57 protein-coding genes, 5 tRNA genes, 1 other RNA gene and 1 riboswitch (2 of these 64 cut by a window edge) are annotated in these 57671 nt (G+C 39.4%); of the genes, 37 read left to right on the forward strand and 26 right to left on the reverse strand.

Annotated features, from left to right (window positions below; translation table 11 throughout):
• Positions 1 to 359, forward strand: partial view of a signal recognition particle protein gene (gene ffh / locus MKL51_RS12160; RefSeq protein WP_017481302.1) — the final stretch only. The gene continues 1054 nt to the left of window position 1, outside the view; the window shows 359 of its 1413 coding nt (coding positions 1055–1413); its start codon lies off the left edge, out of view; the stop codon is at positions 357 to 359.
• Between the two features lie 49 nt (positions 360 to 408).
• Here ffh and MKL51_RS12165 read toward each other — a convergent pair whose 3' ends face one another.
• Together MKL51_RS12165 and MKL51_RS12170 are read right to left on the reverse strand one after the other, a co-directional pair.
• Positions 409 to 1143, reverse strand: a complete 735-nt coding sequence (locus MKL51_RS12165; RefSeq protein WP_002120277.1) for a pantothenate kinase — start codon at positions 1141 to 1143, stop codon at positions 409 to 411.
• Positions 1144 to 1158: 15 nt separating this feature from the next.
• The gene (locus MKL51_RS12170; RefSeq protein WP_017481303.1) at positions 1159 to 1911 is read right to left on the reverse strand and encodes a biotin--[acetyl-CoA-carboxylase] ligase; all 753 of its coding nucleotides are present in this window, start codon (positions 1909 to 1911) and stop codon (positions 1159 to 1161) included.
• 30 nt (positions 1912 to 1941) lie between these two features.
• On the opposite strand from MKL51_RS12170, the gene MKL51_RS12175 reads away from it, so the two are divergent.
• The 7 genes from MKL51_RS12175 (at position 1942) to MKL51_RS12205 (ending at position 12538) form a co-directional block, all read left to right on the forward strand.
• Positions 1942 to 2745 (forward strand): sulfite exporter TauE/SafE family protein, encoded by an 804-nt coding sequence (locus MKL51_RS12175; RefSeq protein WP_005071011.1) that lies wholly within the window; start codon positions 1942 to 1944, stop codon positions 2743 to 2745.
• A 256-nt stretch (positions 2746 to 3001) separates the two neighbouring features.
• Positions 3002 to 3697, forward strand: a complete 696-nt coding sequence (locus tag MKL51_RS12180) for a GntR family transcriptional regulator (RefSeq protein ID WP_002120391.1) — start codon at positions 3002 to 3004, stop codon at positions 3695 to 3697.
• Positions 3698 to 3707: 10 nt separating this feature from the next.
• Positions 3708 to 7157, forward strand: coding sequence for a chromosome segregation protein SMC (gene smc, locus MKL51_RS12185; protein ID WP_017481304.1), 3450 nt, complete (start codon positions 3708 to 3710; stop codon positions 7155 to 7157).
• Position 7158: 1 nt separating this feature from the next.
• Positions 7159 to 8205, forward strand: a complete 1047-nt coding sequence (locus MKL51_RS12190; protein WP_017481305.1) for a cell division protein ZipA C-terminal FtsZ-binding domain-containing protein — start codon at positions 7159 to 7161, stop codon at positions 8203 to 8205.
• Between the two features lie 94 nt (positions 8206 to 8299).
• Positions 8300 to 10339: an NAD-dependent DNA ligase LigA gene (ligA, locus tag MKL51_RS12195; protein WP_005071003.1), complete on the forward strand. Its 2040-nt coding sequence runs from the start codon at positions 8300 to 8302 to the stop codon at positions 10337 to 10339.
• Between the two features lie 252 nt (positions 10340 to 10591).
• Positions 10592 to 11056 carry a heteropolymeric bacterioferritin subunit Ftn gene (gene ftn / locus MKL51_RS12200; protein ID WP_001214863.1) on the forward strand — a complete coding sequence of 155 codons (465 nt, stop codon included), beginning with the start codon at positions 10592 to 10594 and terminating at the stop codon, positions 11054 to 11056.
• Between the two features lie 288 nt (positions 11057 to 11344).
• The gene (locus MKL51_RS12205) at positions 11345 to 12538 is read left to right on the forward strand and encodes an MFS transporter (RefSeq protein ID WP_080612923.1); all 1194 of its coding nucleotides are present in this window, start codon (positions 11345 to 11347) and stop codon (positions 12536 to 12538) included.
• Between the two features lie 69 nt (positions 12539 to 12607).
• On the opposite strand, the gene MKL51_RS12210 is transcribed toward MKL51_RS12205, so the two are convergent.
• Complete coding sequence (locus MKL51_RS12210) at positions 12608 to 14041, reverse strand: alpha,alpha-trehalose-phosphate synthase (UDP-forming) (protein WP_017481307.1); 1434 nt, start codon at positions 14039 to 14041, stop codon at positions 12608 to 12610.
• Positions 14029 to 14880: a trehalose-phosphatase gene (otsB, locus tag MKL51_RS12215; RefSeq protein WP_017481308.1), complete on the reverse strand. Its 852-nt coding sequence runs from the start codon at positions 14878 to 14880 to the stop codon at positions 14029 to 14031. The genes MKL51_RS12210 and otsB overlap by 13 nt, the downstream gene beginning before the upstream one ends.
• A 356-nt stretch (positions 14881 to 15236) precedes the next feature.
• Between otsB and MKL51_RS12220 the strand changes: the two genes are divergently transcribed.
• From MKL51_RS12220 to bioD, 5 genes are all read left to right on the forward strand, one after another.
• Positions 15237 to 15968, forward strand: a complete 732-nt coding sequence (locus MKL51_RS12220) for an alpha/beta fold hydrolase (RefSeq protein ID WP_017402526.1) — start codon at positions 15237 to 15239, stop codon at positions 15966 to 15968.
• Positions 15969 to 16061: 93 nt separating this feature from the next.
• Entirely contained in the window at positions 16062 to 17342 is a 1281-nt protein-coding gene (gene bioA, locus MKL51_RS12225) for an adenosylmethionine--8-amino-7-oxononanoate transaminase (protein WP_017481309.1), read from the forward strand.
• Between the two features lies 1 nt (position 17343).
• Positions 17344 to 18501 carry an 8-amino-7-oxononanoate synthase gene (locus tag MKL51_RS12230; protein ID WP_017481310.1) on the forward strand — a complete coding sequence of 386 codons (1158 nt, stop codon included), beginning with the start codon at positions 17344 to 17346 and terminating at the stop codon, positions 18499 to 18501.
• A complete protein-coding gene (gene bioC, locus MKL51_RS12235) occupies positions 18498 to 19247 on the forward strand; it encodes a malonyl-ACP O-methyltransferase BioC (protein ID WP_017481311.1) in 750 nt (249 codons plus the stop codon). The genes MKL51_RS12230 and bioC overlap by 4 nt, the downstream gene beginning before the upstream one ends.
• On the forward strand, positions 19248 to 19892 hold the full coding sequence (gene bioD, locus MKL51_RS12240) for a dethiobiotin synthase (RefSeq protein ID WP_017481312.1): 645 nt from the start codon (positions 19248 to 19250) through the stop codon (positions 19890 to 19892).
• 61 nt (positions 19893 to 19953) lie between these two features.
• Here the strand turns inward: bioD and rluB are convergent, their stop codons facing one another.
• The 5 genes from rluB to MKL51_RS12265 all read right to left on the reverse strand — a co-directional run bounded on the left by rluB (position 19954) and on the right by MKL51_RS12265 (position 23897).
• On the reverse strand, positions 19954 to 20877 hold the full coding sequence (gene rluB / locus MKL51_RS12245; protein WP_017481313.1) for a 23S rRNA pseudouridine(2605) synthase RluB: 924 nt from the start codon (positions 20875 to 20877) through the stop codon (positions 19954 to 19956).
• Positions 20878 to 20918: 41 nt separating this feature from the next.
• Positions 20919 to 21515: an SMC-Scp complex subunit ScpB gene (gene scpB / locus MKL51_RS12250; RefSeq protein WP_002120355.1), complete on the reverse strand. Its 597-nt coding sequence runs from the start codon at positions 21513 to 21515 to the stop codon at positions 20919 to 20921.
• Positions 21512 to 22303: a segregation and condensation protein A gene (locus MKL51_RS12255; protein WP_017387236.1), complete on the reverse strand. Its 792-nt coding sequence runs from the start codon at positions 22301 to 22303 to the stop codon at positions 21512 to 21514. The genes scpB and MKL51_RS12255 overlap by 4 nt, the downstream gene beginning before the upstream one ends.
• 223 nt (positions 22304 to 22526) lie before the next feature.
• A complete protein-coding gene (locus MKL51_RS12260) occupies positions 22527 to 23144 on the reverse strand; it encodes an L-threonylcarbamoyladenylate synthase (RefSeq protein WP_002120255.1) in 618 nt (205 codons plus the stop codon).
• A gap of 90 nt (positions 23145 to 23234) precedes the next feature.
• The gene (locus tag MKL51_RS12265; RefSeq protein ID WP_017481314.1) at positions 23235 to 23897 is read right to left on the reverse strand and encodes an elongation factor P hydroxylase; all 663 of its coding nucleotides are present in this window, start codon (positions 23895 to 23897) and stop codon (positions 23235 to 23237) included.
• A 96-nt stretch (positions 23898 to 23993) separates the two neighbouring features.
• Here MKL51_RS12265 and MKL51_RS12270 point away from each other — a divergent pair, with 96 nt between their 5' ends.
• From MKL51_RS12270 to lysM, 6 genes are all read left to right on the forward strand, one after another.
• A complete protein-coding gene (locus tag MKL51_RS12270; RefSeq protein WP_002120393.1) occupies positions 23994 to 24554 on the forward strand; it encodes a YceD family protein in 561 nt (186 codons plus the stop codon).
• A 74-nt stretch (positions 24555 to 24628) separates the two neighbouring features.
• Entirely contained in the window at positions 24629 to 24814 is a 186-nt protein-coding gene (gene rpmF / locus MKL51_RS12275; RefSeq protein ID WP_000290730.1) for a 50S ribosomal protein L32, read from the forward strand.
• Positions 24815 to 24965: 151 nt separating this feature from the next.
• Entirely contained in the window at positions 24966 to 25952 is a 987-nt protein-coding gene (gene fabD / locus MKL51_RS12280; RefSeq protein ID WP_017481315.1) for an ACP S-malonyltransferase, read from the forward strand.
• Positions 25949 to 26683, forward strand: a complete 735-nt coding sequence (fabG, locus tag MKL51_RS12285; protein WP_002120395.1) for a 3-oxoacyl-ACP reductase FabG — start codon at positions 25949 to 25951, stop codon at positions 26681 to 26683. The genes fabD and fabG overlap by 4 nt, the downstream gene beginning before the upstream one ends.
• An 84-nt stretch (positions 26684 to 26767) precedes the next feature.
• Complete coding sequence (gene acpP / locus MKL51_RS12290; protein ID WP_001279871.1) at positions 26768 to 27004, forward strand: acyl carrier protein; 237 nt, start codon at positions 26768 to 26770, stop codon at positions 27002 to 27004.
• 186 nt (positions 27005 to 27190) lie between these two features.
• Positions 27191 to 27664: a peptidoglycan-binding protein LysM gene (lysM, locus tag MKL51_RS12295; protein WP_002120434.1), complete on the forward strand. Its 474-nt coding sequence runs from the start codon at positions 27191 to 27193 to the stop codon at positions 27662 to 27664.
• Positions 27665 to 27708: 44 nt separating this feature from the next.
• Here lysM and MKL51_RS12300 read toward each other — a convergent pair whose 3' ends face one another.
• A complete protein-coding gene (locus tag MKL51_RS12300; RefSeq protein WP_005075247.1) occupies positions 27709 to 28476 on the reverse strand; it encodes a hydroxymethylpyrimidine/phosphomethylpyrimidine kinase in 768 nt (255 codons plus the stop codon).
• Positions 28477 to 28573: 97 nt separating this feature from the next.
• Between MKL51_RS12300 and MKL51_RS12305 the strand changes: the two genes are divergently transcribed.
• Complete coding sequence (locus MKL51_RS12305) at positions 28574 to 29248, forward strand: HAD-IA family hydrolase (RefSeq protein WP_002120346.1); 675 nt, start codon at positions 28574 to 28576, stop codon at positions 29246 to 29248.
• Positions 29249 to 29310: 62 nt separating this feature from the next.
• Here MKL51_RS12305 and ribB read toward each other — a convergent pair whose 3' ends face one another.
• Positions 29311 to 29970, reverse strand: coding sequence for a 3,4-dihydroxy-2-butanone-4-phosphate synthase (gene ribB, locus MKL51_RS12310; protein WP_017481316.1), 660 nt, complete (start codon positions 29968 to 29970; stop codon positions 29311 to 29313).
• A gap of 91 nt (positions 29971 to 30061) precedes the next feature.
• A riboswitch (FMN riboswitch) is annotated at positions 30062 to 30212 on the reverse strand.
• Positions 30213 to 30388: 176 nt separating this feature from the next.
• On the opposite strand from ribB, the gene MKL51_RS12315 reads away from it, so the two are divergent.
• Both MKL51_RS12315 and MKL51_RS12320 read left to right on the forward strand, forming a co-directional pair.
• On the forward strand, positions 30389 to 32173 hold the full coding sequence (locus tag MKL51_RS12315; RefSeq protein WP_057076692.1) for a DUF2157 domain-containing protein: 1785 nt from the start codon (positions 30389 to 30391) through the stop codon (positions 32171 to 32173).
• A complete protein-coding gene (locus MKL51_RS12320; protein ID WP_017481318.1) occupies positions 32170 to 32730 on the forward strand; it encodes a GDYXXLXY domain-containing protein in 561 nt (186 codons plus the stop codon). Before MKL51_RS12315 ends, MKL51_RS12320 begins: the two co-directional genes overlap by 4 nt.
• A 45-nt stretch (positions 32731 to 32775) precedes the next feature.
• Here MKL51_RS12320 and panD read toward each other — a convergent pair whose 3' ends face one another.
• The 11 genes from panD to MKL51_RS12375 form a co-directional block, all read right to left on the reverse strand.
• Complete coding sequence (gene panD, locus MKL51_RS12325) at positions 32776 to 33156, reverse strand: aspartate 1-decarboxylase (RefSeq protein WP_002120296.1); 381 nt, start codon at positions 33154 to 33156, stop codon at positions 32776 to 32778.
• A gap of 131 nt (positions 33157 to 33287) precedes the next feature.
• Positions 33288 to 33869 (reverse strand): aminoacyl-tRNA hydrolase, encoded by a 582-nt coding sequence (pth, locus tag MKL51_RS12330; RefSeq protein ID WP_017481319.1) that lies wholly within the window; start codon positions 33867 to 33869, stop codon positions 33288 to 33290.
• A 20-nt stretch (positions 33870 to 33889) separates the two neighbouring features.
• Positions 33890 to 34186 carry a 50S ribosomal protein L25 gene (gene rplY / locus MKL51_RS12335; protein ID WP_002120443.1) on the reverse strand — a complete coding sequence of 99 codons (297 nt, stop codon included), beginning with the start codon at positions 34184 to 34186 and terminating at the stop codon, positions 33890 to 33892.
• 96 nt (positions 34187 to 34282) lie between these two features.
• Positions 34283 to 35233, reverse strand: coding sequence for a ribose-phosphate pyrophosphokinase (locus MKL51_RS12340; RefSeq protein ID WP_002120445.1), 951 nt, complete (start codon positions 35231 to 35233; stop codon positions 34283 to 34285).
• A gap of 36 nt (positions 35234 to 35269) precedes the next feature.
• Positions 35270 to 35344 (reverse strand) — tRNA-Gln (locus MKL51_RS12345).
• A gap of 91 nt (positions 35345 to 35435) precedes the next feature.
• Positions 35436 to 35510, reverse strand: a tRNA-Gln gene (locus MKL51_RS12350).
• 20 nt (positions 35511 to 35530) lie between these two features.
• A tRNA-Gln gene (locus tag MKL51_RS12355) sits at positions 35531 to 35605 on the reverse strand.
• Between the two features lie 26 nt (positions 35606 to 35631).
• Positions 35632 to 35706 (reverse strand) — tRNA-Gln (locus MKL51_RS12360).
• The gene (gene ispE, locus MKL51_RS12365; protein ID WP_025468421.1) at positions 35705 to 36538 is read right to left on the reverse strand and encodes a 4-(cytidine 5'-diphospho)-2-C-methyl-D-erythritol kinase; all 834 of its coding nucleotides are present in this window, start codon (positions 36536 to 36538) and stop codon (positions 35705 to 35707) included. The genes MKL51_RS12360 and ispE overlap by 2 nt, the downstream gene beginning before the upstream one ends.
• Positions 36539 to 36556: 18 nt before the next feature.
• Positions 36557 to 37135, reverse strand: coding sequence for a lipoprotein insertase outer membrane protein LolB (lolB, locus tag MKL51_RS12370; protein ID WP_017481320.1), 579 nt, complete (start codon positions 37133 to 37135; stop codon positions 36557 to 36559).
• 4 nt (positions 37136 to 37139) lie between these two features.
• Entirely contained in the window at positions 37140 to 38849 is a 1710-nt protein-coding gene (locus MKL51_RS12375; protein ID WP_025468422.1) for a tetratricopeptide repeat protein, read from the reverse strand.
• Between the two features lie 88 nt (positions 38850 to 38937).
• Between MKL51_RS12375 and hemA the strand changes: the two genes are divergently transcribed.
• Positions 38938 to 40221 carry a glutamyl-tRNA reductase gene (gene hemA / locus MKL51_RS12380; RefSeq protein WP_017481322.1) on the forward strand — a complete coding sequence of 428 codons (1284 nt, stop codon included), beginning with the start codon at positions 38938 to 38940 and terminating at the stop codon, positions 40219 to 40221.
• On the opposite strand, the gene MKL51_RS12385 is transcribed toward hemA, so the two are convergent.
• Both MKL51_RS12385 and MKL51_RS12390 read right to left on the reverse strand, forming a co-directional pair.
• On the reverse strand, positions 40218 to 42086 hold the full coding sequence (locus MKL51_RS12385; protein ID WP_017481323.1) for a DNA primase: 1869 nt from the start codon (positions 42084 to 42086) through the stop codon (positions 40218 to 40220). The genes hemA and MKL51_RS12385 overlap by 4 nt on opposite strands.
• Positions 42087 to 42243: 157 nt before the next feature.
• Positions 42244 to 43407 carry an outer membrane protein assembly factor BamD gene (locus tag MKL51_RS12390; RefSeq protein WP_017481324.1) on the reverse strand — a complete coding sequence of 388 codons (1164 nt, stop codon included), beginning with the start codon at positions 43405 to 43407 and terminating at the stop codon, positions 42244 to 42246.
• Between the two features lie 71 nt (positions 43408 to 43478).
• Here MKL51_RS12390 and rluD point away from each other — a divergent pair, with 71 nt between their 5' ends.
• The 3 genes from rluD (at position 43479) to MKL51_RS12405 (ending at position 46020) form a co-directional block, all read left to right on the forward strand.
• Positions 43479 to 44531 carry a 23S rRNA pseudouridine(1911/1915/1917) synthase RluD gene (gene rluD / locus MKL51_RS12395; protein ID WP_005075271.1) on the forward strand — a complete coding sequence of 351 codons (1053 nt, stop codon included), beginning with the start codon at positions 43479 to 43481 and terminating at the stop codon, positions 44529 to 44531.
• A 10-nt stretch (positions 44532 to 44541) separates the two neighbouring features.
• Positions 44542 to 45279 carry a peptidoglycan editing factor PgeF gene (pgeF, locus tag MKL51_RS12400; protein ID WP_017481325.1) on the forward strand — a complete coding sequence of 246 codons (738 nt, stop codon included), beginning with the start codon at positions 44542 to 44544 and terminating at the stop codon, positions 45277 to 45279.
• Between the two features lie 189 nt (positions 45280 to 45468).
• Positions 45469 to 46020: a flavodoxin family protein gene (locus MKL51_RS12405; protein WP_005075275.1), complete on the forward strand. Its 552-nt coding sequence runs from the start codon at positions 45469 to 45471 to the stop codon at positions 46018 to 46020.
• Positions 46021 to 46068: 48 nt separating this feature from the next.
• Here MKL51_RS12405 and smpB read toward each other — a convergent pair whose 3' ends face one another.
• Entirely contained in the window at positions 46069 to 46545 is a 477-nt protein-coding gene (gene smpB, locus MKL51_RS12410; protein ID WP_002120348.1) for an SsrA-binding protein SmpB, read from the reverse strand.
• A 134-nt stretch (positions 46546 to 46679) separates the two neighbouring features.
• On the opposite strand from smpB, the gene coaD reads away from it, so the two are divergent.
• From coaD to MKL51_RS12435, 5 genes are all read left to right on the forward strand, one after another.
• Positions 46680 to 47171: a pantetheine-phosphate adenylyltransferase gene (gene coaD / locus MKL51_RS12415; protein WP_005070938.1), complete on the forward strand. Its 492-nt coding sequence runs from the start codon at positions 46680 to 46682 to the stop codon at positions 47169 to 47171.
• Position 47172: 1 nt separating this feature from the next.
• On the forward strand, positions 47173 to 47436 hold the full coding sequence (locus MKL51_RS12420) for a YfhL family 4Fe-4S dicluster ferredoxin (protein WP_005070936.1): 264 nt from the start codon (positions 47173 to 47175) through the stop codon (positions 47434 to 47436).
• 27 nt (positions 47437 to 47463) lie between these two features.
• Positions 47464 to 47819, forward strand: an RNA gene (gene rnpB / locus MKL51_RS12425) — RNase P RNA component class A.
• 64 nt (positions 47820 to 47883) lie between these two features.
• Positions 47884 to 47960 (forward strand) — tRNA-Met (locus MKL51_RS12430).
• A gap of 148 nt (positions 47961 to 48108) precedes the next feature.
• The gene (locus MKL51_RS12435; RefSeq protein WP_017481326.1) at positions 48109 to 49293 is read left to right on the forward strand and encodes a hypothetical protein; all 1185 of its coding nucleotides are present in this window, start codon (positions 48109 to 48111) and stop codon (positions 49291 to 49293) included.
• 52 nt (positions 49294 to 49345) lie between these two features.
• On the opposite strand, the gene MKL51_RS12440 is transcribed toward MKL51_RS12435, so the two are convergent.
• Positions 49346 to 50326: a LysR family transcriptional regulator gene (locus tag MKL51_RS12440; protein ID WP_005803192.1), complete on the reverse strand. Its 981-nt coding sequence runs from the start codon at positions 50324 to 50326 to the stop codon at positions 49346 to 49348.
• A gap of 103 nt (positions 50327 to 50429) precedes the next feature.
• On the opposite strand from MKL51_RS12440, the gene MKL51_RS12445 reads away from it, so the two are divergent.
• The 6 genes from MKL51_RS12445 to cntB form a co-directional block, all read left to right on the forward strand.
• The gene (locus MKL51_RS12445; RefSeq protein WP_005803190.1) at positions 50430 to 51542 is read left to right on the forward strand and encodes a tartrate dehydrogenase; all 1113 of its coding nucleotides are present in this window, start codon (positions 50430 to 50432) and stop codon (positions 51540 to 51542) included.
• Positions 51543 to 51562: 20 nt separating this feature from the next.
• Complete coding sequence (locus MKL51_RS12450; RefSeq protein WP_023187688.1) at positions 51563 to 53215, forward strand: BCCT family carnitine transporter; 1653 nt, start codon at positions 51563 to 51565, stop codon at positions 53213 to 53215.
• Between the two features lie 11 nt (positions 53216 to 53226).
• Entirely contained in the window at positions 53227 to 54195 is a 969-nt protein-coding gene (locus tag MKL51_RS12455; RefSeq protein ID WP_005803187.1) for an alpha/beta hydrolase, read from the forward strand.
• Between the two features lie 48 nt (positions 54196 to 54243).
• Entirely contained in the window at positions 54244 to 55359 is a 1116-nt protein-coding gene (gene cntA, locus MKL51_RS12460; protein ID WP_002120432.1) for a carnitine monooxygenase subunit alpha, read from the forward strand.
• Between the two features lie 63 nt (positions 55360 to 55422).
• Complete coding sequence (locus MKL51_RS12465) at positions 55423 to 56874, forward strand: NAD-dependent succinate-semialdehyde dehydrogenase (protein ID WP_005803184.1); 1452 nt, start codon at positions 55423 to 55425, stop codon at positions 56872 to 56874.
• Between the two features lie 47 nt (positions 56875 to 56921).
• Positions 56922 to 57671, forward strand: the 5' portion of a protein-coding gene (gene cntB, locus MKL51_RS12470; protein WP_005803183.1) for a carnitine monooxygenase, reductase subunit CntB. 207 nt of this gene lie beyond the right edge of the window; only the first 750 of its 957 coding nucleotides appear in the window; the start codon lies at positions 56922 to 56924; its stop codon lies beyond the right edge, outside the window.

The following is a 57671-nucleotide window of genomic DNA, read 5'->3' on the forward strand; positions in this document are numbered from 1 at the left end:
ACAAGTTGCCCGGCATGAGCGGTGCAGGAATTCAGCAAGCGATTGAGCAAGCGAACCCTGAAAAACAAGTCAAGAAGATGGAAGCGATTATCCAGTCAATGACTGTTAAAGAGCGCCGTAATCCGGACTTAATGAACCCAAGTCGTAAAAAACGTATTGCGGCAGGTTGTGGTATGGATGTTGCTGAAGTGAACAAACTCATTAAGCAACAAGCGCAAATGGCTAAAATGATGAAGAAATTTGCGAATCCATCTGGTATGAGCAAAATGATGCGTTCATTAGGCAATATGCAAAAGCAATTTGGCGGCGGCGGTGGCGGAATGGGCCCACTCTTTGGTAATAATGACCAAAAGAAATAAATCCATAAAATAAAAGGCGCATATAGCGCCTTTTATTTTGTTGTGTATTTTAGTCTTTAGGATAATGGGCAATATATTGCTGTAATCCTTTGAGTAAAAGATCGGTTTCTACCACAGGCTCATATTTTTGTAAGAACTTGGCAAATAGTGTTGCATCACCACCAGTCAGCAGTAGCTTTTTAGGAGATTGCTGCATAATATTTTCAATGGTACTAATGAGGCCTAATAAAATACCGTGATGTACTGCATCTACAGTGTTATTGCCCGGATTTAGGTTATCAAAAGCTGAGTCTGGAATTTTAATACCCTTGGTATTTTGAATAAGAGCATCTCGCTGCAAATACAAATTAGGCAGGATGTAACCTCCTAAATGCTGTTTACCTTGAGTTAGGTCAATTGTGAGCGCTGTTCCGCAACCAATAATGCAATAGTTTTCATCTGCTTGAGCTACAGCGAGTACTTGTAGCCAACGGTCGATCCCGAGCTGACTCGGAACTTCATAGCCGCACTTTAACTCAGCATATTCAGCATGCACTTTGGCAAAAATAACAGGAATTTCAAGCCATTTTAAAATCTGCTGAATACGTTGGTTATTTTCGGTATCGAGTACCGAAGAAATCCCGATTCGATGCAGGCCTTGATGTTTAAAGTGTTGGATTAACCCAAGTAATAAATCGGCAGGAGACTGTAAATGTAGCTCAGCTGCATGTTCAATAATTTGCTGATTTTCAGTAATCCAGTATTTTAAACGGGTGTTTCCGATATCAAGCCATAAACTTTTCATGGGGAAAATACCTGATTACTGAGTTGTTTGTGGTCTTAGGCGACCTTGATAAAACTGCTGTGGTTCTGGAGTTTCAAGAATTACTGCACCTTCATTGGAGATTCCAACAAAACGACCATGTACCAGTCCCTGACTATGTTCAAACTGAACTAGCTGATTAAGCCATGCAGCGTGGTGGTTAAAACGCCCCGCCAAATTGTAGCAGCCATGATCAAACCAGCGAGCAGCATTTTGAATCGCAATATAAAGTTCTGAAATTAACTCAAGACGACCCATTTGCTCTAGGCCCAAATCTTCTAAAGAGGTAATTGGTTGATTACTATCAGTCACTGGTGGTGTTTTTAAATTAATACCTACACCTACAATAGCCTGATGCTGAGACAGTGGTTCGACTAAAATTCCACCCCATTTGCCCTGAGCACTATATAAATCGTTTGGCCATTTCACTTGCAGATTAAGAGCTTGTAACTGTGGGATTTGCAAAATATTCAGAGCAACTTCAAGTGCTAAGCGACCATCTAAGGGTGTTCGAGTTTGCACCAATGTGCTTAAATAAATGTTTCCTTCAGGTGAAATCCATTGCCGTTGATGTTGACCTCGCCCTTGAGTTTGTTGAGCACTGCAAACCAAGCCCGTTGTAATGCCTTTTTGGGCAATTTCACGAATATCATCATTGGTCGAAGTTGTGGTTGCTTTTAATAAAACCACTTCTGGAAGCTGGTTTTTTGCGCTTAAAAGTTGTTGTAGTTGGCGAGTCTCTAAATCCATGTTGAATATGAGCAGAGTGGTAAAACATTTATGGAGTTAATCATATATTTACTCATTGGCGCAATTGCTGGTTTTACTGCCGGATTGTTTGGAGTGGGTGGTGGACTAATTATTGTACCAATCCTCTATGTGGTTTTTACCCAATTGCACTACGACCCCGCAGTAATCATGCATATTGCAGTCGGAACATCGCTTGCAACCATTATTGTGACGTCTTTTAGTTCTGTTACAGCTCATCATAAAAAGGGTGCAGTACTTTGGCCTGTTTTTCGTAATTTAGCACCTGGACTGGTGTTGGGCTCATTTTTAGGGGCGGGTATTGCTGACCTGATGTCTGGTCAGCATTTGCAACTTCTTATTGGTATTTTTGCGGTTGTGATGGCCTATAGGATGTTTAAAGGAGCACATGTAGTTGTTGATCCAACGCGTCAGCTCCCTTCAACCCCTATGCAATTCATGGCGGGTGGAGGCATTGGTATTGCCTCTGCAATTTTTGGAATTGGGGGAGGAAGTTTAACCGTTCCATACTTAAACCGTCATGGCGTGGTCATGCAAAAAGCAGTCGCGACTTCTGCCGCTTGCGGTTTACCAATTGCAGTTGCTGGAGCGATTGGCTTTATGTGGTTTGGTGCAAAAGAACAAATCTCAGTGCCTAACACGATTGGTTATGTGCACATCTATGCGTTTATTGGCATTAGTGTCATGAGTTTTGTCACAGCGAAGTTTGGAGCAAAGGTTGCTCATGCGTTGTCGCCGCAGATGTTAAAAAAATGCTTTGCTTGCCTGTTAGTGGTGGTAGGTAGTTATTTTATTTATAAAGGCATTATGCATTAGAGGCTAAAATCTTAAATTTATAAGACAGTGGTGTAAAAGCTTGAATTTTTAGGAATTCGAGCTTTTTTTATTCATAGAATATAAGAGCGCTCCAAGCTTTTATTCATCTGATTTTGGTGTTGTTTTTAAATGAGTTGGCTTAAAATGCAATAAAATTGTCAGACAATGACATAGTTTTTAATCGATGGGATCAGTTAAAAACAAGGATGCGAAAGAAAAGCATGGATTAATGCATATAAAAAGTAGCGGGTGATTTATGAATCTCGAAGACACAGAAAGTCTTTCTGAGCAAATTGTCAAATATATTAGCGAACAGATCATTAGTGGCGAGCTAGTAGAAGGCGAACGTATTCAAGAACTACGTATTGCCAAAGAACTTGACGTTAGCCGAGGATCAGTTCGTGAAGCATTGTTATTATTAGAGCGTACTCATTTAATTGAGATTTTTCCACGCCGTGGGGCAATTGTTTCAGAAATGTCTGCACAACAAGTTAAAGCGTTGTTTGATACAAATATGATGTTATTGGGGCATATTGTACAACGCATGAGTGAAACATGGCGTGCGCATGAAGCAGATCAATTACAGTTGCTATTAGAGCAACTTCTTGAGCATGTCAAAGCAGGTGATATCGAAAAATTTTATGATGGGGTCTTCCAATATTTAGCTGAACAGCAAGATATGGTGGGTAATCCTTATCTAATGAAATTTTATAAAGAGTTATTACCTTCATTACGTCGTAGTTATTTTTTGACCTTAAATACCTCTAAGCGGGAACTACAAGAAGCATTTGCATTATTTAAACTCGTGACTGATGCAATTTTAATCCGAAAATCACAACAAGCCGCTTTATTTATGGAAGATTTTTGTCGACACTTACGTAACCTTGTGTTGGAATCGCTGACACGAATGAAACAGATTGAATTGGCTTGGGCAAGACGCTCACGCCGCTAGTTAGGGCATTATGCGTTTAAGCAGTTTAAAACTTTCCGGCTTTAAATCTTTTGCAGATAGTACAACCTTAAATTTTAAGGCTAACCGCACAGCAGTGGTTGGTCCAAATGGTTGTGGCAAATCCAATGTAATTGATGCGATCCGCTGGGTGATGGGTGAGTCAAACGCTCGTCAGCTCCGTGGTGGTAGCATGCAAGATGTTATTTTTACGGGGACTTCCAAACGTAAGCCCGTTGGTGTGGCCAGTGTTGAGCTACGCTTTGATAATACTTATGGAAAGTTGGGCGGATCGTATAATGCTTATAATGAGTTAGCTGTTCGCCGTCAGGTCACTCGTGAAGGTAAGTCAGAATATTTCTTGAATGGTACACGTTGTCGCCGCCGTGATATTACCGATATTTTCTTAGGAACAGGCTTAGGACCACGCTCATATGCGGTCATTGAGCAAGGCATGATTAACCGCTTGGTTGATGCCAAGCCTGAAGAAATGCGTGTGTTCATTGAGGAAGCCGCGGGTGTTTCTCGTTATCAGGCTCGTCGCCGTGAAACTTTGCAGCATCTTGAACATACAGAGCAAAACCTTTCACGCTTAGACGATATTGCACTAGAGTTAAAATCGCAGCTTAAAACGCTTAAGCGTCAGTCGGAAGCAGCGGTTCAATATAAAACTTTAGAAAGCCAGATTCGTACGCTCAAAATTGAAATTTTGTCTTTTCAGGCAGAGAAAAGTGTACGCCTACAAGAAGAATATACCGTTCAAATGAATGAATTGGGTGAAACCTTTAAATTGGTTCGCTCAGAATTAAGCACGATTGAACATGATTTAGAAGCAACCAGTGCTTTGTTTCAGCGACTTATTCAGCAATCTTCACCGCTACAACAAGAATGGCAACAAGCTGAAAAGAAACTATCTGAACTTAAAATGACTCTTGAACAAAAACAGAGTCTATACCAGCAAAATAGTACGACTCTCGTTCAGTTAGAGCAGCAAAGATTCCAAACTAAAGAACGTTTACAGCTTTCTGAATTGCAACTCGAAACACTGAATAATCAGCTAGAAGAACAAACAGAAGCTTTAACTGGAGTTGAGCATACAGCGACGGAGGCTGAACAAAACTTTGCTGATTTACAATCTCAGCAGAAACAAGCACAACAACAGTTTGAGCAAGTAAAAGCTCAGGTTGAAAAACAACAGCAGCAAAAAATGCAGATGTCAGCTCAAATTGAACAGTTGGGTAAAAATGTTCAGCGCATTGAGCAGCAAAAAGAAACGCTGCAACATCAAGCAAACCAAATTCAATCGCATGTTCATGAAGATGAGCAGGGCGAGCTTGAGCAACTGCAACAGAAATTACTGGGCGAAATCGCGTCGCTTGAAACTGAAATTGAGCAACAATTACTGCATTTAGAGCAATCTCAACAGCAACACCAGTCAAGTAAAAATCAGCAGCAAACTCTGAAAACAGAAATCCAAGTTTTATTATCAGAGCAGAAAAACTTAAGCCAGCTTATTGCTAAACAAAGTCCAAAGCAAAACCAAGATACGCTACGTTTAATGCAAGCTCTAGAGTTAACAGAGCAAGGTAAACCACATGCGCAGATTGTTGAGAAGTTTTTAGCAAAATGGTTACAAGCTCATATTCTTGAGACTGAACAAGTCTTTCAAGAAGGAGTTGCTCGCCAGCTAAAACCTTCAGAGCAAACAAGTAAATTTAAAGGTAACTTGGCTTGTTTAAATGAGTGGATTGCATCGCCACAGCTATCAATCTTTTCAAATGTAGCGATTGCACAAGATTTGACTCAAGCTTTAAATGAGCAAAAGCAGTTGCAACATGGCCAGTCTGTTTTGACTTTAGATGGCTATCATGTCGGGCAGGATTGGGTGATTGCCCTTATGTATGATGACGAAAGTCAAAGCGCACAAGGTATGCTGAGCCACCGTATTCGTCTAGATGAAATTGAACAAGCTCTTGAAAAGCAACAGCCTCAATTACAAGCACTAGATGAAATTGTAGTTCAGCAAAAAGATGAATTAGCGCAATTACAGCCTGGTGTGCAGCACAAACAGCAAGTTGTGAAACAAAAGCAAAAAGACTTACAACAGCTAGATGTGCAAATTGCTAAGCAACAAACCGCGGCACAAGCATTTTTACTGCAAAAACAGCAATTAAAAGATCAACTTGGTCAGTTGGATATGCAGCTTGAAGAAGATGCAATGCAAAAAGATGATCTTGAAATTGATTTGCATGCATTAGCAATTAAGCTCGAAACCATTTTACCTGACTATAAAACTTTGCAATTTCGAGTAGAAGAATTAACAGAGCAGTTAGACGAGCAGCAACAAGCCTTGCAACATCAGCAACAAGAACGTGAAATTTTACGCCGTAATAGCACGCAGACAACTCAACAGATTGAGTTGCTTGAAAAAGATATCTCATTCTTGCAAAGCCAATATCAGCAAATTGCAGCTCAAATGGAGCAAGCGAAAAAGTTTGTTGACCCTATTCAATTAGAGTTACCAAATCTTGAGTCAGAGTTTCAGCAACAATTTGCTCAAACTGAAAAGTTGCAAAAGAACTGGAATGAATGGCAGCTTGAACTCAATAGTGTGCAGGAAAAACAGCAGACTTTGACCGATCAGCGTCATCAATATCAACAAAAAGATGAGCAGCTCAGAGAACAACTTGAAGCAAAACGATTGGCATGGCAAGCAGCCAAGTCAGATCGTGAGCATTATCAAGAGCAGCTTAAAGAGCTAAATGCCGAACTCCAAAAAGGCTTACAAATAGATTTAGCCGAGCACCAGCAAAAACTGGAAAAAGTACAGAAACAGTTTGAAAAAATTGGAGCGGTTAACCTTGCCGCTTCACAAGAGTTTGAAGAAGTTTCTCAGCGTTTTGATGAGCTGAGTCACCAGATTCAAGATTTGGAAAATACGGTAACTCAATTAAAAGATGCGATGAAAAGCATTGACCAGGAAACCCGTAAGCTGTTTATGACAACTTTTGATCAGATCAATCAGGAGTTGCAAAACCTGTTTCCAAAGGTTTTTAATGGTGGTGAGGCGAGTTTAAGTCTTGAAGATGACTGGCAATCTGGTGTTAAACTGATGGCAAGGCCACCAGGTAAGAAAAATAGTTCTCTAGCATTACTTTCCGGTGGAGAAAAGGCTTTAACAGCGTTAGCATTAGTATTTGCGATTTTTAGATTAAATCCGGCACCGTTTTGTGTACTAGATGAAGTGGACGCACCACTTGATGATGCGAATGTTCAGAGATATTGTAATTTGGTAAAAGAACTTTCTGAACATGTACAATTCATTTACATTACACATAATAAGCTGGCGATGACCATGGCAACTGATTTGTTGGGTGTGACCATGCCTGAACCGGGTACATCAAAATTAGTCACTGTCGATTTAGAACAGGCAAAAGAATACGGGTTAGTTTCGGAGTCATAGAATGGAAATCAATACGATTATTGGCATCGTTGTTGCCATTATAATTATGCTAATTGGCTTAAAAATGATTTTAAAAAAGCCAAACCATGCTGAACCCTCATTAGACAGTGATTTGCATATTAATCCTGATAGTAATCAACCAGTTATACCTAGGCACGTGAGAGATCAGCTTGAGAAAACTGAAGCTGAATCTGTAGCGGTGACTAGTGCAGAGCGAGTAGAACCGACTTTAAGCGAAGCTGCGCCGTCACAAGTACCTGAAACAAAACAGTCAGAAATTGAGACCGTAGAACCCGCTAAAGCAATTCAAACTGAACAAACTCAAGCAGTTGTTGAAAACGCTTCTGTAGAAGAAATTAAATCTGAACAAACAGTACCAAGCTCTACCATTCATAAAGATGGTTCAGTTGAGTTGGTTGATACAGTTTCTGTTAAACCGGTAGCTGAAGATTTAGCAAAAGAAAATTTGGAAGCTGAAAGCGAAAAAAATGAGCCTGAGTTGAGTTTAAACCCGAATATTGAAACTGCCGAAATTGCTGAGTTTGAAGGCGAGAGTAATATTCTGGATGTGCATTTACATGAACAGCAACGTTATGATGATGAAAGTGCATTAGCGATGGCTGAACAGATTATTGCGCTAAATGTTTATCCAAACCCTCGTCGTGCATTGTCTGGCGATAAAGCGCTTAAAGTGCTGTTGAAATATGGTTTACGCTACGGTGAAATGTCGTGCTTCCATCGTTATGAAAATACCGATGAGCCGAGTGTACTCATGTTCTCTGTATTGCGTATGACAGACAATGGACCAGCTGGGTTTGATCTTGAAACGCTATCTACTGAACAAGTTCAAGGGTTAGCATTTTTCCTTGCGCTTCCAAACAGTAAAGCCGTGACTGGTTTTGACATGATGGCGAGTATTGCAGGTTTAATCGCTCGTGAAATTGATGGCAAAGTTTACGATGAGAATAATCTTGAATTTACGCCACAGTTAAAAGAGCACTGGCGTCATCATGTGATTGATTATCGTCCGGCACAGGCGACCGCCTAGTTTTAATTTTTTACGTTCGTTGCGATAATTGCAACATATCTAGTCGCAGCTCAGGGTGGAGAAATTTCCACCCTTTTTTATGGTGAATAACATAATGGCAACAACTTCCGTGATCGAACAGATGCGTCAGCTTATTCAACTGATTGCAAAGCATAACCATGCCTACTATGTCATGGATCAGCCGACAATCTCGGACAGTGAATATGATCATTTATTTCACCAGCTAAAAGCTTTAGAAGAGCAATATCCTGATCTTGTTCAATCAGATTCACCCACTACAAAAGTAGGTGGACAAGCACTCTCTAAATTTCAAAGTGTGACTCATGTAGTTCCGATGCTTTCTTTGGGGAACGTTTTTAATCAGGAAGACTTGTTTGCATTTGCACGTCGTGTTGAAGAGCGTTTGCCTAATCAAAAAGTACAATACGAAGTCGAACTAAAACTTGATGGTCTTGCGATTTCTCTTTGGTATGAAAATGGTGTGTTAATACGTGGCGTTACACGTGGTGATGGAGAAACTGGGGAGGACATTACGCAGAACGTTAAAACGATTCGTAATTTGCCTAAAGTGTTACATTCAGATCACTTTGAAATTCCACGTTTGCTGGAAGTTCGTGGTGAAGTACTTATGCCAAAGTCTGGTTTTGAAAAACTCAATGCTGAACAGGAAGCCAAAGGCGATAAAACATTTGCCAACCCGCGTAATGCTGCAGCTGGTAGTTTAAGACAACTCGATCCTAATATTGCTGCGGCTCGACCTTTAGCATTTTATGCTTACGGCATCGCTCAATGTGAACCTAATCATGGCTTAACTACCATGCATGACAGTCTGCAATGGCTCACAAAACTTGGATTTGAAATTGCTGAACGTCAATATCTTTGTAATTCAATTCAAGAAGTACAGCAACGTTATGAGCAAATTCAGCAAGAACGTTCAGATTTACAAGTTGAAATTGATGGGATGGTTGTAAAGGTTGATGACTTAAAGCAACAGCAACAACTTGGTTTTTTAAGTCGTGAACCACGTTGGGCAACTGCTTATAAATTCCCTGCCCAAGCTGCATTAACTACGGTTGATCAGATTGATTGGCAAGTAGGGCGTACAGGTACTTTGACTCCAGTAGCGCGTTTAAACCCTGTGTTTGTAGGGGGAGTTACGGTTTCCAATGTAACTTTACACAACATTGGTGAGATCCATCGCCTAGATGTACGTGTTGGTGACACGGTGAGTGTTTATCGTACAGGCGATGTTATTCCTAAAGTAGAAAAAGTTTGGCCAGAGTTCCGTCCTGTTGATGCTGAAGTTGTACATTTACCTGAAAACTGTCCTGTTTGTGCCTCACCAGTGGTAATGCCAGAAGGGGAAGCTTTAGCACGTTGTTCTGGTGGACTGTATTGTGCTGCACAGCGTATTGAAGCGATTCGTCACTTCGTATCACGTAAAGCTCTAGATATTGAAGGTCTAGGCGATCGTTGGGTAGAGTCTTTATTACACCTCGATTTGCTCAAAGATGTTGCCGATATTTATCATTTGCACGAACACCGAGAAACTTTACTCGGGATTGAAAAAATGGGTGAGAAATCGGTACAAAATCTAATTGATGCCATTGAAGCCAGTAAGAAGACAACGCTTGCGCGTTTTATTTATGCTCTGGGAATTCGTGGGGTAGGTGAAACAACAGCTAGGATGTTAGCCAATACTTTCCAAACTTTGGAAGCGCTTAAAGCTGCTGATGTTGAAGCTTTAAAGAAAACACCAGATGTTGGTGATATTACTGCCGAGTGGATTGCTGACTTTTTCTTGGCACCGCACAACATTGAAGTGCTTGATCGATTAATAGCAGCAGGAATTCATTGGGATGCACCGACTGCACCAACACGCCAACCATTAAATGGCGAGAGCTGGGTGTTAACAGGCACTTTAGAGCAAATGACCCGTGATCAGGCAACACAAATGCTACAAGCATTAGGTGCGCGTGTAAGCGGTAGTGTATCGAGTAAAACCAAATGTGTTGTTGCGGGTGAGAAGGCTGGTTCGAAATTAGAAAAAGCAGCAAAACTAGGTATTGCTGTTATGAATGAGACTGATTTCTTATCACTTATGGCAAGCTACGGGCAGACTTTAAGCGAATAGATCTACCGAAATAAGAACCATTGATTTTAGTTACAAATTTATAAATTGATGGTTTGAGCCATATTTTAACGCTTGTCTGAACTTATAAATTGGACAAGCGTTTCTTTTTGCAGAGGAAATTTAAATAACTTAAACTGCAAATGCGTATGTTTCTCATTTTAATTTGATAAAAATCATAAACTTAACCATTTTTTGTTTTGCAATCACTTTTAAGATTGCCCATAATAGTTCTCATACGATAGGAGATTTATTATGCGTGGCAATCCAGAAGTCATAGACTATTTAAATATGCTCATTGGCGGAGAATTGGCTGCCCGTGATCAATATCTAATCCATTCTCGTATGTATGAAGATTGGGGTTTAAATAAAATTTATGAACGTATTGATCATGAGATGCAAGAAGAAGCTTCTCATGCTGATGCGATCATTCGCCGTGTATTGTTTTTAGGTGCTAAACCAAACATGCACCGTGAAGATATCAATGTTGGTACAGACGTTGTATCTTGTTTAAAAGCTGATTTGGCGCTTGAATATCATGTTCGTGAAAAGTTAGCGACAGGTATCAAACTTTGTGAAGAGAAGGGCGATTACATTAGCCGTGATATGTTGCGTCAACAATTATCAGATACTGAAGAAGACCATACATACTGGTTAGAAAAGCAATTACGTTTAATTGAGTTGATTGGCTTGCAAAACTATATTCAATCTCAAATTTAATAAAAAACCCAGCTAAGGCTGGGTTTTTTATTGGCTCATTTTAATAAAATGAAGTCTTAACTTAGATGTTGTTTTTGTCAAATTGAACATATTCAAAGCCTTACTATATAAGGCTTTGGCAGTTACAAAAAAGTCAGAAAAATTGTATCGCACCCCCTGTTTTTTTTATGAAATTGTTTATAATTTCGCCAATAAAACCCTTGCCTAGAAATTTAATGAGGCAAGGGTTTTTCTATGGAAAATCGGTTGGTATGGATCGCCAATGATTTTATGGTGAGTTCGCGAAATATGTTATTTACCAAACCTGCTGTTCTAGATACAGCTACTCTCCTAAGTACACAGCGTCTTGCAACACGACTAAGCTTTTTTAGCTTAGGTTTTGCGACTGCAGCTTGGGCACCTCTTATTCCTTTTGCACAGCAACGTTTAAACCTAAATCATGCCGATTTTGGTTTACTTTTGCTGTGTATGGGTATCGGGTCAATGATTGCTATGCCCGCGACTGGTGCTTTAGTAAAGCGCTGGGGATGTCGTCCGTTAATTGCTTTGGCATTGATGTTGTTAATGGTTTTATTGCCTAGCCTTACGATGTGGAGCAGCATTGTGACGATGGCCGTAGCATTGTTTATTTTTGGATCGGCAGCAGGATGTCTTGGAGTAGCTATCAATTTACAAGCAGTAGTTGTTGAAAAACATAGTGTGAGAGCTCTTATGTCTAGCTTCCATGGAATGTGCAGTCTTGGTGGCTTAACAGGCGCTATGCTTGTGACAGCATTATTGGCAGTAGGTCTTTCAGCCTTAATGAGTACTTTATCAGTCGTTATGATTTTGCTTGTTATTGGTGGTGTTGCGATTCCATCTTGTTTAACGTCTTTTGAACAGGATGAAAAGCCACATGAAGATACCACTCAAGCGCCCAAAAAACTTTATCGTCCTGATGGCATTATTCTGCTTATTGGTGTGATGTGTTTTATCGCCTTTTTATCAGAAGGTGCAGCAATGGACTGGGGTGGTATTTATTTAACAAGTAAATATCAGCTTAATCCTGCTTTTGCTGGTTTAGCTTACACTTTTTTTGCGCTTAGCATGACGACTGGTCGTTTTGCAGGTCATATCTTGCTTAAGCAATGGGGTGAAAAAAATATTGTGACTTATAGTGCAATTGGAGCCGCCATTGGTATGGCTGTTATTGTAACTGCACCAGTGTGGCAAGTGGTTGTATTGGGTTATGCACTGTTAGGATTAGGTTGTTCTAATATTGTACCAGTGATGTTTTCTCGTGTTGGTCGACAAAACAATATGCCTAAAGCAGCAGCACTTTCTTTAGTATCAACAATTGCCTATACCGGTTCATTAAGTGGACCAGCTTTAATCGGTTTAATTGGGGAATGGACTGGTTTAAGTACGGTTTTAACAGGCGTCGCTGTATTACTATTTATTATTGCTTTACTTAACCGTTTTACATTAGTAAAGACAAACTAATTTATAAATAATAATCACCAAATAGCGAACATCGAGAAATTAAATTTCTCGATGTTCTTTTATTTAGATTTATAAAACCTGATAAATAGATTGATAATTATCTTGTAATAATCGTTGAGGCTTCATTAGTAAAGTTGGTGTCTTTTCTAAATCATCCAAGAAATTATTTCGCCAATGGGTAAGATCAGATGATGTTAATCCCTCTATCAATTGTTGATAACGATTAATACGCTCAGCTTTAGACATTTCTAAAGCCATTTTTAAAGCATCCATCATTGCCGCTCTATCTTGTGGGTGAACAATCAAGGCTTGAGACATCTGCTCAGCAGCACCAGCATATTTAGATAAAATGAGCACACCTGGATTTTCTGGGTCTTGAGCCGCAATATATTCTTTAGCTACTAGATTCATCCCATCACGTAGTGAACTGATCCAGCAAATATCTGAATGACGATAAATGTGCATGAGATTATGGTGTTGTACCGTGTCATAGCAGCAATCTACAGGTCTCCAGTCTTCATGCGCAAACTCTTCGTTAATTAACTCCAGCTTGGTTTTAAAACGTTGATATAAGCGTTGATAAGCTGGAATATCGGTACGAGAAGGGATCGCCACTTGAAGATGTCGAACTAAGCCATGATATTCAGGGCTGGTTTCCAAAAAGGTTGCAAAAGCATTAAATCTTTCGAGTAAACCTTTTGAATAATCAATACGATCAACTCCAATAATTGTCTTTTGACGTGGTATTTCTTCAAAATTAAACACCGAAGAGGTAGCCAAATCTTGCTGGGCTTGTTTTTGTATAAGTTCAGGCTGAACACCAATTGGGTATGATTTAATTAATATTTGACGTTTTTTATAGCTAATACTGTTGCTTTGAATTTTTTGAGCTTCGAGTAAATTCAGACAAGTCTGCATGCAGGCATTTTGGTCAATCTGAGTTTGTAAGCCAATAACATCATATTGGCTCAAGTCTTGAATTAACTCACGGGCTACCGGAATTTTGTGCCAGATATTCAGACTGGCAAAAGGAATATGTAAGAAGAAACCAATTTTGTTTTGCATGCCTAATTCACGGCAATAGCGAGCCACACTAAAAAAGTGGTAATCGTGCACCCAAATAAGATCTTCAGGCTGAGCAAGCTCTTTTAGCTTTTGAGCAAATAAGCGATTAACCTTTTGATAGGTATTATATTCTTCTGCATCATATTCAATTAGATCATCTCTATGATGCATTGCTGGCCATAAAACTTTGTTAGCGAAACCACAATAATATTGGGCATATTGTTGATGAGTGAGAGGGCAGGTAATGTAGTCAATTCCTTGAGAATAAGCCTGCGCAAATTCTGGCGCTTCGCTATCGGTAATTTGCTGCCCATTCCAGCCTAACCAGATGCCGTTACTATCATTTAGTGCATCTTGTACAGCTACAGCAAGACCACCTGCTGAAGCTTTACCCGATGGCATACTTATTCTGTTCGATAATACGATTAATTTAGACATAATTTTTCTCCATTCTGATTTTGGCTATTTTTGACATATAAGCTTTTTATTCTGTTTTGAAATAAAAGAAGAAAATCCGCGACATTATCAATATCTTTTAATCTATATTTTGCTTGTGTTTCACCCGGACCTACTTTAATACTAAGGCCAGATTGCTGATTAATGTAAGTGAAACCAGATTCATCTGTTAAATCATCACCTATAAAAATAGGTAATACAGCAGGTAAATCAAGATGATTTAATATAGTTTTAATTGCTCTACCTTTATCAGCTTGGTTTGGAATTAATTCAACAACAAATTTCCCTCTATTTATTTTTAATTGAGGATAATTTAAATTAATTCTTTGCATAATATTAATGGCATTATTTTCTAAATTAGGATTTTTACGATAATGTAAGGCAATAGAATATCCTTTATCTTCAATTAATAATTCAGGATGTTTATCACAATTTTTGGTAATATCTTGTTTTAATTTTTTGAAATTAATACTGCTTAAATCTGGTCGAATATAATTTCCTGAATCAAAATAAATATCTAAACCATGTAAACCAGCAATTGGAACTTCAATAGGATGTAGTAGTTTGCTTGCTGTATCTACATCACGACCTGTTACAGCAATAACAGGTATATTTAATTTAGTAATTTTTTTTATAACGTCTAAGGTAGTTTGTGGAATAAAACTATGCTCAGGATTAATTTGAAAGGGTGCTAATGTACCATCAATATCCAAAAATAAGCAGTAATTTTTATCTAAAGATAAGTTGTTTATAATATCATTGGGTGTAACAAAAGATGTATTTTTTTCTCTCCCATCAGATATTGTGCTTTGACTGTTCATATTAGCCTTCCTAATACTTTTTGATCAATAATTAATCTTCTAGCATTAAAATGAATTGGTGAGTCATTTTTTTTAATAAAAAAACATAAGTATTAACATTAATTACATTGCATAATGGATTTATAGGCGAAGTGTGGAGTATGTTGTTTTTTGATTGGCTTCAATGTTTAGATAATTAATTTTTTGTATGTTTACTATGAATAATGCGGGTCTTATTTATCAATATATTTCAGAATATTATCACATTATAAATGCTTAATTTTATGCTCTAAAATTTAATTTTTATATTGATTTTAAAAGATATTTTAAATCGATATTATTATATAATCCTTATAAAATTGGCTTTGAGCAGGCATATGAAGTTACAAAATAAAATTTTATTAATTACAGGTTGGGGAGTAGGAGTGGAGCCTTTGCAGTCCCTTAAATTGCAATTGGAAAAAGCTGGCTATCAAACACAACTTATTAATATTTTTAATATTTTAGATGGTAAGTATCGTGCCCAGCTTGATTTAGTTGCTGAGGTTGATGTAGTAATAGGTTGGTCTTTAGGTGGACAGTTAGCAACTCAACTGGTTAATACTTTTTATGAACAAACAGGGCAAACTAAAACTTTAATTACGCTCGCTTCAAATCCTTGTTTTGTTACCAACGATAATTGGCAGACTGCTATGCCTGCTGATGTGTTTAGTCAATTTAAGACTTCTTTTTTACAAAACCCGCAAGCCACTTTAAAGCGTTTTTATTATTTAATTACACTCGGTTCCTCTCAGGCTAAACAAGATTGGATAAGCATGCAAAACATAGCAAATCCGCCTTCAAGTGAATTGCTATCAGAAGGTTTGCAAATGCTTGAGCAACTAAATTTGGTAAATAACTTAAAAAACTATCTAGGTCCGCAGCTTCATGTGTTTGCCGAGCAAGATAATGTCATTCCTTGCAAAATTAGTGAAAATTTCAAGGATATCGCGACAGAAAACATGAGTTATAAAGTATTAGAAGGCGCTACTCATGCTTTTCCATACCTAGAAGTAGATCGAACAATTGAAGAAATCTGCCAATTTTTAACAATTCATCAGCAAAGTTAATAAGCTTTGGTTGATCTCGCAATTTTCTTTCATTCTTAACAGGTTTAACATGTGCTAAATGAAAGATTTAATTGCTGTAAAAGGGTATAGAGGATGACCGATAATTTTGATTTGGAACATATTTGGCATCCATATACCTCAATGACCCAACCTTTACCAACGTTTAAAGTTAAACGTGCCTATGGGGCAACGATTGAACTAGATGATGGTAAGACTTTAATTGATGGTATGTCGTCATGGTGGTGTGCAATTCACGGCTATAACCACCCTGAACTCAATCAGGCAGTGACAGATCAATTACAAAACATGTCACATATCATGTTTGGTGGTTTAACTCACGATCCTGCAATTGAACTTGGAAAAATTCTTTTAAAAATTACGCCGCCAAGTCTCGATAAAATTTTCTATGCAGATTCAGGTTCGGTAGCCGTTGAAGTTGCTTTGAAAATGGCTGTGCAATTCTGGACAGCACAAGGCCAACCACAAAAAACAAATTTTATTACTACACGTTCCGGTTATCACGGTGATACATGGAATGCGATGTCTGTTTGTGATCCTGTTACAGGTATGCATCAGATTTTTGGTACAAGTTTACCGAACCGTCTTTTTGTAGCAGCTCCGCAAACCAAATTTTATGAAGAGTGGAACCAAGAAGATATTGCCGAGCTAGAAGAAGCTATTCAGCAAAATCATGAAAACCTTGCTGCACTGATTATTGAGCCGATTGTTCAAGGTGCAGGGGGGATGCGTTTTTATCATCCTGAATATTTACGTCAGGCGAAAGCACTTTGTGAACAATATAATCTGTTATTAATTTTTGATGAAATTGCGACTGGTTTTGGTCGCACGGGTAAGCTTTTTGCTTGGGAACATGCACAAGTTGAGCCAGACATTATGTGCATAGGTAAAGGACTAACAGGCGGCTACATGACGTTATCTGCTACCTTAACGACAAAGCATGTTGCAGAAACCATTAGTCGCGGTGAGGCTGGGGTGTTTATGCACGGTCCAACCTTTATGGCCAATCCACTTGCTTGCGCGGTCGCTTTAAAAAGTACCCAATTATTAATTGAGCAAGATTGGCAGGCTAATATTGAGCGAATTGAACAACAGCTTAGCCAATATTTAACGCCTTTAAGTCAGCTTGATTATGTTGCCGATGTGCGAGTGCTGGGTGCAATTGGTGTAGTAGAACTCACCTTTAATGTTGATATGAAAACCTTACAGCAACAATTTGTAGACCGTGGAATCTGGATCCGTCCTTTTGGAAAATTGGTTTATGTGATGCCACCGTATGTCATCACGCATCAAGAGTTAAGCGATTTGCTCGAACAATTGGTTGAAGTTGTTCAAACGATGCAGGGAGCGAATTAAGATGTCATTGCTTGATCATTTTTCTGCCGAATTAGATGAGTTAAAGCAACAAGGTAACTTTAGACAATTTACCCAAAATGTGCAGCACGGACGTTTTATTACGATTCAAAATAAAACGATGCTCAACTTAGCTTCAAATGATTATCTTGGGTTGGCTGCTGATATCAATCTTCGTCAAGAGTTTTTAGATAGCTTTCCAATCGAGCGTAGCTATTTTAGTTCATCATCTTCACGTCTATTAACGGGCAATTTTGATGAATATGAACAATTAGAAAATAGCCTAAGCCAAGCATTTGGTGGTCGCGCGGCACTATTATTTAATAGTGGCTACCATATGAATATTGGTATTTTGCCAGCTGTTGCTGATAGTAAAACTTTAATATTGGCGGATAAGTTAGTTCATGCCAGTATGATTGACGGTATACGTTTATCTGGCGCTCAGTATGTGCGTTATCGACATAACGATTTACAACACTTGGAACAACTCCTCCAAAAATATCATGATGATGACAAGATTGAACGAATCATTGTGGTCACAGAAAGTATTTTTAGTATGGACGGTGATGAGACGGATTTAGCCGCTTTAGTTCAGCTAAAAAAACGGTTTGCTAAAACTATGTTATATGTTGATGAAGCGCATTCAATTGGGGTTCGTGGTCAGCAAGGCTTAGGATGTGCTGAACAATATAATGTGATTCAGGAAATTGATTTTCTGGTCGGTACATTAGGCAAAGCATTAGCGGCGGTCGGTGGTTACATTATTTGTGATCCAATTATTAAAGATTATCTCATTAATAAAATGCGCCCACTTATTTTTAGTACTGCACAGCCTCCGATTGTTATGGCATGGGCAAACTTTATTTTTCAAAAAGTATTAGTCTCTCAATCTCAACGTGAACACTTAAAAAATATTAGCCAATATCTTCAACAAGCTGTTGTGCAAAAGGGTTATGTAAGCCCATCGACCAGCCATATTATTCCAGTCATTGTTGGAGAAAGTCAGGCTGCGATCGATAAAGCGAAATACGTTCAGGAAAGTGGTTTTTATGCTATGCCTGTGCGTCCACCAACAGTACCTAAAAACAGTTCGCGTTTGCGTATTTCTTTAACGTCAATGGTGCAGCAACATGAACTTGAAGAATTGGTGAGTTTTCTGTGAGTTTGAATAAAAACTTAGTTGCCCAGCGTTTTGCCAAAGCAGGGCAAAGCTATTCAGAGCATGCAATTGTTCAAAAACAGATTTGCCAAAATTTAACAGGTTTAGTTCAGCAGTTCTGCCCGGCTACGATGTCGCGTGTCTTTGAAATTGGTTGTGGTTCTGGCAATTTAACTCGTCTTCTTGCTACATCTTTTCAGTTTGAAGAGTTAATTTTGAATGATCTATATGCAGATGTGCAGCAGCACTTTAGTCATCAAGAAAATTTAAAATGGTTGATTGGGGATATTGAAACTTTAGATTTCCCTCAGCAGCTGGATATGATTGTTTCAGGTTCAGCTTTACAGTGGATGCAAGATTTACCGCATTTGCTCGAACGTTGTAATGAGGCTTTAACTGAGCGAGGTTGGTTGTGCTTCTCAACATTCGGTTCTAAAAACTTATTAGAGATTAAAGAATTAACAGGACAAGGTTTAAGTTATTGGTCAGTTGAAAATTGGAATAGTGCCTTAATTCAGGCTGGTTTTGAGATTTTGCATTTGTCAGAATCAGAAACTCAACTCTATTTCGATTCACCTAAAGACGTGTTACAGCATTTAAAAGCAACAGGTGTAACAGCAACGGCGCAGCATCGTTGGACTAAGCAAACTTTACAACAGTTTTATCAAGATTATGATCGGTTTAAGTATGCCGAAGGATATTCCCTAACATATCATCCGATTTATTGTATTGTCCGGAGAATGAAGTAAATGAGTGGCCAGATCTATTTTGTGAGTGGGATTGATACCGAAATTGGTAAAACCTATGCGACAGGTTTCTTAGCAAAATTATGGACTGAGCAGGGTAAAAAAGTGATTACCCAAAAACTCATTCAGACAGGTAATACTGATATTTCTGAGGATATTGAAAAGCATCGTGAAATTATGGGGCAGGGTTGGTTTCAAGAAGATCATGACAAGCTAACCATGCCTGAAATCTTCAGTTATCCTGCTTCACCTCATCTTGCAACACGTCTTGATAACCGAGAAATTGATTTTCAAAAAATTGAAAATGCGACCAAAACATTGGCGGAGCGTTTTGAAATCGTATTGTTGGAAGGTGCTGGAGGCTTAATGGTGCCATTAACCACTAGTTTGCTTACCATTGATTATGTCGCTCAGCATCAGTTTTCCGTTATTTTAGTAACATCGGGCCGTTTAGGAAGTATTAACCATACTTTGCTTAGTCTTGAAGCACTTAAGTCTCGGGGGCTGAAGTTGCATGCCTTGGTTTATAATCTAAAAGATGAATCAAAAGATCCATTAATTTCTCAAGATACTTCAAATTATTTGAAAGATTACTTAGCTATTCATTTCCCCGAAGCTGAATGGATTGAACTGGCAAAAATGAATTAAGTTAAACGGCTATAAAAAACCGCTCAAATTTGAGCGGTTTTTTTTACATCTTTTTAATATCTTAGAATTTCTTCGAACCGCGGTTAAAACCAGTCGATTTACGTTGGTTCCCTGTGTTAACAGGAGTTTCTTTTTCATCATCACGACGTTGTTGACGTAAGTATCCGCCACGACGCGCAGCCATTGGTTTTTCAGTCATACGATCAGTACGGCGTTTTGCCATACCAAATAAACCTGTACCTTGACGTGGTTTTAACTCAACCGATTTGGCTAAGTTGTCGATGTCAGTTTTGTCGAGTTCCATCCAACGACCAGTACGTAATTCGCGCGGTAAAATAACTGTGCCGTAGCGTGTACGTAATAAACGGCTTACTTTAAGATCTTGCGATTCAAAAATACGACGTACTTCGCGGTTACGACCTTCTTTTACTACAACTTGGTACCAGCGGTTAATACCTTCACCACCAATTTCAGAGAATGATTCGAATTTGGCAGGGCCATCTTCGAGCTCTACTCCGTTGACCATGTTTTGGCGTAGTTTTGGCGTTACTTCACCCATTACTCGAACAGCGTATTCACGTTCGATTTCATTAGATGGGTGCATTAAGCGGTTAGCAAGTTCACCATCATTTGTGAATAGTAATAAACCAGTACTGTTAATATCCAGACGACCTACCATTACCCAGCGGTCATTGGCAATTTGTGGTAAATGATCAAATACGGTTGGGCGTTTTTCAGGATCATTACGTGAACAGATTTCACCCTCAGGCTTATAATAAATCAGTACGCGACGACGAATTTCGTCTTCAATCTGAAACTGAACTTTACGGCCATCAATGCGTAATTCATCGCCTGGTTCAATGCGCTCACCCACTTGGGCAACACGACCGTTTACACTCACGCGTCCTGCGGCAATAACCTCTTCCATATATCGGCGGGAACCTAATCCGATTCGCGCTAATACTTTTTGCAATTTTTCACTCATGACAGCACAACCTTAGACATAATGATCAACAGTCCACCTCTTTATGATTTCGGTGCATTTGCATCGAGAGCCATAAAGGCTTCCTTGGCGTTCTGTAGGGGAGGCAATTGGCCTAGAGAGGCTAGACCAAAAGCATTCAGAAACTGAGGCGTTGTAATTAGCAACGCAGGTCTTCCGGGTAAATCTCTAAAACCGGCTTCTTTAATCCAGTTCCAGTCAAATAGTGTTCTAAGAATTTGACTATTATTAGATACACCACGAATTTGTTCAATATCAGCTCGGGTAACCGGTTGATGATAAGCAATGACAGCCAGGGTTTCTAGTAATGAAGGCGACAGTTTTGTTGGTCGCTCTGGCCAAATTTGCGCAATAATACTACGATATTTAGATCTTACCTGAAAGCGAAACCCTTGTGCTGTTTCAATCAGCTCAATAGATCGACCATGTTGTAATAGCGCGAGCTGTTGCAAGAGCTGACGAAGCTGTTGTTTATTATATTGATTGTTAAATGCTTCTTTTAAGCGGGCAATTGAAACAGGCGCTTCACTGGCAAAGATAATTGCTTCAAGTTGTAATAAGACTTCATGATGTATGTCAGCTAATGACAAATCACTATTATTTTGTTCAAAACTACTCATATTGAAGATCCTTGAATTGCTAACGGGGCTTCAATACCAGTGGCAATAATTTTAATTTTCTGTTGGCGAGTCAATTCTAAAACTGCCATAAAAGTAACAACCATTCCCATACGACCTTGCTGGGGATTGAGTAATTCTTTAAAACTTAACACGTCACCAGACTCTAATTTCTCTTCAATATATGCAATACGTTCTTCGAGTAAAACAGGTTCTTGAGCGACAACATGGGTAATAGGTTCGGGGCGATTAAATACACAGAACAACGCATCATGTAGCGCTGAGATATCGTAACCTTCATAAACAGGAGAGATATGTCCCAAGCTTACATTGGCACTAAATGTATCGCGCTCAAGAATTGGCATTTGACCTAAACGCTCAGCTGCTTGCTTAATGCGTAGATAGGTTTCAAGACGATCAATAAGCTCCTGCTTAGGATCTTTTTCAATACTTATAATTGTAGGTTTTGGTAGAAGTAGGCGAGACTTCAAGTCAGCCAATAAAGCAGCCATCACCATATAATCTGCTGTCAACTCGATATTTAAAGATTTCATGCTATCCATATAGGCCAAATATTGAGTCGCTATAGGAGCAATATCGAGTTGAATTAAATCGAAACCGTTTTTCTGAATCAGATAAATTAAAAAATCTAATGGACCTTCAAACCGCTCGAGCAAAATCTCAAATGCAGCTGGAGGTATATAGAGATCTTCTGGAATTTTGTCATGCCACTCATCTAAAACACGGATGTGTGGAGCGTCTTCCATGGATTGATGAAGTGATTGATTCATTACGATTATAAGCCACGCGAATTTTCAAAAGCATGAGACTTGTTATTCAAGTCCTAGACAGCTGTAAGTAGAAGAACAGCAGATAGTGAAAATCATTCTAAATGAATTGTGTCTTTTAATAAATTACTTAACGACTAAAGTGTAAAAAAAATCCAAAATAAATAAAGAGTATTTTTTTGAGTGATAATACTTTTTTTTAAACTATTGGTAAAAAAGTAAGTGCTTATTCAAAAGCACTTACATCGCCAACACCACGGCGGATAATTTCAGGATGTTCGCCCGATAAATCAACGATACTTGTACTGGTCAAGGTACCAAAACCACCGTCAATAAATACATCAATTCGTTTATCTAACTGATTTTCAATATCATAAGGGTCATCTAGAGGGTCTTCTTGACCCGGTAAAATTAATGTACTGGTGAGTAGCGGCTCACCAAGTTCTTGTAATAAAGCCTGACAAATCGGGTTGCTTGGAATACGTAAACCAATCGTTTTCTTTTTAGGGTGCATCAATCTACGAGGAACTTCACTTGTTGCAGGTAAAATGAACGTAGTAATAGCTGGTGTGTTCGCTTTCAATAAACGATATGTCGCATTATCAACTTTTGCATAAGTTGCAATATCAGATAAGTCACAGCACATAATGGCATATTGATGTTTAGGTCCTAAGCCACGAATCTGTGCAATACGTTCCATGGCATTTTTATTACCGATTTGACACCCAATTGCATAGGCAGCATCGGTAGGGTAGACCACAACATCTCCTGCTCGGATACGTTCAACCGCTTGGGCAATGAGGCGTTGCTGTGGATTTTCAGGATGTACATGTAAATGCATCATATTTTAGAGACTCCATCACGCCAGTGTTAAAAATAATTATTAGGCTTTTTAAATGGCCTAGGCAAGCAATTAACGTAGCTTTTTTGTCAATTAATCAAGGAGTTCACGTTTAAATTCATTTAATTGTAAAGGTGTACCCGAACGTGTACATTGGCAAATAAAACCAATAAGTGCTACTGCATCACGTGGCAACTTAGCTTCACCCGAAAAGTAACGTTGCACTTGAGCATAAACGTTATCTTTAAATAGTTTGCCATCACCGCTATCACCTGTAAGGTTATCGAGTGAAACTCTAAATTTTCGGCCAAAAGATTGCGCAAATAACCATTCAATTGCTTGTGGCTTAATTTCTACTTGTTCAAATAAACTTTGCTGTTCTTGGGTGCGACCATCAGGTGCATACCAATAACCTAAATCTGGTAATAGACGTCTTTTTTCACCTGCAATAGACCAGTGACTAATTTCATGCAAAGCACTATTAAAGAAACCGTGAGCAAATTGGATCTTGGCTGGTTCTTTATTTGTCGCTGGGAAATATTCAGGTTCAAAATCACCACGAACTAATGTCACATTATGGTGGGAAAACCAGTGATTAAAGTGTAAAATAAGCCAATCAACTTGCTCAGACTCCGATTTTGAGCTTGACCATGGTGAGAGTTGCACTAGGTCAGGTACAAGAGTGTTCTGATGAGTTGAATGGGTGCAAACGAGTAATGAAGTGTTAACTTCAGGTTGCGGCTGCAACAGGTGCATTGCTTAATTTACCCCGAGTTCTGTCTAAAGAAGTGCAAAATTGTATCTTAATCTTTGACAGAGTACCGATGAATTTGTAGAATTGCCGCCTTAATTATGTCAGCAAATACCTTTCCGGCACAGATTGAGCCGTTTAAATGGGCTGAACAAGGCTTTACATGGTCAGGTCAACTGCCCTTGTCTCGCTTTGCTCGTATCGCTCGTGAAGCTGTTGGATCAATTGATAACCAATTGATCAACATAGACTGTAAGCTATCAATGGATGCATATCATCGCATTGTGTGGATGGACGGTCACATGGACACGAAAGTTCCAATGGAGTGCCAACGTTGTTTGGAACCTGTTGAAATGCCTCTTGTCTTAGACTTCCATATTGCATTAGTGGATGATGAGTCACTGATAGAGCGCTTGGATGAGGATGCTGATTTCATCGTTTTAGGTGAAAGTGAGTCTTCGACGAAAGGCGATTATGATACGCCTGCCTCGATTAACTTACTCGCATTACTAGAAGATGAACTGTTATTGTTGATGCCTTTATCTCCCAAGCATGATGCTTGTGAACATAAACATCAACCTACCATTCAGAATGTTGTCGAAGAAAAGCGGGATAATCCGTTTGATGTTTTGGCAGGTTTGAAGGGTAAACTTAACTCATAATTTGTGTTATAATTGTGAGATAAGACAACTGAATTTGTTCTGATCCATTTTTTCGATCTTTGTAAGGAGCCATCATGGCCGTTCAGCAAAACCGTAAAAGTCGCTCTCGCCGTGACATGCGCCGTTCACATGACGCTTTAACCGAGAATGCATTAACAGTAGACCAAGCAACTGGTGAAACTCATCGTCGTCACCACGTGACTAAAGACGGTTTCTACCGTGGTCGTCAATTATTCGCTAAAGCAGCTGATGCTGAATAATTGCATGATATGCATTAAGCGTGATGCTTAAGTATAGAAAAAATGGGAGCGAAAGCTCCCTTTTTTTGTTGTTTTTCGCAATTATAAATATATAAATAACATGTTAAATTTCCGCTCCAGAAATGAGTGAAAACCCAAAAAAGGATTTCTTATGTCTGCTAAACGTCTTGAACAAGTAGCTTTAGCCACAAAAACTGCATTTGTGTTTCCTGGACAAGGTTCACAAAAAGTCGGTATGCTTGCTGAACTAGCAGAACAGTTTAGTGGGGTCGGGCAAACTTTTGCAGAAGCTTCAGATGCTCTTGGATTTGATCTTTGGCATATTGCACAAAGTGGCGAAGGTCTCGACCAAACAGAAAATACCCAACCTGTGTTATTAACTGCCAGTATCGCTTTATGGCGTGTATGGCTTGATTTAGGTGGTCTGGCACCTAAATACCTTGCAGGACATTCACTAGGTGAATACAGTGCATTGGTAGCTGCAGGCTCTATGAGCTTGGCGGATGCAGTTAAATTAGTTAACTTGCGTGGCAAGCTCATGCAAAGTGCTGTACCTCAGGGTCAAGGGGCTATGGCTGCAATCCTTGGCTTGGCTGATGAGAAAGTGGTTGAACTTTGTCAAACCGTGAGTGCATCAGGTGAAGGTTCTGTAGAAGCTGCAAACTATAATTCACAAGGTCAAGTTGTGATTGCAGGAAGTACAGCTTCTGTACAAGAAGTTATGGCTTTGGCAAAAGAGCAGTCAGCTAAAGCAATTGCTTTACCAGTGTCAGTTCCTTCTCATTGTTCGTTGATGAAACCTGCCGCTGAGAAATTTGCAGAAGCTTTGGAACAAACTGCCATTGAGCTACCTACCATTCCTGTAATACAAAATGTCAACGCGGGAATAGCTACCGATGTTGCTCAATTGCGTCAGGCATTAACTGCACAATTGTACCAATCAGTACAATGGACACGTACCATGCAGTCTCTACAAGACCAAGGTATTCAATATGTTGTTGAGTGTGGTCCAGGTACAGTATTGAGTAACCTCGCAAAGCGTTTACCAAATATTGAAAAAGCTTTTTCTATTGATAGTAAGAGCAAAATGGAAGATGCCCTAAATGCTGTTTTAGTGGCAGAAGGAAAAATTGCATGACACAAGAACGCAAAGTTGCATTAGTAACGGGCGCGAGTCGGGGTATTGGCGCTGCCATTGCCCAGCAACTTATTCAAGACGGTTATTTTGTTGTAGGTACTGCGACTTCTGAATCTGGTGCACAAAAGTTAAGTGATAGCTTTGGTGAACAAGGTGCAGGTTTGGCGCTCGACGTGCGTAATCTCGATGAGATTGAAGCAGTCGTTTCTCATATTGAACAGAACTATGGTCCTGTACTTGTTCTAGTTAACAATGCAGGTATTACGAAAGATAATTTGTTGCTTCGTATGTCTGAAGATGATTGGGATGACATTCTCAACATTCACCTTAAAGCAGTTTATCGTTTATCTAAACGTGTGCTTAAGGGTATGACGAAGGCACGTTTTGGTCGAATTATTAATATCAGTTCTGTTGTAGCTCACTTTGCAAACCCAGGCCAAGCGAACTATTCTGCTGCTAAAGCAGGTATTGAAGCATTCAGCCGTAGCCTTGCAAAAGAGATGGGTAGCCGCCAAATTACTGTAAACAGTGTGGCGCCAGGCTTTATTGCAACAGAAATGACAGATGCACTTAGTGAAGACATTCGCAAAAAAATGAGTGATCAAGTGGCTTTAAATCGCTTAGGTGAGCCACAAGATATCGCAAATGCGGTGAGTTTCCTTGCAAGTGATAAAGCAGGTTACATTACCGGTACGGTATTACATGTAAATGGTGGTTTATACATGGCCTAACGCCGATGTATAAACTTTTAAAAATTTTTATATTCAATTAAACTAGTGGCAAATTAAACGCCACAAGCAATGAGGAGAATTCCTGTGAGCGATATCGAACAACGCGTTAAACAAGCGGTTGCAGAACAACTTGGTCTTAAAGCTGAAGAGATTAAAAACGAAGCATCTTTTATGGATGACTTAGGTGCTGACTCTTTAGATTTAGTTGAACTTGTTATGTCTTTCGAAAACGACTTCGACATCACTATCCCTGATGAAGATTCTAACGAAATCACTACAGTTCAATCTGCAATTGACTATGTAACTAAAAAACTTGGTTAATTCGCATATTGCTGAATAAAAAGAAGGCCACCGTAAGGTGGCTTTTTTTATTTTAGAAAAAATTTAAGAGATACATATTTTTACAAGATCAACCTCAATTGATAGCAGAGGTATAACTTTTTTGAAGTATAACAATAAAGGTCAGTTTAATGACTTTACTATAAACAATAATATGAGGACTAAAAGATGGGTCTTTTTGATTTTGTAAAAGGTATTGGCAAAAAAAATACCGCACCAGCAGAACCACAACCAGCTCCAGCAACACCAGCAGAACCTTCTGCACAAGAAGTTGCAAATAAATTATTAGGTTTAATTAAAAGTTTGGGCTTAGGGGTAGAAGGCTTATCTGTAACCTATAACGGTACTACTGATACTGCAATTATTAAAGGGCAGGTAAAAAGCCAAGCAGATAAAGAGAAAATTATTCTTATTGTTGGAAACATTGATCATGTGGCTCAAGTAGATGACCAGATGACAGTGGCAACTCCTGAACCAGAAAGTAAATTTTATACAGTGAAATCTGGTGATAACCTTTCAAAAATTGCGAAAGAAGTTTACGGTGATGCAAATCAATATCCAAAAATCTTTGAAGCAAATAAACCAATGTTAAAAGATCCTGATGAGATTTTCCCGGGGCAAGTTTTACGTATTCCTCAATAATTAAGATTAATAAAAAAGGCGCTTTAAGCGCCTTTTTTGTGCTTTTAAAAACGCTTTGGAATCTTTTGTCCGTTTGGTACAGGGGTGTCTGCATTTTTTAAAACACCGAATAACCATGTTTCAGCATGCTGTACTGCAATTTTTAAAGAATCACCTAAAGCTAAACGGCCAGCGATAAAGCTAGCTAAAGAACAACCTGAGCCGTGATATTCACCTTCAAGGCGAGGACAGCTACTACTCGCTGCTAGTTCACCATTTATGTATAAACTATTTTTAATATGATCTGGTGTATCTTCATGTCCACCTTTCACTAGAACAGCTTTAGCACCCATTTCAAAAAGCTTTTGAGTGGCTTGATCTAAATCAGTAATACCTGTTAGAGCACGTAATTCAACGGTATTTGGAGTAATAATTGTGGCTAGAGGAATAAGTTCAACGAACGCTTTAACGAGAGTTGCCTGATCACCTAAAGAGCCGCCACTGTTTGCGACTAAAACAGGATCAAGTACATATTGATAGTCAGGATGAGCACGTAAAAATTCAGCTAGTGCCGCAATATTATCTGTCGTGCCAAGCATGCCTGACTTAACACATTTAATGGGTAAGTCACCTACAACTGCATTTGCTTGTGCTAATAAGAGTTCTTTTGAGGTTGCTTCGAAGCCAAATACTTGTTGTGAGTTTTGAATTGTGAGGGCAGTACATGCAATTGCTGCATGGGCACCACTTTGTCCAATTGCTTCGATATCGGCTTGTAAACCTGCACCACCTGAAGGGTCTAAACCCGAGAAACAAAGTACGGTTGGACGCACGGTTATTTCCTTTTCAATTTAAATTTACGTTAGTATAAGAGAGTTTGATTAAACTCTCGACCAATTGAATTAAATACTTTACTGGGTTAGTGATTGAATGGCTATAAAACATATTTTGATTGATTTGGATGGAACCTTAACAGACCCAAAAGTTGGAATCCATACTTCAATTCGCTATGCAATGGAGAAATTAGGCTATCCATTGGCTGCTGATTTAGATATTGATTGGACAATTGGCCCACCATTAAAGCCATCACTCGCAAAATTATTAGCTACTCAAGATGATGCTTTAGCTGAACAAGCTTTACTTGCTTATCGCGAGCGTTTTTCGGTGGTTGGCCTGTTCGAAAATGAAGTGTATCCATCTGTTGCCAAAACGCTTAGCGCTTTAAAAAAAGAAGGATATCGTTTATTTGTCGCAACTGCTAAACCAACGATTTATGCAAAACGTATCTTGGACCATTTTGAATTAAGTCAATACTTTGTACATATCTATGGGAGTGAGTTAACGGGTGAGCGCACAAATAAAGCTGATCTTATCCATTATATTCTTGAGCATGAGCAATTAAACCCAGAAGAATGCTTGATGGTCGGTGACCGTCAATATGACGTTTTGGGTGCTCGTCATAACGGTATTGAGGCGGTAGCGGTGACTTATGGTTACGGAACAGCAGAGGAACTTGCTCAAGCACAGCCAAAAGCAATGATTAAGCAATTTTCTGAGCTTTTGGACTACGTTGAAGAACTGGCAGCACAAAAGAAAGTTTCTTAAATATTATTTATTAAATTTTAATTTGAAGGTTTGGCTTTGATCTAAAGCCAAACCTTTTTTGTTTAAATGCTGTGTTGTTGGCGGTATTGAACAAGTTCTTCAATCGTAATCACCGTTAAGTGATGAGTTTGAGCATATGCTAAAACTTGAATGCCCGATGCCATTGTGCCATCCGGATTGGTTAATTCACATAATACGCCAGCGGGTTTAAGCCCAGCTAGTCTTGCTAGATCAATTGTTCCCTCAGTATGACCTCGACGAGTAAGGACGCCACCATTACGTGCACGTAATGGGAAAACGTGACCTGGACGATTTAAGTCACTTGCAACAGCACCATCTTTAATAGCAGTTTGAATAGTTGTTACACGGTCTTTAGCAGAAACACCAGTGGTAACGCCTTGAGCTGCCTCAATGGTCACTGTAAAAGCGGTATGAAACTGGCTCGAGTTTTGAGAAACCATTGGTGGTAGTTCTAGATGGTCTGCTAGCTCTTCTGTAAGGCATAAACATACGATACCCGAGCCATCACGAATCATGCGTGCCATTGTTTCTACCGTTAAAGTTTCGGCTGCAACAATTAAATCTGCTTCATTTTCGCGATCAAAGTCGTCCATAACCAAGACAGGCTTGCCTTGACGGATATCTTCTAATGCTTGTTGAATGCGTTGCTCAGCAGGAGAGAGGGCTGAGAAAAAAAGTTCTGGTTGAATTAAGCTAGACATAATGAAACGCTCTCGTAAAAAATACGGTTGAACATTTCAGGACTGATGTAAAAACAGGCTGGCACTGAAATAAAACGGATTTATCCCAGTTCGTCGTCTTCTTTCATCCGGACTATACCGTCGGCTTTGGAGTTTCACCAAATCTGCTCAAATTACACAATTTAAGCTCGTGGGCTTGTTAATCTATTTATAAAAATTAACTTTACCACCGGTGGGGAATTGCACCCCGCCCTGAAGCGATGGGTTTTATTATAGCGCGCTTGATAGAATTGGCTAGATGCTTTTATAGAATGCTAAGTTTCTTTATGAATAAGCATTTTCATAAATCGAAATAGGCTTTTTAACAAGAGCTTACTTGTTGATATGAAAATGGAATGCTATGTTTTTTATAGAAAATTATAAATAAAATAGGTGTTTCATGCAGATAAGAGACTATTATCCTCTGACCAATAGCTCGTTTATTCAGCATCTCCATATTTTCAGTTATGTATTTATGGCGGTAAGTATTCTGTATTTAATTGCTGCTAACTGGTTGATGCTTCCAGACAGTATTCAACTCGCGATCCCGCCCGTTATATTACTTGTTACAGCTTGGTTCAGCATAAAAGATACATTAAGTGATGGGGTTAGGCAGACCTTACATAGCGTTAGTGGTTTGATGATAGGTTTAAGCTTGGCTGTAATTGGACAGGTTTATCAAACTGGTGCAGACAGTTATTTGCTTTTTTTAATTTGGACATTGCTTTTATTACCGTGGTTATATCGGCCCAATATTGGAATCTTTGCTTTAATTTGTATTACCAGCCAACTCACACTTTTTTTATTTTTTAAACAGACTTTCTGGTCTGAAAAGTTTCCTTATTTATATTTAATCGCTCTAAATCTATTAAGCCTTATTGAGTTTTGGGTATGTATAAAGAAATATCGTGCTTTAAGGTTTGTCTTTATCGCTTGGTTCGCCGTTATTTCGATTATTGGAATGATTCAATATTTATCGAATGAGAATATTCCTTATTTAATTTCTGCCTTCTTTTCAGGAATAATCGCTTTTTATTATTTCTTCAAAAAAGACGATCAGTTATGTGCCAGTTTAATGGCAGCTGTTTTGGGTGTGACTGCAACCATATGGCTTGTAGATGGGATTAATAACCTATTTAAAGACTCTAATGAGTTCATATTTTTATTGATTGCAGGCATTATTTTTATTTGGTTTGCGCTGATTAGCTATCTTTTAATAAAAATTTTTCGTCAAAGCCGCTTTTATGTCATTCCATTGGCAATTGGTGCTTGGCTTGCTGGCTTGTCACTTGCAGCTTTTACGCTGGTGTTTTGGGAAGCTATTTCTTTAGTTATTGGAGTTGTTTTTGTTGGATTGGCGTTTATTCTTTTAAAGAAATCACAAAGCTATTTCTTTCGGCAATTTGCCTATTGTTTGTTTATCAGTGGGCAGACCGCTTTCTTGTTTCATCTTGGTTCAGAAACAGATCAAATTCTATGGGTTTTAATTGCACAGATTTTTATTCTATGTATTAGTTATTTTCTTAAACCACATTGGTTCTTCATTTTAATTCAAATGCTTGCTACGTATGGCATAGCTTTTATCTATTTGCTACAACTGGACCATTCATTGTGGTCAATACATTCTACTCAGACTTATTTAAATTTAACTTTGCTCAGTTACTTGGTTTTTAGTTTGGTGCTCTTACCTAAGAGAGAATCAATAGCCCTATACGAGCGTAGTATTTTTTTATGCGTGATGGTCGTAATTCTTGTAGCTTCTTTTTTCAATACTTTTATGGGGTTGGTACCAGAAAATTCGATAGATCAGCAGTTATGGGTTTTATATTTACTACCTGTTGTCTGGTTACTTTGCTTTAGTGTTCTTCATTTATATCGACAACTTAAGGCACTCACTTTTTTCGCCTTTTTAATATTTGGTGTGTTACTTATTGTGTTGGGATATTTTGAAATTTTCATCCTGCTTATTATTTTAACGTGGGCATTAAAAAAGAAAGATTATATTGTGTATGGAGTGAGCTTAACAGTATTCGTTTTTGTGTTCTGGCAGCTCTATTACAACCTACAAATAACTTTTCTAGCTAAGAGTGCATCTATTTTTATTTCGGGTATTGTTTTGTTGGCTCTGTCTTGGTTACTTCAACGTGAAAATAAAAATGATCTTGTTAAAGGAGAGAAAGAATGAAAAAGTATTTTTCTCTTATTCTTGCCGTTATCACGCTATTATTTTTTGCAGGTTTAGTGGCGAAAAACGAATGGCATTTGCACCATAGTAAAAGTATTTTTATTGAGCTTAAGCCAGTTGACCCTCGTTCAATTTTACAAGGTGACTATATGGCACTGGCTTATGAATTACATTTACAATCTCTTAAAGCTCTTGCAGGAAGTGAAGGTGAGGCTCTGGAACAGGTGATTTTTAATCGCTCTTCCGTTCCCGCAAAAGTTATTTTGGATTCACAAAATCGCGTAGTTCGTACCATTTTAGATATTAATAATTCATTTGCTGGGCAGAGGTTAATTTTAAAAAATCCTGAAAATCGTTTGCAGGCTTTATATCCTGCCTCTCGCAGTTTCTTGTTTGCAGAAGGCTTGGCTCAATGTTATGAAAAAGCCAAATATGCTGAATTTAAGGTAAATCCTGAAGGAGAGGTGATATTGTTCGAATTACGAGGAGAGCAGCTTCAACCATTAAATTGTGAAAAACAAAAGAACTGGTGGGAAGGAACTATTAAGGATTTATAAAATAATAAAAGCCCGTCAATGCGGGCTTTTTATTCTTAAAATAAATTAGGCAACTTGAACAGGAATGCAATTCGCTGTGTGGTTGACTGTATTATTTGGATTAGCATATACCAAACGTGGTTTATGAATATTTGCTTCAGCTTCAGTAAAATCACCAAATGTAGCAATAATTACTAAATCGCCAACGTCTGCTTGATGTGCAGCACCGCCGTTTACTGAAATAATTCCAGAGTTATCTTCACCACGAATCGCATAAGTTGTGAAGCGTTTGCCATTGGTTACATTCCAAACATGAATTTCTTCATATTCACGAATACCAGCTAAGTCCATCAATACGCCATCAATTGCACAAGAACCTTCATAGTGAAGTTCAGCATGGGTTACAACTGCACGGTGAATTTTGCATTTTAATAAACGAGATAGCATGGCTAGCGTCTCCTGAGTAGACCTAAGAGGTAGATCTTATGGTGAAATCTTTAGCTTTTGCGGTTGGCAAAGTGGCTGATGCGCATTTTGCTCCTAAAAAAGCAAGATAGCAAGCATGATTGTTCAACAATTTAAGTGGGTTTATATGCATTAATTTGATTCATGGCCTGTGGAACTTGTCCTTGAACAAGTAGCTTCACTTTAGAAAGGGCATGATCAATTGCAGCATCCATCAGACTTTGTTCACTACTTGGCGCTTTTCCAAGTACGTGACCTGAAACTTTCTCTTTCGAGCCAGGATGTCCGATACCAATACGTAAACGGTGAAAATTTGGACCAATATGAGGGACAATGTCACGTAAACCGTTATGACCACCGTGTCCACCGCCTGTTTTAAGACGAATTACACCTGGGCTCATATCAAGTTCATCATGAGCAATCAAAATTGCTTCGGGAGCAATTTGATAAAATTTTGCAAATGGAACTACACTTTGTCCAGAACGGTTCATAAATGTAGTGGGTAGAAGTAGACGGACATCGTGTCCTTCTATATTACCACGTCCACTGATTCCGTGAAATTTCGGATCATTTTTTAATGTAATGCCATATTTGTCAGCAAGCTGTTCAATGAACCAAAAACCTGCATTATGGCGGGTTTGGGCATATTCTGAACCAGGATTGCCCAAACCAACAATTAGCGAAATATTTGACACTAATCTACGCCTTTAAACACTTATGCGCGTTTGAAGTCAGCGTGCATAGGAGTGTTTTTAGATGGGTGACGTTGTAACGCTTGGATTTTAACGTTTTCAACTTTGTCGCCCACTTTGATTTCTACAACTTCTTCAAAGAAAGCATTGCTTTCTAAAGCTTTTACAAGCTCACGAAGTTCTAAAGTAACAGTTACAGGCTCAGCGTTGCCACCATAAATGATAGCTGGAATTAAAGCTTCGCGACGAAGGCGGCGGCTCGCACCTTTCCCTTGTTTGTCTTCAGCACGCGCTTGAGCGTTTAATACGAAGTTTGCCATGAGTAAATCCTCATTAAAGTTTAAAAGACTAAACTTGCGACCAGTTTAGTGATAGAAAACCCCAGCCAAGGCTAGGGTTTATAAAAAGCTGCAATATTATAAACTATCGAACATTGCACTGATAGACTCTTCGTTATTAATACGACGAATCGTTTCAGCAACCATGCTAGCAACAGAAACCTGACGGATCTTGCCTAAGGTCAATGCTTCTTCAGAAAGAGGAATGGTATCAGTCACAACCAGTTCATCAATAACTGAATTACGTAAGTTTTCAATAGCCTTACCTGATAGTACAGGGTGAGTTGCGTACGCAACTACACGACGTGCACCAAATTGCTTAAGCGCATCAGCTGCTTTACACAATGTACCAGCAGTATCGACCATATCGTCTACGATAACGCAATCACGATCTTTTACGTCACCAATTAAGTGCATAACTTGCGACTCATTGGCTTTTTGACGACGTTTATCAATAATTGCTAAATCGATGTCACCCATCTGTTTGGCAACAGCACGAGCACGTACTACACCACCAACGTCAGGAGAAACCACCATAAGGTTGTCATGTTGTTGTTGACGTAAGTCAGCAAGCAAAGCAGGAGTACCGTAGATGTTGTCGACAGGAATATCGAAGAAACCTTGAATTTGGTCAGCATGTAAGTCGATCATCACGACACGGTCAATACCAACAGTGGTAAGCATGTCTGCGACAACTTTAGCTGTAATCGGCACACGTGCAGAACGTGGACGACGGTCTTGGCGAGCATAACCAAAATAAGGGATAACAGCGGTAATACGACCAGCACTTGCACGACGCAAAGCATCTGCCATAACCAAGATTTCCATAAGGTTATCATTGGTAGGGGCACAAGTAGGCTGAACGATAAATACGTCTTTACCACGAACATTTTCAGTAATTTCTACTGAAATTTCTCCATCAGAAAAGTGACCGACTGATGCAGCACCTAGAGGGATATGTAAGTGACTTACGACTTTTTGAGCGAACTGTGGATGAGCATTTCCACTAAAAACGACAAGATTGGGCATGAAGCACCCTTGGCGGTTGGTATGTAATGAAATAGATGGCAGGGGCGGCTGGATTCGAACCAACGGATGCCGAGATCAAAACCCGGTGCCTTACCACTTGGCGACGCCCCTAATGCGGCAGAACTTTAATATTTTTGCAATGCAATGTCAAGATTAATCAACAAAAAGCATAGCAATTAAGTCTGTCTTTAAAATAAGAGAATGGCAGGGGCGGCTGGATTCGAACCAACGGATGCCGAGATCAAAACCCGGTGCCTTACCACTTGGCGACGCCCCTAAATTCGATGATATATATGATGGCAGGGGCGGCTGGATTCGAACCAACGGATGCCGAGATCAAAACCCGGTGCCTTACCACTTGGCGACGCCCCTAATATAATCATCATTACAGGTGAGGTTGGCAGGGGCGGCTGGATTCGAACCAACGGATGCCGAGATCAAAACCCGGTGCCTTACCACTTGGCGACGCCCCTAACGTGTAACCTTAAAATGATTAAGAGGAGATTCTTTTAAACTATTTACCAAGTAAGATTTACATGGTGAATGCTTAAGAATTTCATCAATATTCATTTCATTCGTTACTTCAATAAAAACACAAGCACCTGTACCTGTAAGCTTTGCTTGACCAAATTGATCTAAATATTGCATTGCTTCTTCTACTTCAGGGTATAACTGCCGAGCCAGTGGCTCAAAGTTATTTCCAAAATTAGAAGGTTCTAACTGATAGGCGCAAAATTTAGTGGTCTTAGAGTCTCTTGTCAATGTTTTTTGTGAAAAAAGCAATTGAGTGCTGATAAAACAATCAGGTTTTAAAATAATGAACTGTTTTTGATCTAAGTCTATGAATGATAAATGTTCACCAATGCCTTCAGCCCATGCATTTTTACCATAAATAAAAATTGGAACATCGGCACCGAGCTTAACACCATAGTCCGCAAGTTGTTCTTGCTCTAGGCCACATTCCCATAATTGATTTAACACAATAAGTGTTGTGGCGGCATTAGATGAACCGCCGCCTAGACCCGCACCCATTGGAATATTTTTTTCAATTTTGATGTCCAAGCCACAAAGTTTTTTTGCATGTGGTTTTAGTATTTGGGCTGCTCGATAAATCAAATTTTCTTCAGGTCGAACTTCACTCAACCCATCAATTTCGATTTCTTCGCCCAAAGTCGGTGTAAATGTCATCCAATCATATAAATCAATCAGTTGGAAAATGGTTTGTAGCTCATGGTAACCATTCTCACGTCGGCCTGTAATATGTAAAAACAGGTTGAGCTTAGCAGGGGAAGGAACTCGAATCATAGATTTATATAATTAGACTTAGCGGTTTTGGATGACCATTGTAATACGGTTTTCTTTATCTTCAGCAAGAGCTTGCTTTAAAACCAGTTTGTTTGGCAAAGTTTGTTCACCATCGTAACTGAAATTAACTGTCCAGCCATCTTCAATCAGTTGACTCACTCGATTTGTAGCGTCTTTCGTAATTTGAGCATTTAGCGTTGCTGGTTTTGCTAAAATCCAGCTCGTTAAGTGCGTAATTGGTGCTTGCCAACCTGTTGCTCGCTCTAAAAGTTCTTCTGGAGATGCAGCGCTAATAAGTCCTGTTTTAGAACTGTTTAAAGTTACTTCGCCTGGTTTACCCTGAATTTGGGTTTTTCCAACGCCTAAAATACCGCTTAATTCGATATCAAAATTATCTTGCTGTTGAAGCCAGGTAAAAAAAGCACTACCGGTTTGCTGTGGTGTACGAACCCCAATCTTACCTTGCAAATTAAAGTGTTTTTCGTCTTGAACTTGTTGAGTAACCGCAGGTTTTGGTTGAGTAAAATGCTGACAACCGGTTAGAAATAATACACTTGATCCACAGATCGCTGTGCACAGTTGGGCAAATTTGCTCATATATTTAACTCTTTTTTGCAGATGTAGGTAAAATTAACGCATCAAGCTGTTGTAATTGTGGATCATTGGCATGCTTTTGTTTCAGTTGTTGTAACACTGCGCTAAATTGCGTGAGTGACCCTTGCATATACAAAGCTTTAGCATAACGAATACCAATATTTATATTATGGCTAAGTTCATACGCTTTGCCTAAGGCTTCCGCCGCAGCTTCATAATCATTCTGTAAAAATGCAATATAACCTAGCGTATCAAGAATTGAAGCCTGTTCAGGCGCATATTCTAATGCTTGCTCTGCATACTGACGTGCTTCTTTTAAACGACGGTTTTGCAGTGCCAGTGTATAAGCATATGCATTTAGATACGTTGGGCTGTTGGGCTCAAGTTGTAATAATTGTTTTAAGGTTTTGTCCAGCTTGTCACGGTCCGTATATGGATCAAGTAATAAAACTTCCGCGTAAATTAGTTCTGGGTCGTCGGGTAGGTTTTTAATTGCTTCATCTAATAGATTTAGTGCAGCTTTTTTATTGCCCATTTTCTTTAAGATTTCAGCTTGGGCTTGATATAAGAAGCTTGCATGTTGAGGATAATTTACTCGTTCTTGAGTAAGGAACCGTAAAGCATCGTGTAAATTTTCTTGTTTATCATATATTGCGATCAAGTTTCGTCTAGATACCACATATAAACTGCCATCAACTAAACGATAGTATGCTTTTGCAGTTTCATAATGCTGTTTACGCTCCGCATTAATAGCTAAGTAGTAATACGCTTCATTTTGATATTTTGCCGAGTTTCGTAGGTCAACAAGATATTGTTCTGCTTTGTCATATTGCTTTAAATCAATACTTGTTAAGCCTGCAATAAATAAGGCTTCTTCAGCTTTAGGGTTGGTTTCTATAATCTTTTCAAGTTTTTCTAACGCAAGCTGAGATTGGTTAATTTGTATGAGATAGCGGATTTCAGCTAATCGAATATCTAAATTTTTCTTATTTTTACGACTCGACTTTGCATACCATTTAAGCGCACCTTCTTGATCGCTGAGAGCAATAAGTAAGTTTGCTTTCATTAAAATAAAGCTCGTTACTTTAGGACGTCGACGTAATGCTTTGTTAATGTTGGTTAGCGCAGTTTGTAATTGGCCATTTTGAGCTTCTAAATTGGCGATGAGTGCCAAAATAGAAGGATTGTCTTTTTCTGCGCTAGAACGTAAAGCTGTTAATAGTACTTCTCGATCTTGCGCATTTTCTGGAGCAATGCTAGCTAAAATTTGTTCTAAATCGGCAGTGGGATCTATCTTTAAAATTTTATCTAATGTCTCAGCAGCAAGCTGATATTCGTGCGTTTTTAAAGCAATGTGTGACAAATAAAATAAAGCTGGTACATCTTTAGGTTCTTGAGCTACCCAGTGTGTAGCAATATTTAACGCAGCTTGTAAATCATTATATTCAAGTGCAACGTCTAAAGCTCTCTGCTTAATTGATGTAGAGTTGCTTTTAATTGCGAGCACTGTGTAATTATGCAAAGCGTTTGGAATATCGTCATAAGCTAGAGCAAATTCAGCGACCATCGTTTGCTCTAGTGCCTGATCAAATGAATGCACGGCATAGGTCTCTTGCACAGGACGTGCATAGACATACGAGGACATGCTACCTAACAACAAGAATGTGGTAGAATACTGTCTTATCGAAGCACCGTTAAAATTAATACGGCTATTCATTTGACGCAATTTTTATTGATCCAAAGTAATGCTTTTTATGACACCGATGTTGCACAATAGCATAAATTTAGCGAAATGATGATCTGATATGTCTTTCTTTGCATTGGGTGTCAACCATCAAACAGCTTCTGTAGAACTCCGCGAACAAATTGCTTTCAATGCAGAGCGATTAAGTCGTTTGCTTGCCGAACAACGCCATCACCAAAACTTAAAGGATTTGGTGGTCGTCTCGACCTGTAACCGTACAGAAGTTTATGCCATGGCAGAAAACGCCGAAAGCCTTCTAAAATGGTTAGCCGATGCCAATAATATTGATGTAAAGCAGTTAATTCATCATGTTTATCGTTACGAGAATACGCAGGCGATTACACATTTAATGCGAGTGGCGAGTGGTCTAGACTCTCTCATGCTTGGTGAGCCACAAATTTTAGGGCAGGTTAAAAGTGCTTTGGCATTGTCTAAAGAAGCTCAAACAGTCTCTCCTGAATTAAATAGTGTTTTTGAATACGCTTTCTATGCAGCTAAACGGGTACGTTCCGAAACAGCGGTGGGTAGTCATGCTGTTTCAATGGGTTATGCGGTTGCACAACTGGCTTTACAGGTTTTTAGTAAGCCTGAAAAACTTACCGTAATGGTTGTTGCTGCGGGTGAAATGAATAGCTTGGTTGCTAAGCATTTGGCTGAAATGGGTGTCGCGAAGATTATTATTTGTAATCGTAGCCGTGAGCGTGCTGACCAGCTGGCTCAGGAGATTGCACATCAGGTTGAAGTTGAAATTATTGAGTTTTCAGCATTACCAGAAAATTTATATCGTGCTGATGTCGTGTCGAGCTGTACTGGAAGTTTATACCAAGTTATTGCTTATTCTGATGTTAAGGCCGCATTAAAAAAACGCCGCTACCAACAAATGTTAATGGTTGATTTGGCGGTACCACGTGATATAGATCCTAAAGTTGAAGCACTTGATGGGGTCTATTTATATGGTGTTGATGATTTACAAAGTGTGATTGATGAGAACCTTGCACAACGTCGTCAGGCGGCTGTTGAAGCAGAGGTAATGGTTAATCAATTAGCTACTCAGCTTATTACGCATCAAAAAGTTAAAGAGGCGGGTAGTACAATTCATGCTTACCGCCAGCACAGTGAAGAGATTAGTCAACAAGAGCTTACACATGCGTTAGAAGCTTTGCATCATGGTGAGAGTGCCGAACAGGTATTACAGCATTTTGCACACCGTTTGACGCAAAAACTTATGCATCCTACATCGATATTATTACGTGAAGCTGCTAAAGCAGAAAATCCTGATTATTTTGAATGGTTACAACAGCATTTACAGGATGTATTTGATCATGAGCGTAAGCCAAAACATTAAGACAACAGTTTCAAGCTAATTTGTTTGGTTAATTCATTCAATTGTTGTCTTAGATTTCTTGATTCAATTAAAGAAATCGGTGATTTCAGCTTCTGACGTAAATATCTTTCTTGCAGACTTAATGAATATTCTTTAGCTAACTTGTCAGCTACTTCAGGAGCCTGTGTTAATGCCTGAATATTTGTTCTTTGCATAATATCGGCGATTTCATGGCAGTAACTACTACACGCACCAAGCACATAATAAGTTGCCAACTCTTGATCATCTGGTAAATCATCAAAAATACGGTTTAAGATTGCCAGTACTTTGGCTAATAATTCATCTTGGTGAATATAAGCCCGTAATCCTTCAAAATGAATATAAAGAAAAGGATGATGCATTAAAATTGCAATCGCAAAGTCTTCATCTTTTGTATGGATGTTAAATGAGAGCGAGGCATCGTGGCTGATTTGTGGGGTAAAACGTTTACCTAGTCCGAGTTTTTCACGGAAAGATTGAGTAAGTAAGTAACGGAAAGAACCTTGTTTTGGCAATAACTCGGTGAGTTCTCTGAGTTCTCCCATGACTAAGCTTTTCCCTTCAGGCGTACTGATATCATGTTGACCTGTTAAGTGCGCAAACACGAAATCGGACAGAAGAGGGGCTTGTTGTAATAGTTTTTGGAAATTCTCGAGTCCTTCTCGACGGATGAGAGAGTCGGGGTCGTGATCATTGGGTAGAACAAAAAATTTGAGTTCACGACCATCATTAAGAAGTGGTAAAGCAATTTCTAAAGTTCTGCGTGCTGCTTTTTGACCAGCAGCATCACCATCAAAAGCAATGGTAATGCGGCTATTTTGTTTAAATAAAATATTAAGGTGTTCAGTATTACTTGCAGTCCCTAAGGTTGCTACAGCTCCTGTAATGCCATATTGTTGAAGCGCAATGACATCCATATAGCCTTCAACCATTAACCAATCGCTAGATTTCAGCTTTCTACCTTCATAAAGTCCGTAAAGTAGCTGATTTTTATGAAAGACTTCTGAATCTGGCGAGTTAATATATTTGGGCTTGATTTCATCATTTAAGGCACGCCCACCAAAACCAACCACTCGGCCTTTAGGGTCGCGAATTGGGAAAATGACGCGGTCACGTAACAAATCAAAATCACGCCCATTATCACTTGAGCGGATAAGTCCGAGTTGTTTTAAACCGTCAATATCATAAGGAAAAGCTTTTTCTAGGTGTTGCCAGTCTTCTGGAGCATAGCCTAAGCGCCAAAACTGAATCGTCTGATTGGTTAGTCCACGCTGTTTAAAGTAATTTTTGGCTTTTTGACTATGAGGTAATTGTTGTTCATAGAACTGAGCAACATTTTCCAGTAAGTCATATAAATTACCTTCTTGAACGGGTTCATCAAAGCTAAATGGCTGTTCGAACTGAGCAAAAGGGTCATCAAAAAAAACGGGTTCAAGTGTGTTGTAGCTTTCATCCGATGGCTGCTGTGGAATGACAGGCTCTGCTGCATTTGTTTTAGTAACGGGTGGCTTTGTAACCTGACGGGTATAAGATAGTTTTTTATTTTCAGTATTATCTTTAGGTAATTCAATTCCGGTACTGCTCGATAATTCTTTCATTACCTCAATAAAGTTTCGGTTATCAATATCCATAAGAAAACGGATTGCATTTCCGTTGGCCTGACAACCAAAGCAGTGATAATACTGCTTGTCACGGTAGACATGGAATGATGGCGTTTTTTCTTGATGAAAAGGGCAACAGCCAGAATATGTACGTCCGGTTTTTTTCAATTTCACACGCTGACCAATCAGATCGACAATATCTGTGCGATCTAGAATTTGATCAATCGTATGTTGTGGAATTGCCATAATTCAGATAACCGTATTAAAACTTGATGAGACAGTGAGTCAGAATATTCTGACATGATGAATCGAGATATGCCCAATAAATATTTTAATATTTTATAAAAACAAACAGGCAAGTGATATCACTTGCCTGTTTGTTGATGTTTTTTAAAGCTTAAACTTATTGAGCAGCGTCATCTGCACCTTGTGCTGCCTCATCTGATTGAACATCAGTTGAAGCTTCAGTAGAGGTTACAGCTGGTGCAACAGTTGTATTTTCTGCTGCTTGTGACTCAGGTTTGTCTAATAAACCGAAGCTTAAACGGTTTGTCCAACTACGTTCAGACTTAGGAGCTTCAACAGGTGTTTGTTCTGGTGCTTCAGTTTCTTCTTTATCTGAATTACCAATTAAACCAAAACTAACACGGTTGAGGAAACCACGTTTTGGAGCTTCTGCTTCAGTTGTGCTCTCTGGCGTTGCAGCAGTCGATTCACGACCGAAGATACCTAAAGTTGCACGGTTGATCCAGTTACCTTCTTTACGAGCAGCACGCATGTTAACTGTGCCGTCTTTTTTCACAAGGCTTGGATAATTAAGCTTTAAAACTTCAATATATTGTTGCGAAGTAGCTTTATCACCTAACTTGTCATAGCTATATGCCAAAGTAGCTAAAGCTTCTGGAATTTGAGGTGTTTGTGGATAGTGTTCAATCACCCATTGCGAACGTTCTGCAGCGGCGATCCAAGCTTTACGTTTAACGTTGAAGCGGGCAGCAGTCATTTCATTTTCGGCAAGTTCTTGCCCAATGAATTTCATACGCTGAGCAGCATCGACAGAATATTGGCTACTTGGGAAACGACGAATTAAATCAACAAAGTTTTGATACGCAACTTTTAAATAACTCACATCACGATGTGACTGTTGCAAAGAAGTATAACGCATCAAACTGTCGTAGTTTTGCTCCATATTGGCAACAGCACGAACATAATAAGCATAATCCACATTTGGATGTTGAGGATTTAAACGAATAAAACGTTCTGCTAAGGCAATGGCGCCTTCATAATCTTTTTGTTTAAATTTCGAATATAGAAGTTCAAGTTGTGCTTGTTGAGCGTATTGTCCAGTCGGATAATAAGTATCGATTGCCTCTAAAGACTTGGTCGCATCAAGATATTGACCACGGTCAAGCGACTTTTGGGCCTTTTCGAAGTAAGCTTGTTCACTAGATTGAGGGCCAGTATCGACCACTTCTTTTTTACTTGGATTGCTGCTACAGCCCACAAATGCAGACGCTACGCCTAAAGATAAGGCAAGCATCGTAATTTTATAACGTGGTAGCGACATAAAAACTCCTCTGTTATGTTGGGCAATGAGCTACAATTGCGCTATTAAACCACTTTTATCTCAATGATCAAATGACTTCAGCACAATCTTCAAACACAAACTTCTCTGAAACCGACTTCAATTTACTTGAAGATTCTGAGGATGCAGATAACCATACTTCTGATACAACTGCAACACGTTTATCGTTGCAAGTTCAGCTAGATGAAACCTATCTGGGACAACGTATCGATCAGGTAGCAGCTTTGGTGTGGAGCGAGTTTTCGCGTGAAAAGCTCAAGCAATGGTTGAAGGATGGCCATCTGTTGGTGAATGGTAACATTGTCAAGCCTAAGCACCGTTGTGAAGGAACAGAGCTACTTACGCTTGAAGTAGAGCTCGAAGCCCAGACGACGAGTCAACCTGAAAATATTCCACTTAATATTGTCTATGAAGACGATGATATTTTAGTCATTAATAAGCCAGTAGGCATGGTGGTACATCCAGGAGCAGGCAATAGTTCTGGAACTTTAGTGAATGCTTTGCTTTACCATTTCCCAAAATTGGCAGAACTTTCGCGCGCTGGTTTAGTACACCGTATTGATAAAGATACCAGCGGTTTACTGGTTGTTGCTAAAAGCCTAGAAGCTCAATTTTCTTTAAGTAAACAGTTGGCAAATAAAACGGTTTACCGTGTATATGATTTGGTTGTTTATGGAAATATTATTGCTGGCGGTACGATTGATGAACCAATCAAACGCCACCCAGTTGACCGTGTGAAAATGGCAATTTTACCGGGTGGACGAGATGCAGTAACTCACTACAATGTAAAAGAACGTTTTAAAGATTTTACCCGTGTACAAGCTCGTCTTGAAACAGGACGAACACATCAGATCCGTGTGCATTTTAGTTATATTGGTTATGGCTTGATTGGCGATCAGGTTTATATGAACCGTGTACGTGTGCCAGCTGGTGCATCTGAGTTGCTCATTGAAACTTTACGTGGTTTTAAACGTCAGGCATTGCACGCAGCGAAATTGGGCTTGAAACACCCTCGTACTGGTGAAGAAATGCTGTTTGAAGCGCCGTGGCCTGAAGATTTTACACATTTAGTGAATGTGTTGCGTTCAGAAAACGCTGCATATTAAGGACGTGCATATGGAATTTGTTCAAGGTTTACCTCAAGGCGTATTTGTAGGGCAGACACGTGTTCAACATCCTTTGGCATTACCAACGGATCAACTTGAATTATCTGGCTTTAATTTGGCTTTACATGTCAAAGATGAGGCACAACGTGTTCAACAGCATCGAATGATATTGTTAGATGAGTTTGCGAAATTTGGTGTTAAAAAAATGACATGGATGACTCAAACGCATAGTACGATTTGCCATACTGTAAATGAACAAACTCCTTTTAAAGCTTTAATTGGCGATGGTTTGGTCACCCAAACAAAAGGCCATGCTTTAATGATGATGACGGCTGATTGCTTACCTGTCGTGTTGGGAAATGCTGAAGGCAGTGAAGTTGCTAATTTGCATGCCGGTTGGCGTGGTTTAGCAGGTGGCATTATTGAAAATACAGTTACGGCTATGCAAAATCCTCCAACTTGGGCATGGTTAGGAGCTGCAATCAGTCAACCTTGTTTTGAAATTGGGGCCGAAGTAAAAACTGCTTTTTGTGATAAATATCCAGAGTTGGAAACAGCTTTTGTTGAGGGCGTGGCTCCAAATAAATTTCATGCAGACTTATATGCCATTGCTCGTTTTATTTTGCAAAGTCTAGGTGTACAGCAAGTCTTAGGTGGAGATCAATGTTCTTATCAACAGGGTGATGAGTATTTTTCTTATCGTCGTGATGCGAAGACAGGACGTATGGCTACGTTTGTTTTTATGTAAGTTTTGATAACTTCCTTAAATGACTCTCTTATTTTATATTTATTAAAAATAGGAGAGTTTTTTATTTAATTTGAAAATATTTCTATAGTATGTACTAGTGAAAACCTTATATTTCATATTTATAGATGAAGGTTTAGCAAGTGTTAATAAAATGATAAAATAGAAAAAATCGCTCAAAATTTTAATCTTATGTCTTTGCCTGAAAAACATCTCTCTATTGTCTACCACAGTCCATATGGTCATACCGCGAAGGTAGCTTCCGCTATTGCTGCTGGGGCAGAGGTGATGGGTGTAAAAGTACATTTAATGAATATTGAACATATTGATTGGGATGCGCTTGATGCATCGCATGGTATTATTTTTGGTTCGCCTACTTATATGGGAAGTATGACTGCCGACTTTAAAAAGTTTATGGACAGTACTTCTAAACGTTGGAAAGAGCGTTTGTGGCAAGGCAAACTTGCAGCTGGCTTTGCAAACTCAGGTGGTCTAAGCGGCGATAAATTAGCGGTATTACAACAATTAAATATTTTTGCGATGCAACATGGCATGCTTTGGTCAGGTTTACCTTTAATGACGACTGGGCATAGTGAAAAAGATTTAAATCGATTATCGAGTTGTTTAGGTTTAATGACGCAGTCAGATAATGCACCTGTTGAAATTACTCCTCCACAAGGTGATTTAGATACAGCTAAATGGTTTGGCGAATATATTGCTGGACTCTTATATAGATTAAATTAATAAATTCCGCGATATAAAAAAGCCTCTAAAAAGAGGCTTTTTATTTAATTACTTATGAAATATACGAGCTTTATCACGCTGCCAATCGCGATCTTTTTCAGTCGCACGTTTGTCGTGAAGCTGTTTACCTTTCACAAGCGCGATTTCAAGTTTAACCAAGTGACCTTTCCAGTAACATGCTAAAGGAACACATGAGTAACCTTTTTGGTTAACTGAACCTGTTAGCTTTTCTAGTTCTCGGCGTGATAATAATAATTTACGTGTACGTGTAGCTTCAGGTACTACATGAGTAGATGCTGAAAGGAGCGGTTGAATTTGTGCACCAAATAAAAACGCTTCACCATTCTTAAAAATGACATAACTTTCTGTCAAACTCATGCGACCAGCACGTAAAGACTTTACTTCCCAGCCGAGTAAAGACATACCAGCTTCAAATTTTTCTTCGATAAAATAATCATGGCGGGCACGTTTGTTTTGTGCGATGGTTCCACCATTATGTTTTTTCACTACTGTTGCTTTCGCCATAATTCAAACTTCCACAATTGCCCCTATTGTGCCGTAAACTGATGCTAAGGTGAAGTTTTTCCTGCACGTCAATATTTCGCCTCATGTATAACTTTTGCTAAAATAGGTTCACAATACAATTAGAGTACTAGCGGATGTCTAAAACGCGTGTAATTTATCCTGGAACATTTGACCCCATCACGAATGGACACGTTGATTTAGTTACTAGAGCATCAAGAATGTTTGATGAGGTTGTAGTAGCAATTGCAATTGGACATCATAAAAACCCTTTGTTCAGTCTAGAAGAGAGAGTTGAACTGGCCCAAACATCACTCAGCCATTTATCAAATGTTGAATTTGTCGGCTTTGATGGGTTGCTAGTTAATTTTTTCAAAGAGCAGAAGGCAACAGCAGTACTTCGTGGTTTAAGAGCAGTTTCTGATTTTGAATATGAATTTCAACTTGCCAATATGAACCGTCAACTTGACCCACATTTTGAAGCAGTATTTTTAACGCCATCTGAGCAGTATTCATTTATTTCTTCGACATTGATTCGGGAAATTGCTCGTTTAAAAGGGGATGTAACCAAGTTTGTTCCGCAAGCTGTGGTTGAGGCCTTTGAACGTAAACATCAACAAGGTTGGTAAAGTGTCGTTATATATCACCGATGAATGCATAAACTGTGATGTTTGTGAACCAGTTTGCCCAAATGAAGCTATTTTCATGGGTGAAGTGATTTATGAAATTCATCCGGATTTATGCACTGAATGCGTTGGTCATCATGACCAACCGCAATGTCAGTTATTTTGTCCAGTGGACTGTATTCCTAAAGATCCGCAGCATGTGGAGACGGAAGATGAGCTATTCGACAAATACAAAAAATTAATTGCTCAAAAAAGCACAAGCAATTAGTAAATAAATTTGTTAATATGCGCCCCTGAAGTGAGCTGGATGGTCGCTGCTGTGGAGGTCTTCGTGACTGAAGCAGGGGAGGAAAGTCCGGGCTTCATAGGGCAGGGTGCCAGGTAACGCCTGGGCGGTGAAAGCCGACGGAAAGTGCAGCAGAGAGTAGACCGCCTCATTCGTGAGGTAAGGGTGAAAGGGTGCGGTAAGAGCGCACCGCGTGTCTGGTAACAGTTCACGGCATGGTAAACCCCACCAGAAGCAAGACCAAATAGGAATCCTGAGGTACGGCCCGTACTGGATTCGGGTAGGTCGCTTGAGCGTATGAGTGATTGTGCGCCTAGAGGAATGACCATCCTCGACAGAACCCGGCTTATAGGCTCACTTCACCTCATTTTATTTAAAATTTTTCTTGACGTGCGTTAAAGAAGTTAAGATAATGCGCGCACAGTTTTCGGCTATGTAGCTCAGTTGGTTAGAGCACCGCACTCATAATGCGGGGGTCACAAGTTCAAGTCTCGTCATAGCCACCATTTTATAGACCACGCTCCTGCGTGGTCTTTTTTTATGCTCATTTTTTGATTAAACACAGTTTGTAAAGACCGACTTTATAGTTATGGCATTGTTTGTCTAGATCAATTTCTTCATGTTCTTATAACACTTAACAAGGATGTTGAAGACATGAAAAGGTCATTATTATTTTTAGGAATTTTAAGTTTAACGGCGGGAGTAGAGGCTTCTGCGGCTGATCTAAGTTGGGGAGATCCAACTTTAGATTCTGGTCAGTTTAAAATTTCTGGCGCAGTACGTTCCCGCTATTTGCATAAAGATTATGTAGTTGATGCAAATGAAGGTTCTCAAAATGATGATTGGCGATTAACTGATATTAAATTAGTGCTAGGTTATGAAAATCCAGATTGGATTGCAGGTGCGGATGCCCGTTGTTATCAATATGATCGCTTGTGTGATGCGATTTTTCTAAAAAAAGCTTGGGGAGGTTATAAATTATCTGATCAGCAGAGAATCACGGCAGGTTTACAACCCGTTGATTTTGGCTTTGGCGAATTTTGGGGAAGTAGCTATTACGAAACTCTTTTAAATACTGTCGGTTTAGAAGATATCGATAATCTGGGGATTAAATATAAATTTGCAGATGATAAATATAATTTGACCCTAGGATTCTATCCCACTGATGGCGGAAATTATAAGGGAACTTCAAAGGACTCAAGCAGATACAGTGGTAACTTTGTGGAAGCTGATGATTTAACCACAGGTACTAATATCGAAGAAAAGAATATGTGGATTGCTCGAGGATCTAGAAAATTTGAACTTGATAAAGCTCAAAAATTTTCGACCGAGTTAGGTGGTTCAGTTTGGTACTCTGATTTAGAAAATAAAAGAACAGACGAAGATGGACACCGCAAGTCATGGAACGTTTTTGCTCAAACACAATATCAAGCATGGCAATGGATGTTCTTAGCGGGCAAGCAAGATGTCACGAATGGCGACGATTTATTCCCTAATAGTTCAACGATTGGTGCGTTCGACTATCCATATCAAGTTGCTAATAAAGGCAAATATCTGGTCAATGAAATCAACTATACCTTTGCTCAGCCATTTCACAAACTTGAAAATATTAAACCTTATATCTCTCATAGCCGCTTCTTTAAAGATGAGAATGGTTATAAAGACTCTGAACGCTTAATTGCAGGGGTTTATTTTAATTACAAAGCCATTGGTATTCAGGGTGAATACATTATGAGTAAAAATGATCCAATGGTTGGTGGTGGGGCTGATGGCCTTGCACAAGGTAGCAGTAATGATTGGGATAAATTATTTTATCTTTCAATCGGATATTATTTTTAAAATTTAAAAGCGATTTATTGCCCTAAGTGAATACACTTCACTTAGGGCTTTTTTATAGAAAGACTTTTTCAGGTGGTGGATCTCGTTTGAAGGCTGGTGAAATGAGTTGTCCACGACTTAGGTTTTGTACATGCTGTAAACGATTGAGCAATTCGTTTTGAATAAACAAAATACAGGTTTGCAATTTAGATGAGCTTTTGAGTCGTGATGGATAAACTGCCCAAACATCTGCATCTTGCCAATATTCGGGCAAAATGTGTTGGAGTTGACCTGTAATTAATTCATCTGCAACATCCCAAATTGATCGGAAAATAATCCCGTGGCCTTCTATGGCAAGTTGATGAATAATTTCGCCGTTATTCGAAACAAAACGTGGTTTGATATGCACTGAGACATCTTCAGAAGCATGCCTAAATTTCCATAACACAGATGATTGATCGCGTTCACTAATTGTCAAACAATCATGTGTTTGCAAATCTTCAATGCTGTCTGGTACGCCGTGTTTAAGTAAATAACTCGGCGCCGCACATAAAATCCGAAAATTGGAAGCTAACTTCTTCGCAATCATGTTTGGTGCAATTTCATTACCAATTCTGATGTCTAAATCAATACTGTGTTGAATCAGGTCTTTGGTATTGTCGATGGTATCAAAATGAATCTGAAGTTTTGGATAAAGCATCATTAATTTAGACAGAATTGGTGCAATATGCTTTCTGCCAAAACCAAAGCTACTAATAATATCCATACGACCGGTAGGCGTACTGAGTGGGTTATTTACCAGTTCACAGACTTCATCAAATTCTTCAAGAATATTTGAAACTCTCTCAAGGATGAGTTTGCCATCTTCCGTCAGGCTAACATGACGTGTACTGCGATGAAAAAGTTTGCAGCTTAACGTGTTTTCTAAAATATTAATTCGCTTGCTAATAAAAGCTGGCGATGTCCCAAGTTCCTCAGCAGATTCGACAAAACTTTTTAGTTTGGCGACTGTGCAAAAAACCTTTAAATCCGATAGGTTAGGTAGATTGTTCACGATCCGTGTCCATTGGAGTGATAGTTCTGTTGTTGATCATTTTTGCTTAAAACATCATGTTTAAGCCATACAAGGATATTAGTCGAAGGTGTGAAGGAAGCTTATGGCAAAAAGATATAAAGTTGCCACGATTGCAGGCGATGGCATTGGTTTAGAAGTTCTACCAGAAGGCATTAAGGTTGTAAAGGCAGCAGCAGAGAAGCATGGTATTGAGCTTCAGTTAGATGCTTTCGATTGGGCAAGCTGCGATTACTACCTTGAGCACGGCAAAATGATGCCAGATGACTGGTTTGAAACTTTGCAGGGCTATGATGCAATTTATTTTGGCGCTGTAGGCTGGCCAGATAAAGTACCTGACCATATTTCACTATGGGGTTCGCTGCTCCAGTTCCGTCGCGGTTTTGACCAATATGTGAATTTACGTCCAGTGCGCTTAATGCCGGGTGTTAAATGTCCCCTAGTAGGTAAAAAACCGGGCGATATCGACTTCTACGTGGTCCGTGAAAACAGTGAAGGAGAATACTCAGCCATTGGTGGTAAGGCTTTTGAAGGAACAGATCGAGAGTTTGTTTTACAAGAAGCTGTATTTACACGTCATGGTGTAGATCGCATTTTGCGTTATGCATTTGAGTTTGCAAATCAGCGTGACGCGAAAAAAATTACAGCAGCGACCAAGTCTAATGGTATTGCGGTCAGCATGCCCTATTGGGATGAACGTGTGGATGCGATGGCAAAACAATATCCACAAATTCAGGCCGATAAACAGCACGTTGATATTTTAGCAGCTCGTTTTGTTTTACAACCTGAACGCTTTGATGTGGTTGTAGCATCAAATTTATTTGGTGATATTCTTTCCGATTTAGGCCCGGCATGTACAGGAACTATTGGTTTAGCTGCTTCGGCAAATTTAAACCCAGAAAGAAAATTCCCCTCATTGTTTGAACCTGTACATGGTTCGGCACCAGATATTTACGGTAAACAAATTGCCAACCCAATCGCTGCGATTTGGTCAGGTGCCATGATGTTCGAATTCTTTGGCGAAGATGATGAACGCTGCATTCAAGCAGGTCAGGACATTATGCAGGCGATTGAGAATGTATTAATTAATGGGCCAAAGACAGCCGATATCGGCGGTCAGGCAAAAACTTATGAGGTAGGAGATGCAATTGCATCATGTGTAGCCCAAATTAAAATGGACGTGTTCGCTATGGAATAACGCCATCCAAAAATGGATGTATGGATATGGATAATCAAAACACAAAAATTTATACGGATAAAGTTCTTGCCGTAACCAGTTTACTGTTTGTATTTATTTCAGTTGCTGGTTTGGCGATTTATTCGCAAGAGTCGATAAAGATTGCTGCAACATGGATGCAGTGGACGACATCGGTATTTACCACCCCAGTATTACTGTTTGCTTTTTTAGCTATTATTTTTACTTTTGGTCTAGCTTTTAGTAAATACGGCAAAATCAAACTAGGTGAAGGAAAGCCTCAATACACCACGATGTCATGGATTTTTATGTTCATCTTGTCGGGTATCGGGTCTTCTACATTGTACTGGGGCTTTCTGGACTGGGCTTATTATTATCAAACTCCGGGTTTGAGCTTACCGCCTGAGTCAGCAGAAGCATTGAAATATAGCGTGGCTTACTCGTTTTTTCACTCAGGTTTAAGTGCATGGGCAATTTATGCTTTGGCATCAATTTCTTTGTGCTACAGCTACCATGTTAGAAAAAACAAAGGCTTAAGTTTGGCTTCTGTGATTGAAGCTGTGACAGGCTTTAAATCAACTGGCGTGGTTGGACGTTTAGTCGATCTTATGTTCTTGCTTTGCATGTTTGGTGCATTGACGATTTCATTAGTACTCACTGCCGTGACATTTACCAATATTTTGTCTCAGCTCACGGGTATTCCAAATACCTTTATGACCAAGGTCATCATTATTTTGGGTGTTTCGGTTCTATTCGCACTAAGTTCGTATGTAGGTATGGACAAGGGCATGCAACGTTTAAGTCACATGGTGTGCTTAGGTGTGGTGTTATTTGCGATTTATGTACTTTGTTTTGGTCCAACGCAATTCATTTTGAATAACTCATTAATGAGTTTCGGGTTAATGGCAACCAACTTTGTTGATATGAGTCTGTTTACCGACCCAATGGGCGATGGCAAGTTTACTCGTGAATGGACTGTTTTCTACTGGTTATGGTGGATTTCATATGCACCGGGTGTGGCACTGTTTGTAACACGTGTTTCTAAAGGTCGTACTATTAAAGAAGTGATCTTTGCCATGGTGATTGGTGGCAGTGTTGGTCTTTGGTTCATCTTTGGTGTGTTTGAAAACTACAGTGTTTATAGCTTTATTCATGGGGCTGTAAATGTACCGCAAATCTTAAGCCAACAGGGTGGTGAGGTTGCAATTGGTCAATTGCTCAGCCTATTACCTGCTGGAAAGCTGATGATGTGGATTTTCCTCGGCATTATGGTGGTGTTCTTGGCAGCACATATGGATGCGGTTGGGTATGCGGTTTCAGCAACATGTACACGCGGTTTAAGTGAAGGGCAAGATCCATCGCCAAACGCACGTCTGTTCTGGTGTGTCATGCTGACTTTGGTTCCAATTGCCATGATCTTTAGTAAGGCACCTTTAGACACAATGAAAACAGCAACTATTGTGACGGCTTTACCATTCATTGTGATTATTCTGATTCAAACCTATGGTTTAGTGAAATGGTTGATTCAGGATTATGCCAAAGTCCCATCACATTTAATTGAGCAACAAGGTTATGATGATGTGGAAATTGGTTTAAACCAGACTCAAGATGAACATGCAAAACGGATGCAGCTTGAGCTTGCAAGCTCAATCAAACTGGACAGAAAAACCAGCTAGAGGGAACGGTAATGACTACATGTGAACAGACCACGTATGTTTTAAGTGAAGAAATGCAAAGCCTTGTGTATTGGAGCAGCATTTATTCACCAGCAGATGCAGATATTGACTCAGTCCGCGCGGCCTATGACGCGATGTGTCGACACTACACTTTGCCTCGTGATGGCAAGATCGAAGTAGAAGACCGAGTTGTTGCAAATGCAGAGCATCCTGTACCTGTTCGCATCTATTCACCAAAAACTAAACGACCTGAAGCTGGTTGGCCATGTGTGTTGTATTTACATGGTGGCGGTTGGATGGTCGGTGGACTCGATTCACATGAGTTTATTACCAGTTATTTATGTCAGGACCTAAATGCAGTTGTCATTGGTGTGGATTACCGCATGGCACCAGAGCATCGCTTTCCAGCAGCTTTTGAAGATTGTTTAGCAGTTTATCAATGGCTTAAACAACATGGTTCTGACTGGCAGATTGATAGTGAAAATATCGTTCTAGCAGGCGATAGCGCAGGCGGTAACTTAGCAGCAGCCCTTGCAGTGCATCTACAGCATAGTGGTTTACAAGCTCAAGGTCTGGCTTTGGTTTATCCGTGTTTAACTACAGCACTTGATACACCAGCCGCACAAAAGCATGCCCATGCGCCGTTACTCACAACGGAAGATATGCATTTTTATTTAAAGGAGTATGCACCGAATTCACAAGATTGGCAGGATTTACGTCTAGCACCTTTATTGGCAACTGATTTTTCAGATATGCCTACAAGTTTTGTGGCGGTTGCAGAATATGACCCTTTAAGTGATGACGGTTATTTCCTTACCCAAAAATTGGAACAAGTAGGTATCCCTAACGAGTTCCATTTAGGCAAAGGTTTATTACATGGCAGTTTACGTCTGATGCGTGACTGTCCTGAAGTTCAACAGTTATATCAAAACATGCTGAGTGCGATACGTCGCATGTTTGGCAGTGTCGAAAAGATATGAATTTAATATCGAGTCATTTGGACGAAAAGAATTTAATGGAGTAATAACATGAGTGCAGTTGAAAAATTACCTGAAGATTTTTGCGCAAACCCAGATGTTGCATGGACTTTCCCTAAAGTTTTCTATACTTCATCGCAAGTATTTGAGCATGAGAAAGAAGCAATCTTTGCTAAAAGCTGGATTTGTGTTGCACATGGCAGTGAATTGGCACAACCGAATGACTATATTACCCGTAAAGTAATTGGTGAAAATATTGTCATCATTCGTGGTAAAGATAGCGTTTTACGTGCGTTTTATAATGTGTGTCCACATCGTGGTCACGAGCTTTTAAGTGGCAGTGGTAAAGCAAAAAATGTAATTACTTGCCCATATCATGCTTGGACTTTTAAGCTAGACGGTAGCTTAGCCTTGGCGCGTAACTGTGACCATGTCGAATCTTTTGACAAAGAAAATTCAAGCATGGTGCCTTTAAAAGTTGAGGAATATGCAGGCTTTGTTTTCATTAATATGGATGAAAATGCGACTTGTGTAGAAGACCAACTTCCGGAATTTGCTGAGCGTTTAAATCAAGCATGTAGCGTAATTAAAGATTTGAAACTGGCAGCACGTTTTGTGACAGAAACTCCAGCAAACTGGAAAGTGATTGTTGATAACTATCTAGAGTGCTATCACTGTGGACCAGCGCATCCTGGTTTTGCTGACTCCGTACAAGTTGATAAATATTGGCATACCACACATCAGAACTGGACATTGCAATATGGCTTTGCTCGCTCATCTGAGAAGTCATTTAAGCTTGATCCATCAGTAACAGATCCTGAATTTCACGGTTTCTGGACTTGGCCTTGCACGATGTTCAATGTACCACCGGGCAGCAATTTCATGACTGTGATCTATGAGTTCCCAGTAGATGCAGAAACGACTTTGCAGCATTACGATATTTACTTCACGAACGAAGAACTCACTCAAGATCAGAAAGACTTAATTGAGTGGTATCGCAATGTATTCCGTCCTGAAGATTTGAACTTGGTCGAAAGCGTACAACGTGGTTTGAAATCACGTGGTTATCGTGGTCAAGGTCGTATTATGACCGACAAGCAACGCTCTGGTATCAGTGAGCATGGTATTGCTTACTTCCAGCATTTAGTGGCGCAGCATCACAAATAAAACAAATGGATTTATTCAGGTGTAAAGATGACTTACACCTGATTCTTCAGTTAGGAAGATAATATGTCGAGTTTACAAAGCACAGAATTATTTCAGCAACAAGCCTATATTAACGGACAATGGCTAGCTGCACAGTCCAATGCATCGGTTCCAGTGACTAACCCAGCAACAGGCGAAGAAATTGGCACAATTCCAAATATGGGAGCGGCTGAAGCTACACAAGCAGTTAAAGCTGCTTATACTGCTTTGCAAAGCTGGAAGGCTTTGACCGCTCAAAACCGTGCAGATATTTTATTAGCTTGGTACAAACTAGTTCTCGATCATACCGATGAACTTGCTTTAATTATGACTATTGAACAAGGAAAACCTCTGGCAGAAGCGAAAGGTGAGGTGCGTTATGCTGCATCATTTATTCAATGGTTTGCCGAAGAAGGCAAGCGTATTTATGGTGATGTGATTCCAACCGTCAATAACCAGCAGCGCTTTATTATCAGTAAAGAACCTGTGGGTGTGGTGGCTGCGATTACGCCGTGGAATTTCCCAATCGCCATGATTACCCGTAAAGCAGCACCGGCTTTAGCAGCTGGATGTACGGTCGTGATTAAGCCAGCGAATGAAACGCCTTATTGTGCTTTAGCGATTGCGAAGCTTGCAGAAAAAGCAGGTATTCCAGCGGGTGTGATTAACGTCGTTACTGGTAAGTCTCAAGAAATTGGCTCGGTATTTACTTCACATGAAAAAGTGAAAAAATTGACCTTCACTGGCTCAACTCCAGTGGGACGCCTACTGATGCAGCAGTGCTCAAGTACCATTAAAAAATTAGCGCTTGAGTTGGGCGGAAATGCTCCTCTGATTGTGTTTGATGACGCCGATTTAGATAAAGCTGTACAAGGTGCGATTTTTGCCAAGTTCCGTAATGCAGGCCAGACCTGTGTTTGTGCTAACCGCATTTATGTACACGACAATATTTATCAAGCTTTTGCCGAGAAGTTTGTACAAGAAGTACAAAAGTTTAAAGTTGGTAATGGGCTTGAAGATGGCGTGCAAATTGGCCCATTAATTAATGAAAAAGCAGTGTTAAAAGCACAGCAGTTGATTGATGATGCAGTGAGCAAAGGCGCTAAGGTGGCTTGCGGTGGTAAGCAGCATGCTTTAGGACAAACCTTTTATGAGCCATCGGTTCTAACGAACGTAGACCGTACAATGGAAATTGTCCAAGAAGAAATTTTTGGTCCAGTTGCGCCGCTTATTCGCTTTACAGATGAAGCAGACGTCGTTTCTCAAGCAAATGACACGATCTTTGGTTTGGCTGCTTATGTGTATAGTGAAAATATTTCACGTTTATGGCGAGTATCAGAACAGCTTGAATATGGAATGGTCGGTATGAATGCCACAGCAATTTCAAATGAAGTTGTACCATTTGGTGGTGTGAAACAATCAGGTGTTGGGCGTGAAGGCTCAAAGTATGGTCTTGAAGAATTCATGACCATTAAATACATGTGTTTAGGGCTTTAAGGATAAGCCCTAACAACAAGAATATGTGGTAAAAGAAGGATTCTAATATGGCTAGTCATTATGAAATGTTCCCAGCGGTTGTTACTCATGTGGAGCAACTAACCCCTTTAATCAAACGGTTTACGTTCAAACGTCAAGATGGGCAGAACTTTCCTCGATTTAGTGGGGGAAGCCATATTATTGTCAAAATGAATGAACAGCTTTCAAATGCATATTCATTGATGAGTTGTACACAAGACCTATCGACTTACCAAGTCTGCGTTCGTAAAGATGTGGAAGGTAAGGGTGGTTCAGTGTTTATGCATGATCAATGCAATGAAGGCTGTGAAATTCAGATTTCAGAACCAAAAAATTTATTTCCATTAGCCGAAACAGGGAATAAACATATTTTAATTGCAGGTGGAATTGGCATTACACCATTCTTGCCTCAAATGGATGAGCTTGCAGCACGCGGTGCAGATTTTGAGCTACATTATGCTTATCGCTCGCCTGAACATGCGGCTTTGTTAGATGAGTTAAAGCAGAAACATGCAGAACATGTATTTAGCTATGTTGACTCAGAAGGTTGCTCATTGAAGCTGGATGAACTGATTTCATCACAACCTAAAGGCACACATGTGTATGTTTGTGGACCGAAACCCATGATTGATGCTGTGATTGATTGCTGTAATAAGCACCGTTACCGCGATGAATACATTCACTGGGAACAATTTGCCTCAACAGTTCCTGAAGATGGTGAAGCATTTACAGTGGTACTTGCCAAATCTAATCAAGAAATTGAAGTACAAAGTAATCAG

This window comes from Acinetobacter sp. AOR18_HL, from assembly GCF_027855145.1.
GTDB lineage: Bacteria > Pseudomonadota > Gammaproteobacteria > Pseudomonadales > Moraxellaceae > Acinetobacter > Acinetobacter pittii.

Excerpts from the sequence above, each read along its gene's own strand:
- MKL51_RS12230 (WP_017481310.1), top strand. The coding sequence starts at position 17,344 with ATGTCATTGCTTGATCATTTTTCTGCCGAATTAGATGAGTTAAAGCAA.
- MKL51_RS12385 (WP_017481323.1), bottom strand. The coding sequence starts at position 42,086 with ATGGCAATTCCACAACATACGATTGATCAAATTCTAGATCGCACAGAT.
- rpmF (WP_000290730.1), top strand. The coding sequence starts at position 24,629 with ATGGCCGTTCAGCAAAACCGTAAAAGTCGCTCTCGCCGTGACATGCGC.
- pgeF (WP_017481325.1), top strand. The coding sequence starts at position 44,542 with ATGGAATTTGTTCAAGGTTTACCTCAAGGCGTATTTGTAGGGCAGACA.
- MKL51_RS12175 (WP_005071011.1), top strand. The coding sequence starts at position 1,942 with ATGGAGTTAATCATATATTTACTCATTGGCGCAATTGCTGGTTTTACT.
- MKL51_RS12170 (WP_017481303.1), bottom strand. The coding sequence starts at position 1,911 with ATGGATTTAGAGACTCGCCAACTACAACAACTTTTAAGCGCAAAAAAC.
- MKL51_RS12405 (WP_005075275.1), top strand. The coding sequence starts at position 45,469 with ATGTCTTTGCCTGAAAAACATCTCTCTATTGTCTACCACAGTCCATAT.
- MKL51_RS12450 (WP_023187688.1), top strand. The coding sequence starts at position 51,563 with ATGGATATGGATAATCAAAACACAAAAATTTATACGGATAAAGTTCTT.
- MKL51_RS12305 (WP_002120346.1), top strand. The coding sequence starts at position 28,574 with ATGGCTATAAAACATATTTTGATTGATTTGGATGGAACCTTAACAGAC.
- lysM (WP_002120434.1), top strand. The coding sequence starts at position 27,191 with ATGGGTCTTTTTGATTTTGTAAAAGGTATTGGCAAAAAAAATACCGCA.
- MKL51_RS12320 (WP_017481318.1), top strand. The coding sequence starts at position 32,170 with ATGAAAAAGTATTTTTCTCTTATTCTTGCCGTTATCACGCTATTATTT.
- rplY (WP_002120443.1), bottom strand. The coding sequence starts at position 34,186 with ATGGCAAACTTCGTATTAAACGCTCAAGCGCGTGCTGAAGACAAACAA.
- MKL51_RS12210 (WP_017481307.1), bottom strand. The coding sequence starts at position 14,041 with ATGTCTAAATTAATCGTATTATCGAACAGAATAAGTATGCCATCGGGT.
- bioD (WP_017481312.1), top strand. The coding sequence starts at position 19,248 with ATGAGTGGCCAGATCTATTTTGTGAGTGGGATTGATACCGAAATTGGT.
- ribB (WP_017481316.1), bottom strand. The coding sequence starts at position 29,970 with ATGTCTAGCTTAATTCAACCAGAACTTTTTTTCTCAGCCCTCTCTCCT.
- fabD (WP_017481315.1), top strand. The coding sequence starts at position 24,966 with ATGTCTGCTAAACGTCTTGAACAAGTAGCTTTAGCCACAAAAACTGCA.
- MKL51_RS12255 (WP_017387236.1), bottom strand. The coding sequence starts at position 22,303 with ATGAATCAATCACTTCATCAATCCATGGAAGACGCTCCACACATCCGT.
- MKL51_RS12165 (WP_002120277.1), bottom strand. The coding sequence starts at position 1,143 with ATGAAAAGTTTATGGCTTGATATCGGAAACACCCGTTTAAAATACTGG.
- ispE (WP_025468421.1), bottom strand. The coding sequence starts at position 36,538 with ATGATTCGAGTTCCTTCCCCTGCTAAGCTCAACCTGTTTTTACATATT.
- cntA (WP_002120432.1), top strand. The coding sequence starts at position 54,244 with ATGAGTGCAGTTGAAAAATTACCTGAAGATTTTTGCGCAAACCCAGAT.
- MKL51_RS12375 (WP_025468422.1), bottom strand. The coding sequence starts at position 38,849 with ATGAATAGCCGTATTAATTTTAACGGTGCTTCGATAAGACAGTATTCT.
- MKL51_RS12465 (WP_005803184.1), top strand. The coding sequence starts at position 55,423 with ATGTCGAGTTTACAAAGCACAGAATTATTTCAGCAACAAGCCTATATT.
- MKL51_RS12390 (WP_017481324.1), bottom strand. The coding sequence starts at position 43,407 with ATGTCGCTACCACGTTATAAAATTACGATGCTTGCCTTATCTTTAGGC.
- MKL51_RS12220 (WP_017402526.1), top strand. The coding sequence starts at position 15,237 with ATGAAGTTACAAAATAAAATTTTATTAATTACAGGTTGGGGAGTAGGA.
- otsB (WP_017481308.1), bottom strand. The coding sequence starts at position 14,880 with ATGAACAGTCAAAGCACAATATCTGATGGGAGAGAAAAAAATACATCT.
- MKL51_RS12315 (WP_057076692.1), top strand. The coding sequence starts at position 30,389 with ATGCAGATAAGAGACTATTATCCTCTGACCAATAGCTCGTTTATTCAG.
- MKL51_RS12340 (WP_002120445.1), bottom strand. The coding sequence starts at position 35,233 with ATGCCCAATCTTGTCGTTTTTAGTGGAAATGCTCATCCACAGTTCGCT.
- rluB (WP_017481313.1), bottom strand. The coding sequence starts at position 20,877 with ATGAGTGAAAAATTGCAAAAAGTATTAGCGCGAATCGGATTAGGTTCC.
- MKL51_RS12445 (WP_005803190.1), top strand. The coding sequence starts at position 50,430 with ATGGCAAAAAGATATAAAGTTGCCACGATTGCAGGCGATGGCATTGGT.
- hemA (WP_017481322.1), top strand. The coding sequence starts at position 38,938 with ATGTCTTTCTTTGCATTGGGTGTCAACCATCAAACAGCTTCTGTAGAA.
- smc (WP_017481304.1), top strand. The coding sequence starts at position 3,708 with ATGCGTTTAAGCAGTTTAAAACTTTCCGGCTTTAAATCTTTTGCAGAT.
- bioA (WP_017481309.1), top strand. The coding sequence starts at position 16,062 with ATGACCGATAATTTTGATTTGGAACATATTTGGCATCCATATACCTCA.
- fabG (WP_002120395.1), top strand. The coding sequence starts at position 25,949 with ATGACACAAGAACGCAAAGTTGCATTAGTAACGGGCGCGAGTCGGGGT.
- scpB (WP_002120355.1), bottom strand. The coding sequence starts at position 21,515 with ATGAGTAGTTTTGAACAAAATAATAGTGATTTGTCATTAGCTGACATA.
- coaD (WP_005070938.1), top strand. The coding sequence starts at position 46,680 with ATGTCTAAAACGCGTGTAATTTATCCTGGAACATTTGACCCCATCACG.
- MKL51_RS12270 (WP_002120393.1), top strand. The coding sequence starts at position 23,994 with ATGTCAGCAAATACCTTTCCGGCACAGATTGAGCCGTTTAAATGGGCT.
- MKL51_RS12205 (WP_080612923.1), top strand. The coding sequence starts at position 11,345 with ATGTTATTTACCAAACCTGCTGTTCTAGATACAGCTACTCTCCTAAGT.
- MKL51_RS12435 (WP_017481326.1), top strand. The coding sequence starts at position 48,109 with ATGAAAAGGTCATTATTATTTTTAGGAATTTTAAGTTTAACGGCGGGA.
- rluD (WP_005075271.1), top strand. The coding sequence starts at position 43,479 with ATGACTTCAGCACAATCTTCAAACACAAACTTCTCTGAAACCGACTTC.
- MKL51_RS12180 (WP_002120391.1), top strand. The coding sequence starts at position 3,002 with ATGAATCTCGAAGACACAGAAAGTCTTTCTGAGCAAATTGTCAAATAT.
- MKL51_RS12265 (WP_017481314.1), bottom strand. The coding sequence starts at position 23,897 with ATGCACCTGTTGCAGCCGCAACCTGAAGTTAACACTTCATTACTCGTT.
- MKL51_RS12190 (WP_017481305.1), top strand. The coding sequence starts at position 7,159 with ATGGAAATCAATACGATTATTGGCATCGTTGTTGCCATTATAATTATG.
- lolB (WP_017481320.1), bottom strand. The coding sequence starts at position 37,135 with ATGAGCAAATTTGCCCAACTGTGCACAGCGATCTGTGGATCAAGTGTA.
- MKL51_RS12260 (WP_002120255.1), bottom strand. The coding sequence starts at position 23,144 with ATGATGCATTTACATGTACATCCTGAAAATCCACAGCAACGCCTCATT.
- ftn (WP_001214863.1), top strand. The coding sequence starts at position 10,592 with ATGCGTGGCAATCCAGAAGTCATAGACTATTTAAATATGCTCATTGGC.
- ligA (WP_005071003.1), top strand. The coding sequence starts at position 8,300 with ATGGCAACAACTTCCGTGATCGAACAGATGCGTCAGCTTATTCAACTG.
- panD (WP_002120296.1), bottom strand. The coding sequence starts at position 33,156 with ATGCTATCTCGTTTATTAAAATGCAAAATTCACCGTGCAGTTGTAACC.
- MKL51_RS12455 (WP_005803187.1), top strand. The coding sequence starts at position 53,227 with ATGACTACATGTGAACAGACCACGTATGTTTTAAGTGAAGAAATGCAA.
- smpB (WP_002120348.1), bottom strand. The coding sequence starts at position 46,545 with ATGGCGAAAGCAACAGTAGTGAAAAAACATAATGGTGGAACCATCGCA.